We start from the raw sequence: 54,890 nt of genomic DNA, 5'->3' as shown, positions 1-54,890 counted from the left end.
CCGGTGGCGATCAGCCGGCGGACGGCGCCGGGGCCCTCGGTGACCAGCAGCCGGACGGCCTCGGTGTCGCAGAGCCCGGCGCCCGCGACGAGGGTGTCGTCGAGGTGCTGCTCGGGGGTGTCGCCCTCGCCGAGCGCGGCGGCGATGCCGCCCTGCGCCCAGCGGGTGGAGCCGTCGTCCAGGCGCGCCTTGGTGACGACGACCGTACGCAGTCCGGCGGCGGTGCAGCGCAGGGCCGCGGTCAGCCCCGCGACACCGGAGCCGACCACGACGACGTCGGCGTCGATGGACCAGCCCGGCGCGGGCGCGTGCAGCCGTATTCCGGTCACTTGGTGGCTCCGAAGGTCAGCGGGATGTTGTCGATGAGGCGCGTGCTGCCCACGCGCGCGGCGACGGCGAGGATCGCGTCCCCGTCGTGGTCGTCGCCGACCTCGGTGAAGTCGGCCGGGTCGACCAGGGCGAGGTAGTCGAGGACGAGCGGCGGCTCGGTCTTCGCCGCCTCGTCGAGGACCGTACGGGCCGCGGCCCGTACGGCGTCGGCGCCGCCGCACTCGGACGCCTGGGCGACCGCGTGTGCGTCGGCCGCGGCACGGGCCTCCCCGAGCCGGGAGAGCGCCTCGGCACGGTTCTCCGCCCGGCCCTGGGAGGCCGGCAGGGAGGCGGCACGCGCGCGCAGCGCGTGCTGGGCGGCCAGCCGGTCGCTCGCGGCGAACAGGGCGCGGGAGAGGGCGAGGGCGGTACGGCGCTCGCCGTCGGAGAGGTAACGGTTGCGGCTGGACAGGGCGAGACCGTCGGCCTCGCGGACCGTCGGCACGCCGACGATCTCCGCGGGGAAGTTCAGATCGCGGGCCATCCGCCGGATCAGGGCCAGCTGCTGGGCGTCCTTCTGGCCGAAGAAGGCCAGGTCGGGACGGGTGAGGTGGAGCAGCTTGGCGACGACCGTGAGCATGCCGTCGAAGTGGCCGGGCCGTGAGGAGCCTTCGAGGCGCCCGCCCATGGGCCCGGCGGTGATCCGGACCTGGGGCTCCCCGCCGGGGTAGACCTCGTCGACGGAGGGCGCGAACACGGCGTCGGCCCCCGCCTCCTCGGCCGTCCGGAGGTCGGCCTCCAGCGTGCGGGGGTAGCGGTCGAGGTCCTCGCCCGCGCCGAACTGGAGCGGGTTGACGAAGACGGTGACGACGACGAAGCCGTCGCGCCCGACGTGGGCGCGGGCGGTACGGACGAGAGTGGCGTGCCCCGCGTGGAGCGCGCCCATGGTCATCACGACGGCCGTACGGCGGTTTCCGGCCACGCCCGGGGTGGGGGCGAGGGCGTGCAGCTCGGCGGCCGTGCGGACCAGGGCGAAGGTCGTCGATGTCATCGGTCGGTCTCCCCGTCGGCGAGCACGCCCAGCAGGTCCTCGGCCAGCTCGGGCTTGAGCAGGCCGTGCGCGAGCGCCCGGTCGGCGGTCGTGCGGGCCATCGCCAGATAGCCGGCGACGGTGCCCGGTGCGTGCTTGCGCAGCTCGGCGACGTGCGCGGCGACCGTGCCCGCGTCACCGCGCGCCACGGGGCCGGTGAGGGCCCCGTCGCCGGACCGCAGGGCGTTGTCCAGGGCGGCGCCCAGGAGCGGGCCGAGCATCCGGTCGGGGGCGGAGACGCCCGCCGCACGGAGCAGGTCCATGGACTGGGCGACCAGGGTGACCAGGTGGTTCGCGCCGAGGGCGAGGGCCGCGTGGTAGAGCGGCCGGGCCTCCTCGGCGATCCACTCGGGCTCGCCGCCCATCTCGATGACCAGGGCCTCGGCGGCCAGCCGCAGCTCCTCGGGCGCGGTCACCCCGAAGGAGCAGCCGGCCAGGCGCTGGACGTCCACGGAGGTGCCGGTGAAGGTCATGGCGGGGTGCAGGGCGAGCGGCAGCGCGCCGGCCCGGCGGGCGGGGTCCAGGACGTTCACGCCGTACCGCCCGGAGGTGTGCACGAGCAGCTGCCCGGGCCGTACGGCCCCGGTCTCGGCGAGGCCCTCGACCAGGCCGGGCAGGGCGTCGTCGGGGACGGTCAGCAGCACCAGCTCGGCGCGGGCGAGCACCTCGCCGGGCGGCACGATCGGCACGTCCGGGAGCAGGGTCCCGGCGCGCCGCACGGACGCGTCGGAGACCGCGGAGACGGCGACGGGGCGGTGTCCCGCGAGCTGGAGGGCGGCGGCGAGGGTGGGTCCCACCCGGCCGGCTCCGACGACTCCGACGGTGAGTCGCGCGGGACGGTCTTCCGCTCGGGGTTCTGCTGGTCGATTCACGCGGCAACGGCCTTCCGTTCCAGTCCGCGGGGGGTACCGGACGATTTCTGGTCATGCTACGCCAGCGTTTCGCGCTCCTCCGTGACTGTCCACAGGGTGTGGGTGGTGGTGTGATGATCGGCCCATGGACGAAACGGAAGCGCGGCTGCATCGGGCGAAGGTGTGGGGCGGTGCGCGGCGCACGCTGCGGCACTCGCCGGTCGAGGGCACGGTCGGGGAGCGCCTGCGGGAGCTGGCCGACTGGGCGGGGGCGGCGGAGGACGACGGCGGACCCGTCGACATGTACGGGGACGGGCCGGTCGAGCGGCTGGAACAGCGGGTGGCCGAGGAGCTCGGCTTCCCGGCCGCGGTGTTCTTCCCGACCGGGACGATGGCCCAGCAGGTGGCGCTGCGCTGCTGGGCGGGGCGGACCGGGAACCCCGTCGTCGCCCTGCACCCGCTCGCCCACCCCGAGGTCCACGAGGGCGGGGCGCTCACGGCGGTGAGCGGGCTGCGGACGGTCCACCCGGCGGACGGCCCGAGGCTTCCGACGGCCCAGGAGGTTCGGGAGCACCCGGAGCCCTTCGGGACGCTGATGCTGGAACTGCCGCTGCGGGACGCCGGGTTCGTGCTCCCGGCCTGGGACGAACTGGTCGAGGTCGTGGAGGCGGCCCGGGAGCGGGACGCAGTGGTGCACGTCGACGGCGCGCGGCTGTGGGAGTGCGCCCCGCACTTCGGGCGCGGGCTGCGGGAGATCGCGGGGCTCGCCGACAGCGTGTACGTGTCCTTCTACAAGTCCCTGGGCGGCCTTTCGGGAGCGGCGCTGGCCGGCCCCGAGGACGTGATGGAGGAGGCCCGGGTGTGGCGGCACCGGTACGGGGGCCAGGTCTTCCAGCAGTACCCGGCGGCGGTGTCGGCGCTGCGGGGCCTGGACCGGGAGCTGCCGAGGCTGCCGTCGTACGTGGCCCACGCGCGCGTGGTGGCGGCCGGGCTGCGGGCGGGGTTCGAGGAGGCGGGCGTGCCGTGGTTCCGGGTGCACCCCGAGGAGCCCCACACCCACCAGTTCCAGGTCTGGCTGCCGTACGCCCCCGACGTCCTCACGGCCGCCGGCCTGGCGCTCACCGAGGCCACGGGCACGGCTCTCTTCCGCCGCTGGGGCGGCCCGGGCGCGGGCGGCCCGCCGGGCGTGGCCGTGACCGAGGTGACGGTGGGGGAACCGGGGCTCACGTGGACGGAGACCGATGTCCGCGACGCGGTACGGGAGTTCCTCACGCACGTCGCACGGCCCGCCGATTGACGGACGCCGTCAAACGGTTCGACCGCCCCCGGGCCGCCCCGCACCATAGGGGGGTGAGCCTGACCATCGACATCACCGGACTGCCGCACGAGCGCATCTCCTTCGGCCCCTCGCCGCTGGCCGAGCTCGGCGCCGCGCTGCACGCGCTGTCCGAGCCCGGCCACCACCCGGGGCTGCACGGCTGGGCCACGACCACCGCCGCGGCGCTCAAGCCCGAGCTCGCCGACCGGCTGCACGAGGCCGACTTCATGTGGCGGTCCACCCGCTCCGACTTCCTGCTGCCCGCCCGGCCGCGCGAGACGCTCGCCGAGGAGCTCGACGACCTCGACCGGATGGACGACGAGACCTACGTCGGGGCCGCCCTCGAGATCTCCTGCAGCACCCAGTACGCGGACGGGCTGCCCTCCCCGCTCGTCGACCCGCACTCCCGCTGCCGCGCCCTCGACCTGGCCGCCGCCCGCGGCCCCCGGCAGTACGCGTTCGTGGAGCGGACGCTCGCCGATCCCACCGGCACGCGCGCGTGGATCCGCAGGCTCCTGGAGGACTGCGACGAGGCGTTCTTCGCCGACACCTGGCGCCGGGTCCGGGTCCAGCTCGCCGCCGACGCCCGGCACAAGACCGAACTCCTGCGCCGCAAGGGCCTCGCCGAGGCCGTGGCCGCCGTCTCCGGAGCGATGAGCCTGGAGGAGGACGCCGACGGCTCCCGGATCGTCATCGACAAGCTGGTCCACGGCCGTACGCACACCGAGGGCTCGGCGCTCACGTTCCTGCCGACCGCCTTCGGCCGGCCGCACCTGATCGCCCTGCACGCCCGCGGCTGGCAGCCGGTGATCCAGTACCCCGTCTCCACCGGCGAACTCGCCGGATCCGCCCCCGTGGAGACGGTCAAGCTCCGCCTGGAGGCCGTCGCACACCCGATGCGGATGCGGATGTGCCGCAACCTCGCCCGCGCCTCGTACACGACGAGCGAGCTGGCCGACGCGTACGGCATCAGCGCCCCGGAGGTCTCACGCCACCTCGCCGTCCTGAAGAAGGCCGGGCTGCTCACCACCCAGCGCCGCGGCCGCTACGTGCTGCACCAGCTCGACGTCACCGTCGTCGCCCGCCTGGGCAGCGACTTCCTCGAAGCCGTCCTGCGCTGACGCGCGGCGGCTCAGACCGCGCCGCCGCCCGCCCGCACCAGGCCCGTCTCGTACGCCAGGACCACCACCTGCACCCGGTCCCGCAGGTCCAGCTTGGTCAGGATCCGGCCGACGTGCGTCTTCACCGTCGCCTCCGACAGCACCAGCCGGGCGGCGATCTCACCGTTCGACAGGCCCTGGGCGACCAGGAGCATCACCTCGCGCTCGCGGTCGGTGAGCCGGTCCAGCTCCTTGTGCTGCGGCTCGCGGCCCGAGGACGGCAGCATCGGCGAGAAGCGGTCGAGGAGGCGGCGGGTCGTGGACGGGGCCACGACGGCGTCACCGCTGTGCACGGAGCGGATCGCGCCGAGCAGCTCGGCCGGCGGCACGTCCTTCAGCATGAAGCCGCTCGCGCCCGCCTTCAGCCCCGAGAAGGCGTACTCGTCGAGATCGAAGGTGGTCAGGATCAGCACCTTCGGGGCGTCCGGCTCCGAGCAGATCCGGCGGGTCGTCTCGACCCCGTCGAGCTTGGGCATCCGGACGTCCATCAGCACCACGTCCACGGCCGTGGAGCGCAGCACCTCCAGCGCCTCCACACCGTCCCCCGCCTCGGCCACGACCTCCATGTCCGGCTGGGCGGCGAGCACCATGCGGAAGCCGGTGCGCAGCAGCACCTGGTCGTCGACGAGCATCACGCGAATGGACATGTGGTTCCTTCGGATCGTCAGTGAGCGGGCTTCAGGGGGAGCAGGGCGCTGATGCGGAAGCCGCCCCCGGGGCGCGGTCCCGCGTCCAGGGTGCCGCCGACCATGCCGACCCGCTCCCGCATGCCGATCAGGCCGTGGCCGCGGCCGTCGGCGCCCCCGTCCTCGTACATCTCGTGGGTCGCGCCGCGCCCGTCGTCCTCGACGAGCAGCCCGAGACCGTCGTCGAAGTAGACCAGCCGGACGCTGGCCCCGGCGTCCGGGCCGCCGTGCTTGCGCGTGTTGGTGAGGGCCTCCTGCACGATCCGGTACGCCGTCAGCTCGACGCCGCTCGGCAGCGGGCGCGGCGTGCCCTCGATCCGGAAGTCGACGGTCAGGCCGGCGCCTCGCACCTGCTCGACCAGGTCCTCGATCTGCTCGACGTCCGGCTGGGGCACGTACTCCCCCGCCTCCTGGTGCTCGCCGGTGCGCAGGATGCCGAGCAGCCGGCGCATCTCGGCCAGCGCCTGACGGCCGGTCGAGGAGATCGTCTCCAGGGCCTGCTTGGCCGTCTCCGGGGAGGAGTCCAGGACGTAGGCGGCCCCGTCGGCCTGGACGACCATCACGGAGACGTTGTGGGCGACGACGTCGTGCAGCTCGCGGGCGATCCGGGCACGCTCGGCGGCGACGGCCACCTTGGCCTGCGCCTCGCGCTCCTTCTCCAGGCGGGAGGCGCGCTCCTCCAGTTGCGCGAAGTAGGCGCGGCGGGTGCGCAGCGAGTCGCCGAGGACCCAGGCGAGGGCGAACGGCACGGTCATGATCACCGTGAAGAAGACATGCGCGAGGGCCGAGCCCGGGCTGGTCTCGGAGGGCCATCTCAGGCTGGAGAGCGTGGCGGCGCCGAGACCGCCGGCGAGCGCGAGACGGGACGCCCAGCGCGGCCCGTCGTGCGCGGCGACGGTGTAGATGATCACCAGCATGGCGAAGTCGGCGAAGAACGGCTGCAGCCCGAGGGCGAGCTGGGCGAGGCCCAGCACGACGGTGAGGACGAGCATCTTCTCGGGCTCGCGGCGGCGCAGCGCGACGACGAGGCTGAACAGCGCGGCGACCAGTCCGTACGCGGCGGGGTGGCCGGTCCCCGGGGAGGCCGACACCACCCACAACAGGGAGAACCCGAAGAGGACGACGGCCCAGAAGGTGTCGACGCCCGTCGGGTGTCTGCGGAGGAAGTCGTAGAGGCGCTGCACGTAACCCAGCGTAGGGAAGGTGGATAGGTGCAGGGGTCAACCGTGGGGTCGATCCTTGACGCGAGGACCGTACTCCGCAAGGTGGAGACTGGCCTGTGTGACGGATGAGACGTGTCAGTGGCAGGGGTGGCGTGAGGCCACGGAGCGGGCGCTGTACGGCCCGGGCGGCTTCTTTCTGCGCCCCGAGGGTCCGGCCGGGCACTTCCGCACCTCGGTGCACGCCTCGCCGCTCTTCGCGGGGGCCGTCGCGCGGCTGCTGACCGAGGTGGCGCAGGAGCTGGGGACGGACGAGGTCGACTTCGTCGACATGGGCGCGGGCCGCGGTGAGCTGGTGGCGGGCGTCCTGGCCGCCGTACCGGCCGGCCTTTCGGTACGGGCGTACGGCGTCGAACGGGCGGACCGGCCGGCGGGGCTCGACCCGCGGGTGGAGTGGACGGACCGGGTGCCGGAAGAGGTCCGGGGTCTGCTGTTCGCGAACGAGTGGCTCGACAACGTGCCGGTGGACGTCGCCGGCGTCGACGAGGCGGGGGTCGTGCGGTACGTCGAGGTGCGGGCGTCGGACGGGGCGGAACGGCTGGGGCGACCCGTCGCGGGCCCGGACGCGGAGTGGCTGGAGCGATGGTGGCCTCTCGCGGAGCCCGGCGAGCGGGCGGAGATCGGGCGGCCGCGGGACGAGGCCTGGGCGGCGGCGGTCGGCTCGCTGGCGGCGGGCACGGCGGTGGCGGTGGACTACGGGCACGTACGGGAGTCCAGGCCGCCGTTCGGGACGCTGACCGGGTTCCGGGCGGGGCGGGAGGTGGCGGCGGTGCCGGACGGCTCGTGCGACGTCACGGCGCATGTGGCGATGGACGCGTGCGCCCGGGGTGGCGGAGAGGTGGTCACCCAGCGGGAGGCGCTGCGGCGGCTGGGGGTGAGCGGGGAGCGGCCACCGCTGGCGCTGGCGTCGAGCGACCCCCGTGCCTACGTACGGGCGCTCGGCGCGGCGGGCGAGGCTGCCGAGCTGACCGCGCGCGGGGGGCTCGGGGACTTCCTGTGGCTGACGCGGAGGGTGGCGGGGCCGAGCGGGCCGGGCCCCGGGGATGACCGGTCCTGACGGGGCGCCGCCACCGGGGGCCGCGCCCACCTGTTCCGCCCTGCGGAACAGGTGCCCACAACGGCTGTGACACGGGGGATACTGGCGTCCATGACGGAGACGACGGTCGGAATCGGCGGGGCGGCGGAGAGCACCGACATGGTGCTGAACATCGGGCCGCAGCACCCTTCGACCCATGGTGTGCTCCGGCTGCGGCTGGTCCTGGACGGTGAGGTCATCCAGCGGGCCGAGCCTGTCATCGGGTACATGCACCGCGGTGCCGAGAAGCTCTTCGAGGCGCGCGACTACCGCCAGATCGTCATGCTCGCCAACCGGCACGACTGGCTCTCCGCCTTCTCCAACGAGCTCGGTGTCGTCATGGCCGTCGAGCGCATGCTCGGCATGGAGGTCCCCGAGCGGGCCGTCTGGACGCGGACGCTGCTCGCCGAGCTGAACCGCGTCCTCAACCACCTGATGTTCCTCGGGTCGTACCCCCTCGAACTGGGCGGTATCACCCCGGTCTTCTACGCGTTCCGGGAGCGCGAGGAGCTCCAGGCCGTGATGGAGGAGGTCTCCGGCGGCCGGATGCACTACATGTTCAACCGGGTCGGCGGGCTCAAGGAGGACCTCCCCGCCGGGTGGCTCGGCCGGGCACGGGCGGCCGTCGCCGACGTGCGGTCGCGGATGGACGTGTACGACAAGCTGGTCGTCGGCAACGAGATCTTCCGGGGCCGTACGCGCGGCGTCGGCGTCCTGACCGCGGAGACGGCGCACGCGTACGGCGTCTCCGGGCCCATCGCCCGCGCCTCCGGCGTCGACTTCGACCTGCGCCGCGACGAGCCGTACCTGGCCTACGGGGAGCTCCAGGACACGCTCGAGGTCGTCACGCGCCAGGAGGGCGACTGCCTCGCGCGCTTCGAGTGCCTCCTCGACCAGACCCACAACTCCCTGGATCTCGCCGACGCCTGTCTCGACCGGCTCGGCGAGCTGCCCCCGGGGCCGATCAACCAGCGGCTGCCGAAGGTGCTCAAGGCCCCGGAGGGCCACACGTACGCCTGGACCGAGAACCCGCTCGGCATCAACGGCTACTACCTGGTCTCCAAGGGCGAGAAGACGCCGTACCGGCTCAAGCTGCGCTCGGCGTCGTTCAACAACATCCAGGCGCTGACCGAGCTGCTGCCGGGCACCCTCGTCGCCGACATGGTGGCGATCCTGGGCTCCCTCTTCTTCGTCGTCGGCGACATCGACAAGTAGCGTCGGCGTCAGTTCCGGCGCATGACCACGAAGTCCCGGGGGTCCTTCTCCGGGCGCCGGTGTTCCACCACGCGCCAGCCCCAGCGCTCGTAGCGGCCGCGCAGCTCGGGCACGTCGAGCGTCATCAGCAGCCGGGGCGCGGGGGCCTCTTCCGCGAGAAGGGTGTCGTGCAGCGCGCGGCCCAGGCCGTGGCCCTGGTGGGCGGGGGCGACGACGAGTTCGCCCAGTTCGAACGCCTCCGGCCCACCGGAGAGCACGGTGTCGCGCCAGCCCGCGGCGAACCCGGTCAGAGCGCCGTCCGGGTCGTACGAGGCGACGCAGCGGAAGCCGGGCTGTCCCGCGGAGACCCGGCCGAGCAGCCGGTCCACCGTCCGCAGGGCCCCGCGCGGGGGCTCGTGCCAGGGCGGGCCGCAGAACGCCTGCGCGCAAAGAGCGATCAACTCGTCCCGGGCCGCCGTGACCTCCGCGGCGGCGAGCGCCCTGATCGTCACGTGCCGACGGCGCCGCGCAGCTCCGCCACGTCGATCTGCTCGGTCTCGTCGTGCGCGGTCAGGTCGATGACCTTGCCGATCGCCCGCTGCTCGGGGGTGCGGCGCGCGACGGTCGCGAGGACCTCCTCGCCCACCACGTCCGCGAGGTCGGCGTCCTGGACGGCCTCGATGGCGGCCGCCTCCTTCTGCGTACCGAAGAAGTCGAAGCCTCCCTCGGGGCGCGCGGTGCGCCGGCCCGCGTAGGGGACGATGGCGCTCGCGACCGGGACGGCTCGGACCGCGGGCACGGCGGAGGGCACGGGAACGACGGCGGTCGACGGTCGAGCGTGCGGCTCGCTCCCGGCGGCCGCCGCGTGCTTCCCCTGCGGCTCCTCCGTCTCCCGGGAGCGCTCGGCCAGATCACGGCTGCGGGCGGCCTCCGCCGTCCGGCGGGCCTCCTGCGCGGCGGCGTTGCGGGCCAGGTCGCGCAGGGCGTCGGCGGCCTTGCGGTACAGGGCCGGGGTCGGCGTGGATCCGGCGGCCGTCAGCTCCTTGGCCGGGACGGTCGCCTCCAGGGCGAGCTGCCTGCGGCCTTCGAGGGCGCTGGCCCGCTCGGTCTCGGCGTTGGCGTACCGGCGCAGCAGCGCCGCGTGCTCGCCGCGCAGTCCGGCGAGCTCGACCCGCTTGGCGCGCAGCTTGGCGTCGAGCTTGGCCCGCAGCTCGCGGGACTCGTCGAGGTCGGCCTCGAGCTCGGCTATGCGCTCCTCGGTCTTCCACTGGTCCGCGGTGCGGGCCCGGGTCAGCTCGGCGACCTGGCGTCCGGCGCTCCGGTCCCAACTGCGCATGATGACGCCACCGGTGACGGCGGCCGCCGCCGCGGCGGCCACGAGCAGCCGAAGTGCCACGGGATCGGCGAGCAGCCAGGCGCCCGCGGCACAGACGGCCGACGCTCCGGCCACCGCGGAGGGCGGCAGGAGCTTGTGCAGGGGAGGTGAATGGCGGTGGCGTCCACGTGGCATGGCCTGAAATTTACCGTGCGTAGGCACTGTATGGGGTGTCGGCCCGGCAATCTCTTGGCCACTTCTCGTCGTCCTGACCGAGCCCCGGTCCCGGCCGGGCCGACTCCCCTTACCGGACCCTTACTTGCTGACCAGGCCCTTCGACTCCAGATAGGCCTTCGCCACGTCCTCGGGCTTCGCCCGCTCCGCATCCACCTTGCGGTTCAGTTCGGCGAGATCGGCCGTGGTGAGGACCTTTGTGATCTTGTCGAGAGCGGCCGCGATCTCGGGCGATCCGGCGTCCTTGGCATTGACCACCGGCAGCACATTGTCGGCGTTCTGCAGCTTCTTGTCGTCGTCGAGGAAGACCAGTCCGAAGCTCTCGATCGTGGCGTCCGTCGTGGTGGTCAGCACCAGCTGGTCCACGCCGTCCTTGACCGCCTGCTTGGACTGCGGGGTGCCGACGCCCTTGGGGTCGATCCCCGTCACGTCGATCCCGTAGGTCTTCTTCAGGCCCGGAGCGCAGAACGGCCGTATCTCGCATTCGTCGCCGGCCGCGATCTTCACCTTCAGCTTGGCGGCGCCGAGGTCCGAAAGCGTCTTCAGCTTGTTCTTCTCGGCGAATTCCTTCGACACCGCGAACGCGTTCTGGTCGACGGCCTCGCCGACCGCGAGGACCTTCAGTCCACGGGGCTCCGCGAGCTTCTTCAACGCCTCCACCGTCGCGGCCGCGTCACCGGAGGCGACCGGCTTCTCCTCGGGCGCCTTCGGGCCGTTCACCTTCGCGTTGAGGAATTCCGCGATCGTCGCCGCGTATTCCGGCACGACGTCGATCTCGCCCTTCTCCAGGGACGGTTCGTACAGCTCGCGGTTCTTCACCGTGGTGACCGTCGCGGAGTATCCGGCGTCGTTCAGCACCTGCGCGTAGAGCTCGGCGAGCACCTTGGACTCGGTGAACGCCGCCGCGCCCACGACGAGCGAGCCCTTCTTCGACCCGGACGCGCCGCCGCTGCCGCCCGCCTTGCCCTCCTCCAGGCTGTCGCCGCCGCACGCGACGAGCGAGACGGTCAGCGCCGCCGTACCCAGTACCGCACCCGCGATGCGCGAGGTCCTGCTCACGAGATCACTCCCAGTAGGTCTAGTCGTCGTTCCGTCGTCACAAGCGGTTCCGTCGGTTCTCAGGCGCGCCGTCCGAGGAGTCGGTCCGCCCCCACGAGCACCAGCTCCACGACGAGGGCGAGCAGGGCCACGAGCAGGGCGCCCGCGACGACCTGCGGGGTGTCGTACGTGTTGAACCCGGCGGTGATGATCCGGCCCAGGCCCCCCTGGCCGACCATCGCCGCGATGGTCGCCGTGGCCACCACCTGCACGGCGGCCGAGCGCAACCCTGTCATGATCAGCGGCCGGGCGAGCGGGAGTTCGACCTTCCGGAAGACCTGTCCGCCCGACATCCCCATCCCCCGCGCCGCCTCGACCACCGCCCGGTCGACCTCGCGCATGCCCACGTACGCGTTGGTGAGCAGCGGCGGCACGGCGAAGAGCACCAGCGCGATCACCGTGGGGACGTAGCCGGCGTTGCGCAGCGGCGACACCATGAAGAGGGCCAGGACCGCGAAGACCGGTATCGCCCGGCCCACGTTCGAGACGTTGACGGCGAGCGCGCCGCCCCGGCCGACATGGCCGAGGCCGAGCCCCAGCGGCAGCGCGACGGCGCAGGCCAGCAGCAGCGCGAGACCGCTGACGTACGCATGCTCACCCAGGCGGTGCCACACCCCGCCGTCGCCTGCCCAGTTGGCGCCCGTGCCCAGCCAGCTCCAGGCGTCCGCCATGATCCCCATGCTCTACTCGCCCCCCGGCGCCGTGCGTATGCGGGTCCACGGCGTGAGCAGCCGCTGCACGCCGAGGAGCAGCAGATCCGCGGCCACCGCCAGCAGGACGCACAGCACCGAGGCGGCGAGCACCTGCGCCTTGAAGAACGTCGGCAGCGCGTCCTCGATGAGGTTGCCCAGACCGCCCCGCCCCACGATCGAACCGACCGTCGTGAGCGCGATCGTGGAGACCGTCGCCATCCGTATTCCGGCCATCAACGCGGGCAGGGCGAGCGGCAGCTCGACCTCCCACAGCATCCGCGCCGAGCCGTACCCCATCCCGCGCGCGGCCTCCCGCGCCTCGGCGGGGACCGCGTCCAGACCGGCGACCGTGTTCCGTACGAGAATCGTCAGCGAATACAGCACGAGACCCGTCACGACCAGCGCCGCGGAGAGCCCGAAGAACGGCAGGAGCAGCGAGAACATCGCCAGCGACGGGATCGTGTAGAGCAGCGTCGTCAGTCCGAGCACCGGCCCGGCGAACCGGGGCCGCGCCCGCACGAGCAGCGCCAGCGGGAAGGCGACCGCGATGCCGATGAGCACCGACACGACCGTGATCCCCACGTGCTGGAGCAGCGCGTCGGTCAACTCCTGGCTGCGGGTGCGCAGATACTCGCCGCAGATCCAGTCGTTCGTCACCAGACAGTTCGCCGCGCTCATGTACCCTCCCCCGGTCACCAGCCGTGCCGAACACGTGTCTGGTCGACCCTAACCCCCGGCACGGACAATCGCCGAGGACCGCCACATGGCGGCAACACGCCCTTCACACGGACCCGTCGATCAGGCGTCAGAATGAGGAACATGATCCGGTTCGAGCATGTGACCAAGCGGTACGCGGACGGCACCACCGCCGTCGACGACCTCTCCTTCGAGGTCGCCGAGGGTGAACTGGTGACGCTCGTCGGCCCGTCCGGCTGCGGCAAGACCACCACGATGAAGATGGTGAACCGGCTCATCGAGCCGACCGAGGGCCGGATCCTCCTCGACGGCCAGGACATATCCGAGGTCGACCCGGTCCAGCTGCGCCGCCGGATCGGCTACGTCATCCAGCAGGTCGGCCTCTTCCCGCACCGCACGGTCCTCGACAACACCGCGACCGTCCCGCACCTCCTCGGCACCTCGCGCGCCCGGGCCCGCGCACGCGCCGCCGAACTCCTCGACCTGGTGGGCCTCGACCCGAAGGTCTACGGCGGCCGCTACCCCGAGCAGCTCTCCGGCGGCCAGCGCCAGCGCGTCGGCGTCGCCCGCGCGCTCGCCGCGGACCCGCCGGTGCTGCTCATGGACGAGCCGTTCGGCGCCGTGGACCCGGTGGTGCGCGAGCACCTCCAGAACGAGTTCCTCCGCCTCCAGTCCCAGGTCCGCAAGACGGTCCTGCTCGTCACCCACGACCTGGAGGAGGCCGTCCGGCTCGGGGACCGTATCGCCGTCTACGGACAGGGCACGATCGAGCAGTTCGACACCCCGGCGACCGTCCTCGGCGCCCCCGCGACCCCCTACGTGGCCGACTTCGTCGGCTCGGACCGCGGCCTGAAGCGGCTCTCGGTCACCGCGGTGGACGCCACCGCCCTGGAAGAGGTCCCGGTGGTCCGCGCGGGCGAGCAGCCGTCCCCCGGCGCCCCCTGGTCCGTCGTCCTCGACACCGACGGCCGCGTCACGGGCTGGGTGTCCGCGGACGACCCCGGCCGCACCCGGCCCGCCCCCGAGCCGGTCCCGCTCGGCGCCACCCTCCGGGAGGCGCTCGCCGCGCTCCTGCAGAACGACACCGGCTGGCTGCCCGTCACCGACCCCGCCGAAGGCGACCGGTACGCGGGCGTCCTCACCCCGGGCACCGTCCACCGGGCCCTGCGCGCAGCCTCCCCGGGCCCGGAGGGGTCCCCGGACTCCCCCAAGCAGCTCAGTTCGCGCTGAGCCGGCCGCTCATCCACACCAGGCCCGGCGGGATCTCCCGGTTCCAGGTGTTGAAGTTGTGGCCACCGCTCTCCAGCGTGATCGAGGAGACCCGCGCCGGGGCCTTCACCTTCCTGATGAAGTCGCGCGTCCCGCGCAGGTTCCCCTCCCCCTGCTTCGACGTCGTCACCAGGAACGACGACGACGCGCCCTGCGGCAGGTGGTCCAGGCTCCACAGCAGGTCCGCGCGCCTGCGCGCCTTGTCGTCACCGTGGAAGAGGTCGCCCGTCGTCACGTCCTCGGCCGCCTTGTAGTACGCCGAGAAACCCGCGCCCGCCGCGAACCGGTCCGGGTGGTGCAGCGCGATCTTCAACGCGCAGTAGCCGCCCGTCGAGTTCCCCATGAACCCCCAGTTCCGCGCCTTCGTCCCCACCCGGTACGTCTCCGAGACCGCCTTCGGCAGGTCCTCGGCGAAGAAGGTCTCGGTCTGCGGACCGCCCGGCACGTTCACGCACTCCGTGTCCCGCGGCGGTGCGACGGTCGGCCGCAGCATCACCAGGATCATCGGCCGCATCTTCTTCTCCTTGGCCTGCGTGAAGGCCGTCTTCGGGTACTTCAGCCCCTTGAGCAGGTTCTCCGCGGTACCCGGGTAGCCGGTCAGCACCACCGCGGCCGGGAACGTGCTCGACGCGTACTCCTTCTGGAAGTACTCCGGCGGCAGATACACGTACGCCGGCGAGTCGATGCCGGACTTCCGGCCGGTGACGACGACCTTCTGGATCTGGCCCCCGACCGAGGGCCGGGACCCGCCGGGCACGTCCGGCGCCTGCTTCCCGACGACCCTGATGTCCTTCGAGCCGGCCGAGTGGTCCACGACCACCCCCATGTCCTGCTCCTGCCCCAGCAGGTCCGCCCACGACCCGTAGAAGAGGAAGGAGTTGTTCGCGGCGAGCCCCACCGAGGCGAACAGCGCCAGCTGCGTGGCGAGCAGCAGCCCGATCCTGCCGAGCACGGCCCGCACCCCGCCCCGCGCGAGGCGCGGCCACAGCCAGACCGTGGCCGCGAACAGCACCACCGCGAGCACGACGGCCAGCGCCAGAACCTTGTTGCTGGTGAGACCCATGAGACGCCCGAGCCCTCTTCCTGAGAATTTCCTGTGGCCGAATGAACCCGCTCCCCCGCCCGGCCGTCCTAGAAAGCGCAAAACCTCCGGCAACGGCCCGCCCCTGACCACCGCGCGGCCGACGGAGAACGAATCTTTCGCGGAGCCACGGGAAGCACGGGAAGCGATGTCTGTCACGGTAGATGGGGACAAATCAGGATTGGTTCCGGTTCAGGTACGCCGGATTCTGCGCGGACCACGCCCCGAAAAGGTCCCCTCACTCGTCGGAACGGCCTGCACCCTCATCGGCCTGATCGACATCGCCGCGGGCGTCTTCCCGCGCTTCCGGGCCAGCCGGATGCACGCCCTCGCCGAAGTCCTGCCCGGCACCCTCGGGCCGCTCTCCGCGGCCCTCTCCCTCAGCGCCGGCGTGCTCCTCCTGCTCCTCGCCCACGGCCTCAAGCGCCACAAGCGCCGCGCCTGGCGCGCCGCCGTCGTCCTCCTGCCGCTCGGCGCCGTCGCCCAGTTCGTCTGGCGCCACTCCGTCATCGGCGTCCTGCTCTCCCTCGCGCTGCTCGCCCTGCTGCTGCGCCACCGGAACCAGTTCGCCGCCCTCCCCGACCCCCGCAGCCGCTGGAAGGCGCTCGCCAACTTCGTCCTCATGGGCGCCGGGTCGATCCTCCTCGGCCTCGTCATCGTCAGCGCCCACCCGCGCCGCGTCATCGGCAGCCCCAGCCTCACCGACCGCCTCGAACACGTCCTGTACGGACTCTTCGGCTTCGAAGGCCCCGTCGGCTACACCGGCGGCGCCGACTGGACCGTCGGCTACTCCCTCGGCGCCCTCGGCATGCTCACCGCCCTCACCACCATCTACTTCGCCTTCCGCCCCGAGCACCCCGCCGCCCGCCTCACCGAGGACGACGAGACCCGGCTCCGCGCCCTGCTCGACAAGCACGGCGGCCGCGACTCCCTCGGCCACTTCGCCCTCCGCCGCGACAAGGGCGTCGTCTTCTCCCCCAGCGGCAAGGCGGCCGTCTGCTACCGCGTCGTCTCCGGCGTCATGCTCGCCAGCGGCGACCCCATCGGCGACGTCGAAGCCTGGCCCGGCGCCATCGACCGCTTCATGGACGAGGCCCAGGCCCACTCCTGGACCCCCGCCGTCATGGGCTGCTCCGAGACCGGCGGCGAGGTCTGGACCCGCGAGACCGGCCTCGACGCCCTCGAACTCGGCGACGAGGCGGTGGTGGACGTCGCGGATTTCTCCCTCTCCGGGCGCGCCATGCGCAACGTGCGCCAGATGGTGAAGCGCATCGAACGCAACGGCTACACCACCAAGGTCCGCCGCGTCCGTGACCTCAGCGACGGCGAACTCGCCCGCGTCCGCCGCGCCGCCGCCGACTGGCGCGGCACCGACACCGAGCGCGGCTTCTCCATGGCGCTGGGCCGCATCGGCGACCCGGGCGACGGAGACGCCGTCATAGCGACCGCGCACAAGGCAGACGAGGACGGCGCGGCCTCCCCGTACGGCGACCTCAAGGCGATCATCCACTTCGTGCCCTGGGGTCCCGACGGCATGTCCCTCGAACTCATGCGCCGCGACCGCTCCGCCGACCCCGGCATGAACGAGCTGCTCATCGTCGCGGCCCTCCAGGACTCCCCCCGCCTCGGCATCGAGCACGTCTCCCTCAACTTCGCCATGTTCCGCGCCGCCCTCGCCCGCGGCGAGAAGATCGGCGCCGGACCCGTCCTCCGGCTCTGGCGCGGACTGCTCGTCTTCCTCTCCCGCTGGTTCCAGATCGAGTCCCTGTACAAGTTCAACGCCAAGTTCCGGCCCCGCTGGGAACCCCGCTTCGTCGTCTACCGCAAGAGCCGCGACCTGCCGCGCATCGGCTTCGCCGCCATGCAGGCCGAAGGCTTCGTCGACCTCCGGCTGCCCCGCCCCTTCGCCCGCCGCAGGGCCGCCGCGGAGCCCCGCCCCTGCACCCACATCGTCGCCCCCCAGACCGACCGGGAGGTCCGCGCCGCGTGACCCGGCGCGGCCCCTCCCCGGGGCCCCGCCCGGCCCGTCCCCGGGGCCCCCGCCGACGCCGCCCCGGGAGTCCCCGGCCGGCTCTCCCCAGGGGGCCCTGCCCGGCCATCCCGAGTGGTCCGCGGGGCCCGACCCGCGCCCCGGGCCCTACGCTGGGCATATGAGTACGTCGATCGGCCGGGGCACGGCCTTGGGCCTGCCGGAGTGGGACCGCTGCGCGGTCATGGGCGTCGTCAACGTGACACCTGACTCCTTCTCCGACGGCGGCCGCTGGTTCGACACCACGGCCGCCGTCAAGCACGGACTCCACCTCGTCGCCGAAGGCGCCGACCTCGTCGACGTCGGCGGCGAGTCCACCCGCCCCGGCGCCAGCCGCGTCGACGAGGAGGAAGAGCTCCGGCGGGTCGTCCCCGTCGTCCGCGGCCTCGCCTCCGAAGGCGTCACCGTCTCCGTCGACACCATGCGCGCCTCCGTCGCCCGGGCCGCCGTCGAAGCGGGCGCCGCACTCGTCAACGACGTCAGCGGCGGCCTCGCCGACCCCGGCATGGTCCCCGCCGTCGCCGCCGCCGAGGTCCCCTTCGTCGTCATGCACTGGCGCGGCTTCAGCCAGGACATGAACAGCCTCGCCGTCTACGACGACGTCGTCGGCGAAGTCCTCACCGAGCTCCGCCGGCGCATGGAGGCCGTCGTCGAAGGCGGCATCCCGCCCGAGCGGATCGTCATCGACCCCGGCCTCGGCTTCGCCAAGCTCGCCCCCCACGACCTCGCCCTCGTCGCCCACCTCCCCGAACTGCGCGCACTCGGCCGCCCCCTGCTCGTCGCCGCCTCGCGCAAGCGATTCCTCGGCCACGTCCTCACCCGCGAGGGCGCGGGCCCGCCGCCCGCCCGCGAACGCGACGCCGCCACCGCCGCCGTCTCCGCCCTCGCCGCCCACGAAGGCGCCTGGGCCGTCCGCGTCCACGAGGTCAGAGCCACCGCCGACGCCGTCCGAGTCGCCAGAGCCGTCGAAGGAGCCCGGTGACCCACCAGACCGACACCGCAGCGGTCGAGGCCGCCAACACCGCCTTCTACGAGGCCATGGAGCGCGGCGACTTCGAAGAGATCTCCACCCTCTGGCTCGACGACGGCGCCACCCCCATCAGCTGCGTCCACCCCGGCTGGCCCGTCCTCTCCGGACGCGGCGAGGTCCTCCGCTCGTACGCGCTGATCATGGCGAACACCGAGTACATCCAGTTCTTCCTCACCGACGTCAAGGTCTCCCTCGGCGGCGACGTGGCCGTCGTCACCTGCACCGAGAACATCCTCAGCGGCGGACCCGCCGAGGACGGCGCCGAACTCGGCCCCCTCGTCGGCCAGCTCGTCGTCGCCACCAATGTGTTCCGTCGCACATTCGAGGGGTGGAAGATCTGGTCCCACCACGGCTCTCCCGTCCTCACCGAAACCGACGACGAAGAGGACGAGGAACCCAGCGCCTGACGGGATCCGGGGACCGATCGGGTGACGCCGGGGATTGGAAACCGGCCCTCTGGGTAGGGGCCGCTCCCAGCCCCTATGGCCGCCGCCCCGAACCCCCGTGGGCACGTGCTGTCGGTGCTCGCAGGTAGATTCGATTACGGACACCCGGCCGTCCGCACCCGGCTGCGTGGCCACAAGAACTACGACAGCAGGAGTGATTCGCGTGGATCGTGTCGCGCTGCGCGGCCTCAAGGCCCGAGGACACCACGGCGTCTTCCCCAAGGAACGCGAGGAAGGCCAGACCTTCATCGTCGACCTCGTCCTCGGCCTGGACACCCGCCCCGCGGCCGCCGACGACGACCTGACGAAGACCGTCCACTACGGCGTCGTCGCGGAAGAGGTCGTCGACGTCGTCCAGGGCGAGCCCGTGGACCTGATCGAGACCCTCGCCGAGCGGATCGCCGAGCAGTGCCTCAAGCACGCGGGCGTACAGGAGGTCGAGGTCGTCGTCCACAAGCCGGACGCGCCGATCACGGTCCCCTTCGACGACGTGACCATCACCATCACCCGGAGCCGAGTATGAAAGCCACGCACAGCGATCCCACCGTGCAGCCCGTACCGGCCTCCGTCGTCGAGGCGGTCGACGCCGCCGACGTGACCCTCTCCAACCCCAAGTGGGCCGTCATCGCCCTCGGCGCCAACCTCGGCAACCGCCTGGAGACCCTCCAGGGCGCCGTCGACGCCCTCGAAGACACCCCCGGCCTCCGGGTCAAGGCCGTCTCCCCCGTCTACGAGACGGAGCCCTGGGGCGTCGAGCCCGGCACCCAGCCCTCGTACCTCAACGCGGTCGCCCTCGTGAAGACCACCCTGCCGCCCAGCTCCCTCCTGGAGCGGGCGCACGCCGTCGAAGAGGCCTTCCACCGGGTCCGCGAGGAGCGCTGGGGCGCCCGCACCATCGACGTCGACATCGTCGCGTACGCCGACGTGGTCTCCGACGACCCCGTCCTCACGCTCCCCCACCCCCGCGCCCACCAGCGCGCCTTCGTCCTCGCCCCCTGGCACGACGTCGACCCCGACGCCCAGCTGCCCGGACGCGGCACGGTCGCCGAGCTGCTCGCCCTGGTCGGCCGGACCGGCATCGTGCCGCGCGCCGACCTGGAACTCCGTCTGCCCGAGTAGTCGTTAGGCTCGTGGAAGACCGACCGCGAGACGACACGAAGGACACCCGGTGAAACAACTGCGGCTCAAGGTTCTCGCCGGACTGTTCATCGTCGCCGGAATCCTGTCCTGGGGCGCCGCGCGCCTCTGGGACGCGGTCGGCACCCTGCCGAGCGTGCCGCTCGCGGCGCCCATCGTCCTCGCGTCGATCGCGGTCGTCCTCACGGCGACGGCCCTCTCGATCCGGTCCCGCCTCAAGGCCCAGCGCGAGCGCCGCCCCGGCGCCAAGGGCGTCGAACCGCTCATGGCCGCCCGCGCCGTGGTCTTCGGCCAGGCGAGCGCCCTGGTCGCCGCCCTGGTCGCCGGCATGTACGGCGGCACGGGCGTCTTCCTCCTCGGCTCCCTGGACATCCCGGCCCGCCGCGACCAGGCGATCTACGCCGGCTTCTCGGTCCTCGCCGGCATCGGCGTGATCGCGGCGGCCCTCTTCCTGGAACGGGTCTGCAAACTCCCGGAAGACGACGACCACAACGGCAAGGGCACGGCCCCGGTGGCGTAGACGGCCTGTTCGCCTCGCCGGAGGTCGGAACCCACATCGGCGGCCCTCGGCCGCGCGCCGAACTCGAAAGCGCCATGCCCGAGGTACCCGGCGGGCGCCCCCACCTCTTCGTGATCGAGGTCGCCGGGGGACGATGGCCGGCATGATCACCCTCGAGGAGTACGGCACCGAGCAGTGGATCGGCGTGTGGTCGCCGGTCCCGCGACCGGGCCGGTGAGCCGGACCGCTACCGGCAGAGCGCGTCGATGTCGTCCGAGAAGGTCACAAACTCGGCCTGCGCCTCCGTGATGATCTCCCGGGCGGGTCGGCGGCGAGTCGTGGCATGGCGCTCGGCCGTCGCGGTCAGGGCCGCGTTCGGGCACGCCTCGCGGTGGTCGTGAAGCGCGGCCTCCATGGGCCCGAAGCCGTCGGCCAGCACCCAGAGGAAGTCCGAGAGGTTCCCCGCGACCACACCCCGCTCGCCCTCGGAGCCCATGAACACCACGGGTTGCTCGGCGAGTGGCCGCCCCGCCCGCACCCACCAGATCGCGGCGAGCCCTCCGGTGCCGTCCTGCCCGAAGACCCGGTAGGCACCGCCGTCCAGCTCGTGGTTGCCGGTCCAATGCCGCAGCCAGTCGGTGGTCTCCTCGGCGGAGTCGAAGGCGTCGTACGGCTCGAAGTCGACGCCCTCGCCCTCGTCGTAGTCGAACTCCACACGGGCCACCTCGGCCAGAGCACTCGGAAGACGCCGGTCGTCACCACTGATCTCGCTCATGCCCGCAGGCTATTCGGCCCCACTGACAATGCGGCCTACCAGGGTTCCCGCACGAGATGGCCGTTCACCAGGAACGTGGGGTGGGGTTCGAGCCGGTAGCTGTAGAGCGTGAAGGGTTTGACGGGCATCGGCCTTCGACGGACATCCAGGACTTCGGCCCAATGGGACTCCCTGGGCTCCAGCGGATGCCGCTCGGGCCGAAACGTGCCCCGGGTAGCCCAGCTGTCGGCAACCACCAAGTGGGACGCTAGCCCGTTGTTCCGGGCCGTGAATCGAGCGCCGATCACGCGTGCCAACTCGGCGAGGAACGGAGTATTCGCGCTGACGATCACACGCGACCGGCCATCCTTGAGCCGACATCCGTCGCCGTCGATGTATCCGTCGAGGAACCCGTCGAAGACCTCTCGATCTCGGAGCACCACGCGGGGAAACCGCTGGCGCATGTGATGGGCATCGCCCCCCACGTACTGACGCAGGGCATCGGCGAGATACGAGGAGACAACCCTGACGCGGAAACCTGGCGCATCCCTCTTCAGGTAGCCGGATGGGCGCGTGATGGGCTCCAGCCGCGCCGGTAACCCTGTAGCAGCCGTCAGACAGGCTGCGTAGCGGGCGGCGAAGCCCTCATCATTCACGACGAGCGAAACATAGTTCCTGCCGACGGAGCCGTCCGAACAGGTTGCGCCGACGAAGTAGCCGAACTCGTAACCTGGCCGAACGGTCAACCGACCACGACACAGCTTCCGGGCGGGCGTCCACGCCACGACGGTCCCGACAGCATCCGCCGCATGCGTCCACCCGTCCGGTGTGCCCAGTAATTGCGCGGGTGCCGCCAGGAACACCGCATGCTCCGTCACGACCTCGACGACCTCACGGTCCTTGACCGCCGTGACGCCGGTGACCATCGTCTGCGCCGTCCGCCCACCATCGACCGTCCACAGGCAGTCGCCCACGCGGACGTTCACGGCCCGTTCACGGCCGCCCACAACGTTCACCGTCTGACGGCTGGGAAACCCCTGCCCCATCGCGATCCCCCTTGATCAGCGATCATCTCCACTGATTGGGGACAGTATCGGGCAGTACCGACAATGGACCTATCGCGCCATGATCAGGCTCATGGCTTCGTTGCGCGTTGCGGGGTCCCGCAGCTGGCCGCGTACGGCCGAGGTGATGGTCTTGGCGCCCGGCTTGCGGATGCCGCGCATCGACATGCACATGTGCTCGCACTCGATCACCACGATCACCCCACGGGGCTCCAGGATCTCCATCAGCGAGTCGGCCACCTGCGTGGTCAGCCGCTCCTGGACCTGCGGGCGGCGGGCGTAGACGTCTACCAGCCGGGCCAGCTTGGACAGGCCGGTGATCTTGCCGGTGGTCGAGGGGATGTAGCCGACGTGGGCCACGCCCCTGAACGGGACCAGGTGATGTTCACAGCAGCTCGTCACTTCGATGTCCTTCACCAGGACCATCTCGTCGTGGCCCAGGTCGAACGTCGTCGTAAGGACATCCTCAGGGCGTTGCCACAAGCCCCCGAATATCTCCTTGTACGCCCGCGCCACGCGCGCCGGCGTCTCGCGCAGGCCCTCGCGGTCCGGGTCCTCGCCGACCGCGATGAGGAGCTCTCGTACGGCGTTCTCGGCGCGCTTCTCGTCGAACTCGCCGATCGTGCCCTCGCCGTCCAGTGTCACCGGGTCGGTCATCTGTGCCTCGTTCCGTCTGACTGTCGTGCGCGGAAATGAGCCGCGCCCCCACAGGCTAAAACCTGTGGGGGCGCGGCTTCCATTCCGGGGGGCCGGGGTCAGGACTCCGGGGTGTCCTCCGGGGCGACCTCGATCGCCTTGGTGGTCTCCACCGTCGCCGTCGTCGCCGACGAGCCGTTCGCGCCGTTCGTCAGTGCCAGCTCCTTGGGGGAGAGCACCGGCGGACGGGTCGAGGGCGTGCGGCGGGACGAGCCGGTCCAGGCCGGGCGGGCCGGGCGCTTGACGATCGGGGCGAAGATCTCGGCGATCTCCTCCTTGCCCAGCGTCTCCTTCTCCAGGAGCTGCAGGACCAGGTTGTCGAGAACGTCGCGGTTCTCGACGAGGATCTCCCACGCCTCGTTGTGCGCGGTCTCGATGAGCTTCTTGACCTCTTCGTCGACCAGCGCGGCGACCTCTTCCGAGTAGTCGCGCTGGTGCGCCATCTCACGGCCCAGGAACGGTTCGGTGTTGTCGCCACCGAACTTGATCGCGCCGAGCCGCTCGGTCATGCCGTACTGCGTGACCATCGCGCGAGCGGTGGCCGTGGCCTTCTCGATGTCGTTCGCCGCGCCCGTGGTCGGGTCGTGGAAGACGAGCTCCTCGGCCGCGCGCCCGCCCAGCATGTAGGCCAGCTGGTCGAGCATCTCGTTGCGGGTGGTCGAGTACTTGTCCTCGTCCGGGAGCACCATCGTGTAGCCGAGGGCCCGGCCGCGGGACAGGATCGTGATCTTGTGCACCGGGTCGGAGTTCGGCGAGGCCGCCGCGACCAGGGCGTGGCCGCCCTCGTGGTACGCGGTGATCTTCTTCTCCTTGTCCGACATGATCCGGGTCCGCTTCTGCGGGCCCGCGACCACGCGGTCGATCGCCTCGTCCAGGGAGTGGTTGTCGATCAGCTTCTTGTCCGAGCGGGCGGTGAGGAGCGCCGCCTCGTTGAGGACGTTGGAGAGATCGGCACCCGTGAAGCCCGGCGTGCGACGGGCGACCGCGCCCAGATCGACGTCCGGGGCGACCGGCTTGCCCTTCTGGTGGACCTTGAGGATCTCCAGACGGCCCTGCATGTCCGGGCGGTCGACCGCGATCTGGCGGTCGAAGCGGCCGGGGCGGAGCAGAGCCGGGTCGAGGATGTCCGGGCGGTTCGTGGCGGCGATCAGGATGACGCCGCCCTTCACGTCGAAGCCGTCCATCTCGACGAGGAGCTGGTTGAGGGTCTGCTCGCGCTCGTCGTGGCCGCCGCCGAGGCCGGCACCGCGGTGGCGTCCGACGGCGTCGATCTCGTCGACGAAGACGATCGCCGGGGCGTTCGCCTTGGCCTGCTCGAAGAGGTCACGGACCCGGGAGGCACCGACACCGACGAACATCTCGACGAAGTCGGAACCGGAGATCGAGTAGAACGGCACGCCGGCCTCGCCCGCGACGGCGCGCGCGAGGAGGGTCTTGCCGGTTCCGGGCGGGCCGTAGAGCAGCACACCCTTGGGGATCTTGGCGCCGACGGCCTGGAACTTCGCCGGCTCCTGGAGGAACTCCTTGATCTCGTGGAGTTCCTCGACGGCCTCGTCCGAGCCCGCCACGTCGGCGAACGTCGTCTTCGGGGTGTCCTTGGTGATGAGCTTGGCCTTGGACTTCCCGAAGTTCATGACTCGGGAGCCGCCGCCCTGCATCTGATTCATCAGGAACAGGAAGACGACCACGATGAGGACGAAGGGGAGCAGCGAGAGCAGCACCGACAGGAACGGGCTCTGGCGCTCGGGAGAGACGGTGTAGCCCTTGTCGAGGTCGCCGGAGGCGGACTGCTCCTGGAGCGTGGTGGTCAGGTTGGCGCCCTGGTCACCGATGTAGCTGGCCTGGATCTTGGTGCTGCCGCCGTACTTGTCCTTGTCGGCGCCCTTCTTGAGCTCGACCTTGATGACCTGCTCGTCGCCGGTCGTCAGCTTGACCTGGTCGGCCTGCTTGTCATTGATCGCCTGGACGACCCTGCTGGTGTCCACCGTCTTGTAGCCCTCGGACGAGCCGACGACCTGCATCAGCACGACCACGGCGAGGACGGCCAGCACGATCCACATGACCGGCCCACGGAAGTATCGCTTCACGTCCATCCATACGGAGCGAGAACGCCCCGTCCCTCCTGCCCGTAGGTAAATGCTGCTGTGAGAGCTGCTATGAGAAAAAGCTGTTCTTCGGACGGTACCTCAGGCTGGTGGCCCGTGGCCGCCTTCCCTTGCTCCAACGGCGGGAGGGCGGTACGGGTTCCCGTGCCTCAGCCGCCGTAGACGTGCGGTGCGAGAGTGCCGACGAAGGGGAGGTTGCGGTACTTCTCGGCGTAGTCGAGGCCGTAGCCGACGACGAACTCGTTGGGGATGTCGAAGCCGATCCACTTCACGTCGATCGCGACCTTGGCGGCGTCCGGCTTGCGCAGCAGCGTGCAGACCTCGAGGGAGGCGGGCTCGCGCGAGCCGAGGTTGGACAGCAGCCAGGACAGCGTCAGGCCGGAGTCGATGATGTCCTCGACGATCAGGACGTGCTTGCCCTTGATGTCGGTGTCGAGGTCCTTGAGGATGCGGACGACGCCCGAGGACTGGGTGCCGGCGCCGTAGGAGGAGACGGCCATCCAGTCCATGGTGACGGGGGTGGACAGCGCGCGCGCCAGGTCCGCCATCACCATCACGGCGCCCTTGAGGACTCCGACGATGAGCAGGTCCTTGCCCGCGTACTCCGCGTCGATCTTCGCGGCCAGCTCGGCCAGCTTCGCGTCGATCTCTTCCTTGGTGATGAGCACCGACTTGAGGTCGGTGCCCATGTCCTTCTCGTTCACCCGGGTCACTTTCGTTGCAGCTTGCGTCAGCCTTGCCGAATGACCAGTCTGCCACCCTGGCGCCGTGCCTCGACGCGGCCGGGCAGATTGATGGCGCCCTGGCCGCGCCAGCCGGTGATCAGCCGGTCGACTTCTTCGATGTGGCGGGCGAAGAGGGAGCCGGCGGGAGCGCCCTCGGCGATCATGGCGCGGCGCAGGATGCGGCGGCGTACGGCGGGCGGGAGGCCGAAGAGTTTGGCGCATTCGAGTCGGCCGGCTTCGTCGCGTACGGCGGATTCGGCGTCGGCGGCCCAGGAGTCGAGGGCGTCGGCGTCGTCGCGGGAGAGCTGGGCCGTTCGGGCGAGGGCTTCGACGACGCCCTTGCCGAGGGCCTTCTCGAGGGCGGGGAGGCCCTCGTGGCGGAGGCGCGAGCGGGTGTAGGCGGGGTCCGCGTTGTGGGGGTCGTCCCAGACGGCGAGCTCCTGGGCGACGCAGGCCTTGCGGACGGTCTGCCGGTCGAGCTCGAGGAAGGGGCGGCGGTAGCGGCCGGCGGCGCCGGAGACGGCGGCCATGCCGGACAGGGAGCGGATGCCGGAGCCGCGGGCGAGTCCGAGCAGGACGGTTTCGGCCTGGTCGTCCCGGGTGTGGCCGAGGAGGACGGCGGTGGCGCCGTGGCGTTCGGCGGCGGCGTCGAGTGCGGCGTACCGGGCGTCGCGGGCGGCGGCTTCGGGGCCGCCTTCGCGGCCGACGGTGACGGTGACGGCTTCGACCGGGCCGAGGCCGAGTGCGGACATGCGTCCGGCGACCTCGGCGGCTCGTTGGGTGGAGCCGTCCTGGAGGCCGTGGTCGACCGTGATGCCGCCGGCCCGGACGGCGAGCTTGCGGGCCTCGAAGGCGAGTGCGGAGGCGAGCGCCATGGAGTCGGCGCCGCCGGAGCAGGCCACGAGGACGAGGGGCTGTCGGTCGGGTGCGGGGACGGTGCTGTGTTCCGTGCTCGGTTCGGTGCCGTGCTCGGTGCTGTGTTCGGCGCTGTGTTCAGTGCCGTGCTCGGTGCTGTGTTCGGCGCTGTGTTCAGTGATGACGTCGTGGAGTACGCGGCGGACCGCCAGGCGTATCGCCGCGACCGCAGGATGGGGACCCATGTCCGGTGCCCTTCGTGGAGGAGTGGGGTGCCTCGGTCGGAGTCTTAACGGTCGGAAGAGGGGGTTCGGTCACTCAGAGTGCGTCGATGGTGACAGAACCTGGCCGTTACCCGAGCATTGCACGCCCCACCCCTGGTCTACGGTCCCTCGGATGGGTGATTGGCGGTGTGTTCTTCCGTCGTACGTCGCTCCCGTCTCACGAGTCTGCCTTACGGTGCACCCTCGCGATCCAGTCGGCGGGTGCGGCGATCTCGGCCTTGGTGGGGAGCGTGTTGGGGGAGGTCCAGACGCGGTTGAAGCCGTCCATGCCGACCTCGTCGACCACGGCCCGTACGAAGCGTTCCCCGTCGCGGTACTGGCGCAGTTTCGCGTCCAGGCCGAGGAGCTTGCGCAGGGCGAGGTCGAGGCGGGAGGCGCCGCGGGCGCGGCGCTGCTGGAACTTCTCGCGGATGTCGGCGACCGAGGGGACGACCTCGGGGCCGACGCCGTCCATGACGTAGTCGGCGTGTCCTTCGAGGAGGGACATGACGGCGGTGAGGCGGCCGAGGATCTCGCGCTGTTCGGGGGTCTGGACGAGTTCGACGAGGGAGGGGCTCGGTTCGCCCTCCTCCCCCTCGGGGCGGCTGCCGGCGAGGGCCTGGGCGGCTTCGCGCAGTCGTTCGACGACGGTGGAGGGGTCGACCTCGGTGGCGCCGAGGAACGACTGGATCTCGCCCTGCAGATGGTCACGGAGCCAGGGAACGGCGGTGAACTGGGTGCGGTGGGTCTCTTCGTGGAGGCAGACCCAGAGGCGGAAGTCGTGGGGGTCGACGGCGAGTTCGCGTTCGACGTGGACGATGTTGGGGGCGACGAGCAGGAGGCGGCCGCCGCCGTTCTCGCCCGCGGGCAGTGCGCGGGTGGCGGGGGCGAAGGTCTCGTACTGGCCGAGGATGCGGGAGGCGAGGAACGACAGCAGCATGCCGAGTTCGACGCCGGTGACCTTGCCGCCGACGGCGCCGAGCACGGTGCCACCGGGGGTGTTGGTGCGCCGCTCCTGCATCTTGTCGAGGAGCGGGGAGAGCAGTTCGCGGAAGCCGGCGACGTTGGCCTTGATCCAGCCGGCGCGGTCCACGACGAGGACGGGGGTGTCCTGTGGTTCGTGGCCGTCGGGGATCATCCGGGTGAAGGCCCTGACGTGTTCTTCGGCCGCCTTGGCGTGCCTGCGGAGTTCCGCGACGACGTCGCGGGCCTCTTCCCGGCTCACCTCGGGTCCCGGTTTCACCAGTCGGGTCGCGGTCGCGACCGCGAGGTTCCAGTCGACCATCTCGACACCACCGATGCTCGTCATGCGTCAACCGTACGTTCTCGACGCCCGTTCGGTGAGTGTTCGTTCGCCATCAGCCCTGGGGGGCGAGGGCGGCGGAGAGCCGGTCGAGGGCGGGTTGGGCGGTGTACGGGGAGGGGGTGCGGCCGGCGAGGAAGGCGAAGGCGAGGAGCCGGCCGTCGGCGGTGACGACGGTTCCGGCGAGGGTGTTGACGCCCGTGAGGGTGCCGGTCTTGGCGCGTACGAGTCCGGCGCCGGTGGTGGCGGGTCCGGTGTCGAAGCGGCCCTGGAGGGTGCCGCTGAAGCCGCCGACGGGCAGGCCGGTCAGGACGGGGCGCAGGGCGGGGCGGTCGGGGTCGGCCGCTCGGGTGAGGAGGCCGGTGAGCAGGGCGGCGGAGAGCCGGTTGTCGCGCGAGAGGCCGCTGCCGTCGGCGAAGCGGGTGCCGGCGGTGGGCAGGCCGAGGGTGGTGAGTTCGGCGCGGACGGCCTTGCCGGCGCCGGTGAAGCTCGCCGGCTGCTTGCGGGCGAGGGCGGTCTGGCGGGCGAGGGCCTCGGCGAGGTCGTTGTCGCTGTGGGTGAGGGTGCGCTCGACGAGGTCGGAGAGCGGTGCGGACTCGGTACGGGCGAGCGCGGCGGCCTTGGCGCCCCGGGCGGGCTCGGTGCCCTGGCCCGGGCCCGGCTCGGCGCCCTGGCCCGGCTCGGCGCCCTGGGCGGGCTTGGGGGCGGTGCCGGGGGCGGGGGTGCCCCGGACCTTCGCGCCGGCCTCGGTGAGGAGCTTGGCGAAGGCGGTGGCGGTGTCGCGGGCCGGGTCGGCGGCGCGGGGCGCGGGGCCGCTGCGCGAGCCGTCGAGGCGCCCCTCGTCGAGCATGAGGGCGCTGACGGGGGCGATGTTCTCGTTGGGGCCGATGGGGTGGCGGGCGGGTCCGCGGTAGAGGCTCGCGTCGTAGGTGATCCGTACGCCGGTGGTGCCCCGGTCCTTGAGGGCACGGGCGGTGGCGGTGGCGAGGGCCTTGAGACGGGCGCGGTCGAGCGTGGGGTCGCCGCCGCCGACGAGGGTGACGGTGCGGCCGTCGGCGGAGGCGACGACAGTGGTGGGGATGCGGTGGTCGGGGCCGAGGGCGGAGAGGGCGGCGACCGAGGTGGCGATCTTGATGGTGGAGGCGGGGGTCATCGGGGTCGTGGCGCCCTCCCCGTACAGCTGTCTGCCGGTGGTGGCGTCGACGACCGACGCGGTGCGCAGGGGGCCGAGGCCGGGGTCGGCGAGGAGCGGTACGAGGACGGCGGCGAGGTCGTCCCGCAGGCCGGCCGGGGGCGCGTCGAGCGCGCGGAGTACTCCCGCTGCGCTGGGGGCCGGGGCGGGCTTGCGCGGCGGGCCGGCCGGGGGCCGCTTCTCCGCGTGATGTGCGCCACCTGTCGGGGTCGCGGCGGCCGCCCGGGCGCGCTCGGCCTTACGCTGACCGTTGTCCCACGGTCCGGCGGCGGTCACCGCTCCGGCGGCCAGGGCCAGACCGAGTACGGCAGAGCACGCCGTGAGCTGCCAGGTCCTCGGCTCCGGCATTGCTGACCAGCCCCTTTCGCGATCACACACAGGCGTGAGGGACACTTAATCACTGCGCGTTGCCGCAGGCATTCACATGTGTTGATTCAGGAGGAGCCACCCGTGGAGTTCGACGTCACCATCGAGATCCCGAAGGGGTCGCGGAACAAGTACGAGGTCGACCACGAGACGGGTCGCATCCGCCTGGACCGTCGCCTCTTCACCTCGACCAGCTACCCGGCCGACTACGGCTTCGTCGAGAACACCCTCGGCGAGGACGGCGACCCGCTGGACGCGCTCGTCATCCTGGACGAGCCGACGTTCCCCGGCTGCCTGATCAAGTGCCGCGCCATCGGCATGTTCCGCATGACGGACGAGGCCGGCGGCGACGACAAGCTGCTCTGCGTCCCCGCGTCGGACCCGCGCGTCGAGCACCTGCGCGACATCCACCACGTGTCGGAGTTCGACCGCCTGGAGATCCAGCACTTCTTCGAGGTCTACAAGGACCTGGAGCCGGGCAAGTCGGTCGAGGGCGCCGACTGGGTCGGCCGCGCCGAGGCCGAGGCCGAGATCGAGGCCTCCTACAAGCGCCTGGAGGCGCAGGGCGGCGCCCACTGAGTGGGTCCCTGCTGAAGCTGTGACGGGCGGTGCACCTCGTGCGGGTGCGCCGCCCGTCTCGCGTGCTGCCGTATGCCCGTGCCCATACTGGGCAGAGAAGCGCGCATGGGAGTGAGGGCGAAAAGAGTGGTCGCGGAGGCGGACGGCCCGGAGGACCGGAAGCCGCAGTCGGACGAGGCGCGCAGCGCCTTCATCCCGCCGGCGGGGGTCGATCAGCCGGTGGTGCCGGAGGAGGAGCATCCGACCTCGGAGTTCGCCATTCCCGCGGGGCTGGCTCCCGAGCCGCCCGCCGAGCCCGAGGGCTCGGCGTTCGCGACGCCGTCGACGTACTCCGCGAAGAACGCGCCGCCGGCCTTCACGCCCGCCCACGGCATGCCGCTCGTGCGGCTGCCGGCGGACGCGCCGTGGCAGGACCGGATGCGGACGATGCTGCGGCTGCCGGTCGGGGAGCGGCCGGTGCCGGAGACGCGCAAGGAGGACGAGGCGGGGCCCGCGGTGGGCCGTGTGCTCGACCTGACCCTGCGTATCGGCGAGCTGCTGCTGGCGGGCGGGGAGGGCGCTGAGGACGTCGAGGCGGCGATGTTCGCGATCTGCCGTTCGTACGGTCTGGACCGGTGCGAGCCGACGGTGACGTTCACGCTGCTGTCGATCACGCACCAGCCGTCGCTGGTGGACGACCCGGTCACGGCGAACCGGACGGTACGGCGGCGGGGCACGGACTACACCCGGCTGGAGGCGGTCTACCAGCTGCTCGCCGACATCAACGCGGACGAGGTCTCGCCGGAGGACGCGTACCGGCGGCTGGCGGAGATCCGGCGCAACCGGCACCCGTACCCCGGATGGGTGCTGTCGGCGGCGGCGGGTGTGCTGGCGGGCGCGGCCTCGGTGCTGCTCGGCGGCGGGTTCACGGTCTTCATGGTGGCGGCGCTGGGCGCGGTGCTCGGCGACCGGCTGGCGTGGCTGTGCGCGGGGCGTGGGCTGCCGGAGTTCTACCAGTTCCTGGTGGCCGCGATGCCGCCGGCGGCGATGGGGGTGCTGCTGACGCTGCTGCACGCCGATCTGCGGCCCTCGGCGGTCATCACGGGTGGCCTGTTCGCCCTGATCCCCGGACGTGCCCTCGTGGCGGCCGTGCAGGACGGTCTGACCGGCTTCTACATCACGGCCTCGGCCCGGCTCCTGGAGGTCGGGTACTTCTTCGTGGCGATCGTGGTGGGTGTGCTGTCGGTGCTGTACCTGGCGGTGCAGTTCGACGCGCAGCTGAACCCGGACGGGGTACTCAATCCGGTCGAGCGGCCGGTGGTGCAGATCCTGGCGTCGATGGTGCTGTGCGCGACGTTCGCGATCCTGCTGCAGCAGTCGCGGCAGACGGTGCTCTTCGCGACGCTGAACGGCGGGGTGGCGTGGGTGATCTACGCGTCGATCGCGGTGACGGCCGGTGGGTCGGCGGTGATGGCGACGGCGGTGGCGGCGGGTCTGGTGGGTCTGTTCGGGCAGCTGGCGGCCCGGTACAACCACACGTCGTCGCTCCCGTACGTGACGGCGGCGATCGGGCCGCTGCTGCCGGGTTCCGCGACGTACTTCGGGGTGCTGGGAATCGCCCAGAACAACCTGGACCAGGGCTTCGCCTCCCTTGCGAAGGCGGCGGCCCTGGCCCTGGCGATCGCGATCGGGGTGAACCTGGGAGGCGAGCTGGCCCGCCTCTTCATGCAGGCTCCGCGCGCGGCGGCGGCGCGCCGCGCGGCGAAGCGTACGAGGGGCTTCTGACCCCGGCCGTCACCGGCGCGGGGTCCTGGGGCCGACCTTTATCCGGGGTCCTGGGGCCGGCCGTTATCGGCGGGCGTGGCGTCCGCGGCCGCCCTGGTTCGGGCTGCCGGGGCCGTCGCCGCCCTCGTCCTCCTGGGCCTTGGCCTTCTTGGACTGGGAGCGGGCGCGGAGGTACTCGATCACGATCGGGACCACGGAGATCGCGACGATCAGGATGAGGATCATCTCGATGTGCTCGTGCACGAAGTCGATCTTGCCGAGGGAGGCGCCGAGGAGGGTGACACCCGCGCCCCAGAGCACACCGCCGATGATGTTGAAGGTGATGAACGAGCGGTAGTTCATCCGGCTCACACCGGCGATGATCGGCGTGAACGTGCGCACGATGGGCACGAAGCGGGCCAGGATCAGCGACTTGGGGCCGTGCTTCTCGAAGAACTCGTGCGCCTTCTCGACGTTCTCCTGCTTGAAGAGCTTGGAGTCGGGGCGCCTGAAGAGGGCCGGGCCGACCTTGCGGCCGAAGAGGTAGCCGACCTGGTCGCCGATGATGGCGGCGGCCACGATGAGCGTGCAGACGAGCCACAGCGGGGTGTCGAGCTTGCCGGTGGTGACCAGCAGGCCGGTGGTGAAGAGCAGCGAGTCGCCGGGCAGGAAGAACCCGATGAGCAGTCCGGACTCGGCGAAGACGATGACGAGGACGCCGATCAGACCGAAGGTCTGAATGAGATAGTCCGGGTCCAGCCAGCTCGGTCCGAGGGCAAGCGTATTCACGGGTTCCGGGCTCCTGCGGTCGGTGGGGGCGGGGGACGGCTGCCCCAAAGTATCAACGCATTCTTACGGCCCAGGGTTCCAAGGGCATCCCACCGGACCCCTTCGGGGTGCGACCGCGCGCGGCCGGGCCGACGCTGGTGGCCAGGAGGTGGATATCCATGGGCATCGACGAGTACGGAGGCGGCCAGGGGCCGCAACCGGACGTGCTGGTCGTCACCACGAACGACGTTCCGGGCTACGAGGTCCGGCAGGTCATCGGCGAGGTCTTCGGGCTGACCGTGCGCTCCCGGCATCTGGGCAGCCAGATCGGTGCCGGCCTGAAGTCGATGGTCGGCGGGGAGCTGAAGGGCCTGACGAAGACTCTGGTGGAGACCCGCAACCAGGCGATGGAGCGGCTGGTGGAGCAGGCGAAGGCGCGCGGCGCCAACGCCGTGCTGATGTTCCGCTTCGACGTGACCGAGGCGGCGGACGTGGGCACGGAGGTCTGCGCCTACGGCACGGCGGCGGTGATCGCACCTCGCGCCTGACTGGGCGGCGACACCCCCAACTCTCGGGGTGTTATGCGGCTTTTGTGGCCCTATGGTGGGGCGGTGGCCATCGATAACCCGTCGTCCGAGCCCCCGCCCCCGGCCCCCCGGTCGCCTGCGCGCGTCCTGTTGCCGCAGATCCTGCCCGCGCTCCTGATCGGAGTCGGCGCAGCCCTGATCCTGCTCGCGATCGAGTGGCTCTCCGAAGAGCTCCAGCACGTGCTCTGGGAGGACCTGCCGGGCGCGCTGGGCATCGGTGACTACTCGGCCCTCTGGATCATCGTCATGCTCACCGCGACCGGTGTCGCGGTCGGCCTGATCATCTGGAAGGTGCCGGGGCACACGGGCCCCGACCCGGCCGAAACCGGACTCGGCGGCACCCCGCTGGCGCCCGGGGTCGTCCCCGGCCTGCTGCTCGCGGGCACACTCACACTGGCCGGCGGCGTCAGCCTCGGTCCGGAGAACCCGATCATCGCGGCCAACATCGCGCTCACCTACTGGGCGGGCCGCAAGCTGCTGCCGGTCGTACCCGGCGCGCTCTGGGTCGCGCTCGCCTCCTCCGCAACCATCGGCGCCCTCTTCGGTACACCGGTCGCCGCGGCGCTGGTCATCTCCGAGGCCCTGACCCGTCAGCCGGGCGGGAAGGGCTCCCTGTGGGACCGGCTCTTCGCCCCGCTGATCGCCGCGGGCGCAGGTGCGATGACCGCGACGCTCCTGGAACACCCGAGCTTCGACCTGAACCTTCCCGAGGTGCGCGACCCGGGGTGGGGTGATCTGCTGGCCGCCATGGTCGTCGCCACCGCAGCGGCCCTCTTCGGCCTTCTCTGCTGCTACGGCCTCCCGTACGCGCACCGCGTCTTCCACCGGCTGCGGCACCCGATGCTGATGCTGCCGGTCGGCGGTCTGGTCCTCGGCCTGCTGGGCGTGCTGGGCGGGCGCCTCACCCTGTTCAAGGGTCTGGATCAGATGAAGGAGCTGACCGAGAACCTCGGGGGCTGGTCCTCCGGCGAGCTGGCCAAGATGGCCGTGGTCAAGCTCGCCGCTCTGCTGGTCGCCGCCGCGAGCGGCTTCGTGGGCGGCCGGATCTTCCCCGCCGTGTTCATCGGGGCCGCCTTCGGCCTGCTGGCCCAGGCCCTCGTCCCCGAGATCCACCCCGCCATCGCCGTCTCCTCGGGCGTGCTCGGTGTCCTGCTCGCGACCACCCGGCAGGGCTGGGTGAGCCTCTTCGTCGCGGCCGCCGTCGCCTCCTCGTCCTCGATCCTCGCCCTGCTCTGCCTGGCCACCCTGCCCGCGTGGCTCGTCGTCACCGGACGCCCCCAGCTCGAACTGGACAAGTCGGGCAACCCCTTGCACTGAACACCCCTAAGGAGTCCCCATGCCGCTGCACAAGGGTCCCGCCGAGGCCGAGACCGACCGGCACCTCGCCCTCAACCCCTTCTACGGCGAAGCCAACCCGGTCGGTGGCATGACCGAGGCGCCACCGATCCACCGGCTCCCCGACGGTCCGGTACCGCCCATGAGCGCCTATCAGCTGGTCCACGACGAGCTGATGCTCGACGGCAACTCCCGCCTCAACCTCGCCACCTTCGTCACGACCTGGATGGAACCCCAGGCGGGCGTCCTCATGGCCGAGTGCCGCGACAAGAACATGATCGACAAGGACGAGTACCCGCGCACCGCCGAACTGGAGCGGCGCTGCGTGGCCATGCTCGCCGACCTGTGGAACGCCCCGGACCCCTCGGCCGCCGTCGGCTGCTCCACCACCGGTTCCAGCGAGGCGGGCATGCTCGCCGGCATGGCCCTCAAGCGCCGCTGGGCCAAGCGGAACGCCGACCGCTATCCGGGCACCGCCCGGCCCAATCTCGTCATGGGCGTCAACGTCCAGGTCTGCTGGGAGAAGTTCTGCAACTTCTGGGAGGTCGAAGCGCGGCTCGTGCCCATGGAGGGCGACCGCTTCCACATGGACGCCGAGTCGGCCGCCGCGCTCTGCGACGAGAACACCATCGGTGTGGTCGCCGTGCTCGGTTCGACCTTCGACGGCTCGTACGAGCCGGTCGCCGAGATCTGCGCGGCGCTCGACGCCCTCCAGGAACGGACCGGCCTCGACATCCCCGTCCACGTCGACGGCGCGTCCGGCGCCATGGTCGCCCCCTTCGTGGACGAGGAGCTGGTCTGGGACTTCCGGCTGCCGCGGGTCTCCTCGATCAACACCTCCGGTCACAAGTACGGCCTGGTCTACCCGGGCGTCGGCTGGGCCCTGTGGCGTTCGCCGGCCGAGCTTCCCGAGGAGCTCGTCTTCCGGGTCAACTACCTCGGCGGCGACATGCCCACCTTCGCGCTCAACTTCTCCCGGCCGGGCGCCCAGGTCGTCGCGCAGTACTACACGTTCCTGCGGCTCGGCCGCGAGGGATACCGGGCGGTCCAGCAGGCCACCCGGGACGTCGCCCGCGGGCTCGCCGAACGGATCGAGGCGACGGGCGACTTCCGCCTCCTCACCTACGGCGATCAACTGCCGGTCTTCGCGTTCACCACCGCCCCCGACGTCAGCCGCTTCGACGTCTTCGACGTCTCGCGCCGGCTGCGCGAGCGCGGCTGGCTCGTCCCGGCCTACACCTTCCCGGCCAACCGGGAGGACCTGTCCGTGCTGCGCGTGGTCTGCCGCAACGGCTTCTCGGCCGATCTCGCGGATCTGTTCATCGGGGACATGAACGGCGTGCTGCCCGAACTGCGGCGGCAGTCCGCCCCGTCGGTCGACAACAAGGCGGCCGCCACCTCCTTCCACCACTGAGCGGGAGAGAACCTCAGAACGACTCGCCCTCGCACCCCAGAGCGAACTCCGCCCAGCGCCGGCCGTCGACCGATATGTCATAGAGGCAGCTGGTGCTGTGGCGGAGCAGCCCGGCGGGCGTACGACGGGTGTAGGCCGTGCCCTCGCCGGAGGGGCGGAAGCTGCGGCCCCCGTCGACGCTCACGTACTCCCGGTCCTCGGCTCCGATCAGCACCCGGCCGCCGGGACCCGGCACGGGGATCCCCAGCAGCGTGCGCGGCTCCGCCACCGGCCCCGTCGTCCACATCCGCTCCCAGGTGCGGCCGCCGTCCCGGGAGCGGTGCAGCGCCCGCATGGGGTTCTTGACCGGGTCACCCCCCTTCAACTCCCCCATCTCCGCCGCGTAGACGACACCCGGACCGACCGCGACCGCCGTGAACCGGCCGGGCTCGGAGGCCGGACTCGGCAGCCTGCTCATCGACCAGCTGCGCCCCTGGTCCCGGGAGACGGCGACCGCCGCCCGCCCTGAGAGGGGGTCGGTGCCGGACACCCACCAGGAGCCGTCGGGCTCCGCCACCTCGGCCGGCCTCGGACGCGCCCCCAGCAACGGCCCCCGGGCCAGGGGCCGCCGCCGCCCGTCGTCGGGGGAGATCACGACCAGCCGCTCCCGGGCGCAGTCGTCTACGGAGCCGCCGGCGGGCTGCGCGCAGTCCGTGGTGAGGACGGCACCGGCCGGTATCACCGGGGCCGTACCGCTCGGGCGCGCGTCGACCTCGCGCCAGGTCCGCCCGCCGTCCCGGGTGAACCAGTTCCGCCGCGCCTCCGGGCCCGCGCCGCCCTCCTCGACCAGGGCCCGGCCCGGCCCCAGGACCCGCAGCTGCGACGAGACACCGTCCGTGCCCCGCGTCTCGGGCAGCGGGGAACGCCGTAGCGCCCAGTTCTTCGCGCCCCGGTCGAGGACGGCCACGTGCTGCCTGCAGAAGCCGTTCTCCGGCACCCGCTCGTCGCCCACGCAGTCGGCCAGCAGGGCGAACCCGCTGCTGTCGGAGGCGAATCCCAGGGAGTGCGACCACCCCGGCAGCTCCCGCCCGGACGGAATCCGCGGCGGCGGAACGCCCTGCGCACCCGCCCCGCCCGACGAGCCCGAAGCACCCGCCCCGCCCGAAGACCCCGAAGCCCCCGAAGACCCCGGAGCCGCGGCACCGGACGAGCCCGCCGCGCCCGCGGACCGCCCCGGATCCCCCGCCCGCCCCTCCCCCGTGCAAGCCGTCAGCACCAGCGCCACGACGGCGCCAGCCACCCCGCACGTCCTGAGCCTGCCCATCCCCCGTCCCCCTGTCCCTCGCCCGGTCCGCGGTGAACCGTCTGCCTTAGGTACACCGCTCGACCGGTTCGGGTTCCCTCTACGCGCTGAGCCTCCTGAACCTCCGTACCGCCAGCGGGAGGAAGACGGCGAGGAGCAGCAGCGGCCACACCACCGCCGCCGTCACATGCCCCGGCTCGCCGCCCGGGTTGCCGAACAGATCCCGTACCGCCGTCGCCGTCGCCGACATCGGGTTCCACTCCACGACCGTGCCCAGCCACCCCGGCATGGAGTCGGGCGAGGCGAAGGCGTTGGAGAGGAAACCGACCGGCCAGACCAGGATCTGCACGGCCATCACCAGCTCGGGCCGCCCCGCCACCATCGCCAGGTAGATCCCGATCCACAGCATCGCGAAGCGCAGCAGGAGCAGCAGGCCCATCGCCCCGAGGAAGGCGCCGGCGCCGCCGTGCGCGCGCCACCCCATCGCGTATCCGACGGCGGCCATCACCAGCAGCCCGGCCGCGGACTGCAGCATGTCGGCGGCCGAACGCCCCACCAGCACCGCCCCGTCGGCCATCGGCATCGAGCGGAAGCGGTCGATCACCCCCTTGTTGAGGTCCTGGGTGACGGCCGTCATCGTCGCTTCGAGACCGAAGACCATCGTCAGCGTGAGCATGCCGGGCACGAGGTAGTCGACGTACGCGCCCTCGATCGCCCGGCCGCCGCCGACGAGATAGCCGAACATCAGCATCATCATGACCGGGAAGGCGAGGCCGACCACCACGACGACGGGCTGCCGCGCCCAGTGGGCCAGTTCCCTCCGGGTCATGGTCCAGCAGTCGTCCATCACGTACGCCGCGCTCATGCCGCCACCTCCGCTTCCCGGCCCTTCGCCGCGTCGCCGGTCAGCTGGTCGCCGGTCAGCTGGAGGAAGACCTCGTCGAGGGTCGGCCGCCGCAGCGCGATGTCCTCCGCCTCGATCCCGGCCGCCTCCAGGGCCCGTACGGTCTCGGCCAGGGCCGCCATCCGGTCGGTGACGGGCACGCTGATCCGCCGCCGGTCGGGGTCCACCGTCGCCTCGGACCGGCCGGCGGGCATCAGCCGCACCGCCTCGTCGAGCCGCCGGGCGTCCCGCAGGACGACGTCGACGCGGTCCCCGCCGACCTTCGCCTTCAGCTCGTCGGCCGTGCCGTCGGCGACGACCCGGCCGTGGTCGACGACCGAGATCCGGTCGGCGAGCTGGTCGGCCTCCTCCAGGTACTGCGTGGTGAGCAGGACGGTCGTCCCGCCGCCCACCAGCGAGCGCACCGACTCCCACACCTCGCCGCGGCCCCGCGGGTCGAGCCCCGTCGTGGGCTCGTCCAGGAAGAGCACCTCCGGCTCGGTGATCAGCGAGGCCGCGAGGTCCAGGCGCCGGCGCATGCCGCCGCTGTACTGCTTGACCGGCTTGCGTCCGGTGTCCGCGAGCCCGAACCGCTCCAGGAGTTCGTCCGCCCGCGCGCCCGCCCGCCGGGCTCCCAGGTGGTACAGCCGCCCGAACATCTCCAGGTTCTGCCGGCCGCCGAGTTCCTCGTCGACGGCCGCGTGCTGCCCGAGGAGCCCGATCCTGCGCCGCACCTCGGACGCCTGGGCCCGGACGTCGAAGCCCGCCACCCTCACCTGGCCCTCGTCGTGCCGCAGCAGCGTCGCCAGGATCCGTACCGTCGTGGTCTTGCCCGCGCCGTTGGGGCCGAGCAGCCCGTGCACCGTGCCGCGCCCCACACGCAGGTCCAGGCCGTCGAGCGCCCGCTTGTCGCCGTACCGTTTCCGCGCGCCTTCGACGACGATCGCGTCAGTCATTCCAGCCCTCCAGCCAGTAGTCAAACTTGACCACTCGATCGAAGGTATGCCACGCGAGTCGATTGGTCAAACTTGATTACTCGAATTCCGGGTCGGGTCCGCCCGTCGAGTACGGGTTCTCCTCACCCTCGGCGAGCACTCCCCGGAAGGGCTCCCCGCCCTCCCCCTCGAAGGAGTACGCACCCGCCTCGATCCGCTCGATCAGCCCGAGCGTCCACTCCTTGCCCGCGTCGGCCGAGTGGACCCAGAAGTGCATGATCTCGCCGATGTGACCGAGCTGCTCCGGGCCGCCCTCCGGCGTGTAGTACTCGGTGACGGCGCTGCGCCACGCGTCGAGCGCCCGCACCCGCTGCCGCAGCAGCTCCACGACCTCCGCCCGGGGGAGGTCGACGATGAACCCGATCCCTGCCGACAGGACGTCCATCTTCTGGTCGTACGTGGTCAGCGCCTCGCGCAGCAGCGCGAAGTACTCCGCCTCACCCTTCTCCGTCACCTCGTACTCGGTGCGCGGCGGGCCGCCCGCCGTGCTCGGCGCGATCTCGTACGCGTGCAGCAGATCCTGCTTGGCCATCTGCTTGAGCGCGTGATAGATCGAGCCGGGCTTGGCGTTGGACCACTCGTGCGCGCCCCAGAACTCCAGGTCGTTGCGGACCTGGTAGCCGTGGGCGCGCCCGTGCCGGCGCACCGCGCCGAGGACAAGAAGCCGGATCGCTGACACCCTCGTACCTCCTAGTCAATTTTGACTAGGGTACGCGCCCTCTTCAGCGCCCCTGTTCCTCCGCGATCAGGGAGAAGGAGTCCCGGCCGTCCAGCGACTCCCTGATGATGTCCGCGTGCCCGGCGTGCCGCCCCGTCTCCTGGACCAGGTGGAGCAGCATCCAGCGGATCGAGACCCGGCCGTCCTCGGGGAACCAGGGCGCGCGCGGCAGCGGGAAGGTGTCGTCCAGGCTCGGCACCGACCGGACGAACTCCTCGGTCTCCTTGGCGACGCCCTCCCAGAAGGCCAGCGTCTCCGGGACGCTCTCACCCTCCACGAGCCGGAATCCGTCACCCCAGGTCTCCTGGGTGCGGCGCCGCTCGTTGGGGACCTGCTGGGCCAGTCGCAGCCAGTTGAGCTCGACCTCCGCGACGTGCTTGATCAGCCCGGAGAGGCTGAGCGCGCTGGCGCTGGGGCGGCTCGCCGCCTGCTCCTCGGTGAGGCCGAGGGCGGCGCGGCGGAGCGCGGCCCGCTGCGCCTCGATGAAGTTGAGGAACGCTCCGCGCTCGTCACCCTGGGCCTCCGCGGGAACAAGAGCAACCATGATGTCCGCCTTCCAGACGACTCGGTGGGTGCCGGGGGGAGCTCTTCCTCTCCCCGACACCCACCACGCTACGAACCCTTGAGGACAGCTACGGTCCTAGAAGGGGAACCGGCTCCGCCCGTGCTGGATCGAGATCCACTTCTGGGTGGTGAAGGCCTCGATCATCGCGTCGCCGTTGAGCCGGCCGACGCCCGAGTGCTTCTCGCCGCCGAACGGCACGATCGGCTCGTCGGCCACGGTGCCGTCGTTGATGTGGATCATGCCGGTGTGGATGCGCCTGGCGACCCGTACGCCCCGCTCGATGTCACCCGTGTGGACGGCACCGCTCAGCCCGTACGGCGTGTCGTTGGCGATGCGTACCGCCTCGTCCTCGCCGTCGAAGGGGATGACGAGGGCCACCGGGCCGAAGATCTCCTGGCTCAGGACGGGCGCGTCCGCCGGAAGGCCGGACAGGATCGACGGGGAGACCACGTTGCCGTCCGCCGAGCCGTGCAGCAGGGCTGTCGCGCCGGCCTCCACGGCCTGCTCGACGACGGCCGAGACCGACTCCGCCTGCTGGGAGTTGATGAGCGGGCCGATGTGCGTGGCGGGGTCCGCCGGGTCGCCGACGCGCAGGGTCTTCACCTTCGCGACGAACTTCTCGGTGAACTCCTCCTCCAGCGTGCGGTCCACCAGGATCCGGTTGGCGGCCATGCAGACCTGGCCCTGGTGCACGAAGCGGCTGAAGACGGCCGCGTCCACGGCGTAGTCGACGTCGGCGTCCTCGAGGACGATCAGGGCGCTGTTGCCGCCGAGTTCGAGGACGGCGTGCTTGAAGTTCTCCGCGCAGACGGTGGCGACGTGACGGCCGACCTTGTCGGAGCCGGTGAAGGAGATGACCTTCGGGACCGGGTGGGTCAGCAGCGCGTCGCCGATCTCGGCGATGTCGGTGACGACGACGTTCAGCAGACCGGTCGGCAGACCGGCGTCCTCCAGGACCTTGGCGACGAGCGTGCCACCGCAGATCGGCGTGTTCTGGTGCGGCTTCAGCACGACCGCGTTGCCGAGCGCGAGCGCGGGCGCGACCGACTTGAGGGAGAGGAGGAAGGGGAAGTTGAAGGGGGAGATGACACCGACGACGCCGACGGGGAGCCGGTAGACGCGGTTCTCCTTGCCGTCGACCGGCGAGGGCAGGATCCGCCCCTCGGGCCGCAGCGCCAGCTGGATCGCCTCGCGCAGGAACTCCTTGGCGAGGTGCAGCTCGAAGGCCGCCTTCAGGCGCGTACCGCCCAGCTCGGCGACGATCGTGTCGCCGATCTCCTGCTCGCGCTCCTCGACGATCCGCAGCGCGCGCTCGAAGACGAGGCGGCGGGTGTACGGGTTGGTCTCGGCCCACTCACGCTGGGCGCGCTCGGCGGCGCGGTAGGCGCGGTCGACCTCGTCGGCGGTGGCGACGGTGATCGCGGCGAGCTTCTCCCCGGTGTACGGGTTGAAGTCGATGATGTCCCACGAGCCGCTGCCGGGCTTCCACTCGCCGTCGATGTACTGGTGAGCCAGGTCGGTGAAGTAGGACATGTGGCGAGACCCCTTAACCCGCGGTGGCGGACGTGGCGACTGTGACAGCAGAACCCTGATGTCACGTCATCGTACTTACGTCCTACGTGAGTTGAAGGAGTCCTCGGAGAAGATCCCGGCTTTCGGCCGGATCGGGGCTGTCCTCGGCCAGCCGCTCCATCACGCGCGCGTACTGGGCGACCTCCTCGCGCTTGTCGAGGTACAGCGCGCTGGTCAGCTGCTCCAGATAGACGACGTCGGAGAGGTCGGACTCGGGGAAGCTCAGCATCGTGAACGAGCCGCTCTCGCCGGCGTGCCCGCCGTAGCTGAACGGCATGACCTGGAGCGTCACGTGAGGGTGCTCGGAGATCTCGATGAGATGCCTCAACTGCCCCTGCATCACGGCCCGGTCGCCGTACGGGCGGCGCAGCGACGCCTCGTCGAGGACGGCGTGGAAGTGCGGGGCCCGCTCGGAGACGAGGACCTTCTGGCGCTCCAGCCGCAGGGCGACGCGGCGCTCGATCTCGGCGCGCGGGGCGCCGGGCATGCCCCGGGTGACGACGGCGTGCGCGTACGCCTCGGTCTGCAACAGGCCGTGGACGAACTGGACTTCGTAGACGCGGATGAGGGAGGCGGCACCCTCCAGGCCGATGTACGTCTGGAACCAGCCCGGCAGGACGTCGCCGAAACTGTGCCACCAGCCGGCCACGTTGGCCTCGCGCGCGAGCCCGAGGAGCGAGCCGCGTTCCGCCTCGTCGCTGACGCCGTAGAGCGTGAGCAGGTCCTCGACGTCCCTGGCCTTGAAACTCACCCTGCCCAACTCCATACGGCTGATCTTGGATTCGGACGCGCGGATCGAGTAGCCGGCCGCCTCGCGGGTGATGCCGCGCGACTCGCGCAGCCTCCTCAGCTGCGAACCCAGCAGGATGCGCCGCACGACACTCCCGCTCGCTCCGCTCGATTCGACTGCGGTCACGGCTCCAGCCTCTCCTTCGCGGTCTCGGGCCCCCGGATTGTGCCACTAAACGCTTCAGCCCGTACACATTCGATTACGGAAAGACGGCAACTTCAGGGCGACTTCATGATCAAGGAGAAAGTGGCCACCAGAAGATATGCACAGAATCGGCACGCGGACGGACAGGTCCGGCGCGTGCACGTGCATCTGCCCTTGCATCCAGTGGTCCCATTCGGAACCATGGAGCCCGCGCAACCGCACCACTATCCGCGATTCGCCGCGATTCCCGGGAGTGCCTCGCATGGGGACGAATGGATCGACCATGCTCGAGCCGTTACGGCAGGGGCTTCCGCCGATCGATCCCGCCGCCGTCTCCAGCTCGGCCTCCTGCGCACTGCCACCCGCGTACGAAGCGGTGCGCGGCGCACGGAAGTTCACCCGGGCCACGCTCGCGCAATGGGATCTCACCGAGCGCTTCGACGACGTGGCCCTGGTCGTCTCCGAACTCGTCACCAACGCCCTGAGGCACGCGCTGCCGTCCGAGGCGGCGCACGACACGCGGGACTCGCGGGATCTTCACGAAGACGGCCGGAACGGGCCCCCCGTGCGCCTGCATCTGATGCGATGGACGAGCCGTCTCGTCTGCGCGGTGCGCGACCCCAGCCACCGGAGCCCGGAGACGCGCGAGGGGGGCGAGGACTTCGCGGCCGAGTCGGGGCGCGGGCTGTTCCTGGTCGACTCGTTCAGCGACACCTGGGGCTGGCACCCGCTCGCCGGGACGCTCCAGGGCAAGGTCGTCTGGGCGCTGTTCCGGCTCGGACCCGAGTGACGCGCGTAGGCGCGCGCGATGGTGCGGAAAGGGCCCCGGCGGGACGCCGGGGCCCTTCTTCTCGGGCTCGGAGCGGCCTCGGAACGGGCTCAGACCAGGTGGTCGAACTCCCCGTCCTTGACGCCCAGCAGGAGCGCCTCTATCTCGGCGGGCGTGTAGACGAGCGCGGGGCCGTCCGGGTGGCGCGAGTTGCGTACGGCAACGTTCCCGCCGGGCAGCTTGGCGAACTCCACACAGGAACCCTGGGAGTTGCTGTGCCGGCTCTTCTGCCACACGACACCCCGGAGCTCCGTGGCCGCCATGCCGTTGTACGCGTGATGCGCATGATGCACTGGTAGCTCCCCGAGAGACTTGATGCAGGTGTCAACTTCCTCGGATCATAGCTGTGTTCATATGCCAATGCATGAGCAGATGCACGTGCACGCGGGGTGGCGTAGCGACTACGCGACTCAGCGTCTACCGGCGGGTAAGCCACGCCGCTCACCTCACCCTACGGTGTGCCCTCGGCGGGCGGGACGAACAGGTCATCCCCGTCTGCCACTCCGCCTGCCCCACGGCCCGGTCGCTTCCGCGGATGTCACGCTTCGCGGCGCATGCTCGTCCCATGAGCATGACTGACACCGGGAACGTACTGCTGGCAGGGGCGAGCGGGGTCTTCGGACGCCACGTCGCCGAGGAACTCACCGCGGCCGGACACACCGTGCTCGGCCTCGGGCGCGGGGCGGAGAACGACGTCGTCGCCGACCTCATGGACCGCGACGGGCTGCTCCGGGCGGTGGAGGGGCTGGAGATCGACACCGTCGTGCACGCGGCGACCGCCCTGCGCGAGCCGCCCATGAGGCACCGGGACATGGACGCGACCGACGCGCTGCGGACCGCCGGGACCTCCCATCTGGTCGAGGCGGCGCGCGCGGTGGGGGCGCGGCGGATGATCGCCGAGACCATGGTGTTCGGGTACGGGTACGGCGACTTCGGGAACCGTGTGGTCACGGAGGACGACACCTACGGCCCGACCGGCCTCGACGCGGCGTCCCAGCGCCATGTCGACGCCATGCGGACCAAGGAGGAGCTGATGCTCGGGGCCGAGGGGATCGAGGGCGTCGCGCTGCGGTTCGGCCTCTTCTACGGCCCCGGCGGCACCGAGGGCATCGTGGACCTGCTGCGGAAGCGGAAGCTGCCGGCGGTCGCCGACCGGGGCAGGGTGCTGCCCTGGATCCACCTCCAGGACGCGGCCCGCGCGGTCGTGCTGGCGGTCGGGGGCGGGCGGGCCGGCGAGGCGTACAACATCGTGGACGACGGCCCGATGGGCTTCGGCGCCCATGTGCGGGCGGTCGCCAAGGTGTTCGGCACCCCGAAGCCGCCGACGGTACCGGCCTGGCTGACGCGACCGATGTCGTACGCCCACCAGGTGTGCACCACCAACCTGACCGTCTCCAACGCCAAGGCCGCGACGGAACTCGGCTGGACGCCCCGCTACCACGACTGCGCGTCGGGCCTCGCGGCACTGACGGAGTGGTGAAGGCCCATGGCAGCGGGCGTGGGCGCCCGGCGCCGTCAGGGGCGGCGGTCCTGGATCTCCCGGTGACCGCGCCCCAGGCCCGCCGCGTCCGCGGCCGTCGTGCCGTGGGTCCAGCCCGCCTCGTCCCACATCGCGCGCACGCGGGTCGTCCGGGTCTCCGGGAACATCTCGTCCGCGCGGTTCGTCACCGCGACCTCCCGGGAGGCGAGCGCCGGGAGCAGGGTCGGGGCCTCGGAGGCGACGCGGCGTGACGTGCTCGCGAGCCGGGAGCCCAGCCGGTTCGCGTACGCGAGCAGGAACGACTGCCGGAAGGACTTCGTACGCTTCCGGCCGCCCGCCCGCTGCTCCGCCTCCGCCCGCGTCATCGCCGCCGTGCCCTGCACCAGGAGCGAGGTGTACAGCAGCTCCACCGGATCGAGGTCCGCCTCGAAGCCGACCACCGTCGAGAAGCCGTACGGCTCGTTCCACACCGCCCGGCAGTGGTTCGCCGTCGCCACCGCGTCCAGCAGGATCGCCTTGGCCTGCTCGTACGGCGGCTCCACACCGATCCGGATCGCCCCCGGCACGTCCCCCGACGGCGTACGGGACGCCAGCGCGGCCTCGTCCAGGCTGTGGCGGGCCATCAGCTCCTGGGCCTTGGCGGTCAGCGCCTCCGCCTCCTCCGGGTAGCCGGTCGCCTCCGCCTTGGCGAGCAGGGCCCGTACGCGCGTCAGCATCCGCGGCTCCCCCGCCACGGCGGCCGGGAGCGCGTCACCCGGCACCGGACCCACCGGTTCCAGGGAGGGCAGCCGGACGAGCAGGCGGTACAGCTCCAGGCTCGTCGTCGCCGAGGAGAAACGGTCCGCGCGGGCGGGTGCGGTCTCCAGGTCGGCCAGCTGCGCGGCCCACCGGTGCGGCAGCCGCTCGTAACGCCCGGTCTCCGCCGCGATCAGGGCACCCGCGAGCCGCACGTGCTCCTCCGCGAGGTCCCGCCGCACCAGCCGTACGAGATCCGCCGGCTGCCAGCCCCGCTCCCACGCCCGCCGGACGAACTCCTCGCCACGGCGCGTCAGTTCCGCGTCCGCCGCCCGGTCCGCCGCGAGCAGGGACGCCGCCGAGTCCAGGGCGGTGTCGTCGTCCGTGTACAGGGCCTCGAAGGCCCTCTCGACGGTGCTCCTCGTCGTACTCACGCCTGCTTCGCGTCCCATTCCTCGCGCGCCCGCCCGATCACCGCACGGTGGTCGAGCGACCAGTCGATCAGCTGCTTGATCAGGTGCGTCATGCTGTGGCCCGTCTCCGTCAGCGCGTACTCCACCTGCGGCGGCGTCGTCGGATGCACCGTCCGCGTCACCAGGCCGTCCCGCTCCAGACGGCGGAGCGTGAGTGTCAGCATCCGCTGCGAGATGCCGTCGACCAGGCGCTGGAGCTCCCTGAACCGGCGTGGTCCCGGGGCCAGTTCGACCACGACGTGCACGGTCCACTTGTCGCCGAGCCGGTCCTGGACATCCCGGACCCCGCACTCCTCCGCGCAACTCACCACGGGGTCGGTGGTTACCCCGGTGTGCCCCGCTGACATCAATGTGCCTCCTTACGCGATCCCGCCGCCCTCACCAGAATGATCCTCACCGAACACGAACACGAATTCAGGGGGAGTCATGCTGCTCGTCACCGGTGTCTCCGGGGGCCTCGGCTCGCTCGTCGCGGAGCGTCTGGCCGGCCGGGACGACGTCGTCCTCGGCACGCGCGCCGGACTGTCCGGCACCCGGCCGGTCGACTTCGACGAGCCCGCCGGCCTGCCGGGCGCCTTCGCCGGGGTCGACACCCTGCTGCTGATCTCGGCGGGGTACGGCGAGGACGACACCGTGATCGCCCGGCACGAGGCCACGATCTCCGCCGCCGAGGCGGCCGGGGTCGGCCACATCGTCTACACGAGCCTCTCCGGCGACGGCGACCACCTCACGTACGCCCTCCCGCACCGCTGGACCGAGCGCCGGCTCCGGCGGTCGAGCGTGGCGTGGACGGTGCTGCGCAACGGGCTGTACGCCGAGCTCCTCACCTGGATCGCGGCCCCGGACGCCGACAACCGCATCACGGGCCCGCTCGGCGAGGGCCGGCTCGCCGCCGTGGCCCGCGAGGACCTCGCCGAGATCGCGGTCACCGTCGCCACCGCCCCCGCCGCGCACGCCGGGCGCACCTACGAGCTGGTCGGCGAGCGCCCGCTGGGCGGAGCCGACCTGGCGCGGGCGCTGGGCGCCGAGTACGCCCCCGGCACGCTCGCCGGGGCGCGGACCGCGATCGCCGCCTCGGGAGCCGAGCCGTTCCAGGTCCCGATGCTGACGGGGACGTACTCGGCGATCGCGCACGGTTTCATGGACGGGACGGGTGTCGGGCACAGCAGCCTGCGGGAGCTGCTCGGGCGGGAGCCGCTGGACGCGCTCGACGTGTTCGTGAAGGCCGTGCGCAAGGGGTAGGGCGTACGGCGGGATGGCCGTCGGGCGGGGGCGGGGCGTACGGCGGGGGTGGGGCCAGGCATACCCCCGAGACGCCCTCCAGCGGTCGTGACCGGCGGCCGCGCCGACGGTTGGCTTGAGCCATGACCTCGACGACCAGCTCCGACACCGCCGTCCGGCTCACCGCCCTGCGCCGCCTCCACCGCGACGTCCGCGCCCTGGACGGCGTCGACCTCGACTTCCGTACCGCCACCTTCACCGCCGTCATGGGCCCCTCCGGCTCCGGCAAGTCCACGCTGCTCCGGTGCGCGGCCGGTCTCGACCGGCCCACGGGAGGGACGGTCGAGCTGGGCGGGATCGCCTTGGAGGGGCTGAGCGAACGGCGGCTGACGCTGCTGCGGCGGGACCGGATCGGGTTCGTCTTCCAGTCCTTCAACCTGCTGCCGTCGCTGACGGCCGCGCAGAACGTGGCGCTGCCGCTGCGGCTGGCGGGCCGACGGGTCTCCCGGGGCGAGGTGCGCGCGGCGCTGGAGCGCGTCGGGCTCGGCGGACGGGAGAGACACCGGCCCGGGGAGCTGTCGGGCGGGCAGCAGCAACGGGTCGCGATCGCCCGGGCGTTGATCACCCGGCCCGCGGTGCTCTTCGCGGACGAGCCGACCGGCGCGCTGGACTCCGGCACCAGCCGTGAGGTGCTGCGGCTGCTGCGGGAGCTGGTGGACCGGGACGGCCGGACGATCGTCATGGTCACGCACGATCCAGTGGCGGCGGCGCGGGCGGACCGGGTGGTGTTCCTGGTCGACGGGCGGGTGGAGGGCGAGCTCCACGCCCCGACGGCCGAGCGGGTCGCGGCCCGCATGGCCGGCCTGGAGACGACGCCCCGGACGGAGGCCGTCGCATGCTGACCGTCGTCCTCTCCGGCCTCCGTGCCCGCTGGGCCGCCTTCCTCGGCAGCTTCGTCGCCCTCGGCCTCGGCGTCGGGCTCCTCGCCACCATGGGCCTCGGCCTCGCCTCGACCTTCGACGCACCGGAGCGCGAACCGCGCCGGTTCGCGTCCGCGCCGGTGGTCGTGCAGGGCCGGGACGCGGTCACCGTCGAGGTCCGGCGCGGACCGGACACGGCCTCCGTCTCACAGAAACTCGACCGTCCACAGCCTGTGGATATCGAACTCGTTGCCGAGCTGAAGGCGCGCTGGACGGTCACCACCGCGGGTGGTCCCGACGCCGTCGGCGTCCACGGCCCCGCCGCCGAGGTCCGTACCCTCGTCGGCGACCGCGCCCACGTGCTCACCGGGAACGACCGGCTGCGCGCCGACCCCGAGCCCGAGCGGGACGCCGAGGCGCTCGTCGCCCTCAACTCCCTCCTCGGCACGGCCGGCGGCGTCACCACCTTCGTCTCGGTCTTCGTCGTCGCCTCCACCTTCGCCTTCGCCGTCGCGCTGAGGCGCCGCGAGTTCGGGCTGCTGCGGACGGCGGGCGCGACCCCCGGCCAGGTGCGGCGGATGCTCCTCGCCGAGGCCGCGGGCGTCGGCGTCCTCGCCGCGGCCGCCGGGTGCGCACTGGGCGCGTGGGGCGCGCCGTGGCTTGCGCGGGTGCTCGTGGACGGCGGTCCGGCCCCGGCCTGGTTCGGGATCGGGGACGCGACCTGGCCGTTCCACCTGGCCTTCTGGACGGGCGTGACCGTCGCCCTCGCGGGGGCCCTCGCCGCCTCGCGGCGGGCCGGGAAGATCGGCCCGACGGCGGCGCTGCGCGAGGCGGACGTCGACACCGACGTCCTGCCGCCCGGCCGCGCGCTGCTCGGGACGGGGCTGCTCCTGGCGGGCGCCGGGCTGCTCGTGTGGACCGCGGTCACGGAGCCGTCCGAACTGCTCAAGCGCAAGACGTACACGACCGTGCCGATGCTCCTGATCACCGGCGTCGCGCTGCTGGCCCCGGTGCTGGTCCGGCCGGTGGCACGGGCGCTGCGGCTGCCGGGCGCCACGGGGATGCTCGTACGGGAGAACAGCGCGGCGGCCGTCCGCCGTACCGCCGCCGTCGCCGCGCCGGTCCTGGTGACGGTCGCGCTGGCCGGCTCGCTCCTCGGTTCGGCGGCCACGGTCACGAGCACGAAGGCCGCGGAGGCGCGGGAGCAGACCCGCGCGGAGCGGGTGGTGACGGGCGAGGACCTGCGGCCGGTGCCGGGTGCGTCGGCGACCGCGACGACCTCCGTCTTCGTACGGGACGGGGCCGAGGCGCTGGTGAAGTACGGGGCGCGGGCGGTCGACGACCCGGCGGCCTTCGCGGAGCTCGCGCGGCTGCCGGTGGTGGCGGGGGACGTGGCCGATCTCGACGACGGGTCGATCGTCGTCAACGAGGAGTGGGAGCGGCGGACGGTCGGCGACCGGGTCGAGGTGTGGCGCGCGGACGGCAGCGGGCCGGTGACGCTGCGGGTGGTGGCGGTCCTCGCCCTCGGCACGGGCGACAACGGCCCGTACGTGACGCGGGCGAACGCGCCGGGCGCCACGGTGGACCGGATCGAGGCGGCGGCCGGCGTGGCGCCGGAGGCCCTCGCGGCGGCGGGCGGGACGGTACGCACGGTGGAGGAGTGGGCCGCCGCCACGCACCCGTCGACCAGTCCGCAGACCCGGCTCGGGCTGCTCCTGGTCCTCGGCATCGCCCTCGTCTACACGGTGATCGCGCTCGCCAACACACTCCTGATGGCGACCTCCGTACGGGGCGGAGAGCTGGCCTCGCTCCGGCTGGCGGGCGCCACACGGGCCCAGGTCCTGCGGGTCGTGACGGGCGAGGCGGCGCTCGCGGTGGCTGTCGGGACGACCCTCGGCCTCGCCGTGACGGCGGTCGGCCTGGGCACGCTGGGAGCGGCCCTTGCGGCCCTGTCCGCGCCGGTGGCCCTGTCCGTGCCGTGGGGCGCCGTGGGCGCGGCGGCCGGGGTGTGCGGCGTGGTCGCGGTCGCCTGCGCGGCGCTCCCCGCGTGGCGCCTGACGCGCTGAGCGGCGAAGGTGGGTGGACGGGGCGGTGTCCAGGGTCGGAGCCGGGCCACCGCCCCGCCCTGTCAGCCCTGGGCGACGACCGCGTACGAGACGAAGGCGGTCCAGGCGGAGGGCGTGAGGTCCAGGTGGGGGATGTCGATGTCCTTGGAGTCCCGGACATGGACGGCGCCGGGGGTCGTGGCGACCTCGACACAGGACTCGCCATCGGTGCCACTGCTGTAGCTGCTCTTGAACCACTCCAGCTCGGGCTTGCGGATCATGTTTCTCCCAGCAATTGCTCGATGAAGGCCAGCGACTCCCGTGGAGTGAGAGCCTGAGCCCGGATGGTGCCATACCGCAGATCGAGGACTCGTAGCTGTTTTGGATCGGAGGTCGGGCGGCCGCTGAAGGCGCCGTCGGAGCGTCCGACTGCCGTGCCATCCTCGAATTTCAGCATCTCGATCCGCCCGTCGAGTCCGGGGTGTGCATCGGTGGACGTCGGCATCACCTGAAGCGAGACGTTGCGCAACCGACCGACCTCCAGCAGACGTTCGAGCTGCTGTCGCCACACCATTGTGCCTCCAACCGGACGGCGCAGCGGCGCCTCTTCCAGGACGAAACTGAGGGCGGGCGCGGGCGACCGGTCGAAGACCGATTGCCGGGCCATGCGGGCGGCAAGCATGCGCTCGATGTCGTCCAGCGAGTACACCGGCTGTCCCGCCTCGAACAGGGCCCGCGCATGGGCCGGCGTCTGCAACAGCCCGTTGATGCTGTTGCACTCGTACACCCCCATCTCGACCGCTCGCGCTTCCATCCTCGCCAGATCGCGGATCTTCTTCGGGTACCGGACCTCCGCCACGTCCTCCTTCATGGCCGAGATGAGCCCACCGGCCCCCAGCGCCTCGTCCACCTTGTTCAGGAACTCCGGCCGGGGAATGCGAGCGCCACGCTCCACCTTCCGGATCAGGTCCTCGCCGTAGCCGACCAACTCCCCGAGTTCCGCGGCCCGCAGCCCCTTCGCCTCCCGCCACTTCCTGATCTGCCGCCCCACCGCCGCGACCACCGCCGCCCCCGATTCGTCGTCCGGGTCGACTTCCCAGCCCGGCTCGTCCGTCTCGACCACGCTCACGCCCGCCCACCTCCGTGATGCCGTACCTGTGCTCAGCGCCGCCGTACCCGACGGCCGCGCGGGACAGCCGGGACAGCGCCGGACAGTCTCGGGACAATCACCGTACGTAAGGGCGTCTTCGCTGGGCAGCGTACGCACGGCCCACCACGCTGGGTGACATGAACCACGAAACCGCCCAAGTGTTGGCGCCTGTACGCCAGTTCGGAATCCAGCTCTCCGCCACCCGCCGGGGCGCGCGCCTCGCGCGGCTGCTCGCGGTGGAGCAACTGCGCACCTGGGGGCTGGAAGCGATCTCCGGGACCGCGGCCCACGTCGTCGCCGAACTCGCCGCCAACGCGGTGACTCACGGTCGCGTCCCCGGGCGGGACTTCCACCTGGCGCTCACCGCGACGGCGGACACGCTCCGTATCGAGGTGACCGACACGCGGGCCGGCCGCCTGCCGGTCCCAAGGCGCCCGGACGGGGCGGAGTCGGGGCGCGGGCTCCTGATCGTCGAGGCCCTCGCGGAGCGGTGGGGCGTGACGCCGGGGCCCGTTCCGCGCAAAACGGTCTGGGCCGAGATCGGGCTGCCGTGGGGCCGGGCCGCCGCGCAGCGGGGCTCCGCGACGCGGTGCGCCACGACGGAAAAGCTTTAAAGAACCGGAGGGAAAGTACCCACCCCACCCCTCCAGCCTCCCCGCAGGGCACCGGTCACTCACACGGGTGATCTGTGCCAACTGGGCTGGATTTGGGACTGGTTGCCTGGCATATGCTCTCGCCGACCACTCCAGACAGACGTCGGCCCCCGACGGGACTAGCGATCCCGGCGAGGGCCTGACCACCGCGGAAGTAGACGCTTCCTGATGGCTTACTCGCAGCCTAGCGCTCCCTCGCAGTCCTCCGGGCTCGTTCACGTCAACGTCCCCCAGACGACGCACTACACGGTCGTCGGCAACCACCTCGCCCAGCACCGCGAGCTCTCGCTGCTGGCGATCGGGCTCGCCGTCCACATCCAGTCGCTGCCCACCGGGGCCTCCGTCGGCATCAAGGCCGTCGCCGACCGTTTCCCGGAGGGAGAGCTGCGTGTCGCCGCCGCCCTGCGCGAGCTGGAGGCCCACGGCTACCTGAAGCGCTTCAACGAGCGCCTGCCCAACGGGCGGCTGGTCCCGCGCACGGTCTCGTACAACCGACCAGGGGATGAACCCGAGCCCCCGCCGGAGACGCCGCCCGAGCCCCCGCGGCCGACGCCGCCCAAGGCGCCGGTCCCGGAACCGCCCCCGACGGAGACACCCGCGCCTGATGCCGTGCCGGAGGCACCCCCGTCGCCTCCGGCACCGGCCACGGCTCAGGCCCCCGTGACGGCTCCGGCCCCCGTGACCGCCCCGGCTCCGGCTCCGAAGCCGCCTTCCCCGCCTCCGCCACCACCGCCACCGCCGCTCGCCCAGGTGCACCGGCCCGCCGTCGAGCTCCTCGCCGGGCTGCACCTCCACGAGCCACGGCTCCTCCTCGCCGAGCGGGACGTCCGGCGCCTCGCCCCCGGCGTGACCGCCTGGTTCGAGCGCGGTGCCCATCCCGACGCCGTCCGCCGCACGCTCTCCGCGTGCCTTCCCGACCAGCTCAGACACCCGGCCGGGCTCCTCGCCCACCGGCTCACGGCCCTGATCCCACCGCCGCTTCCCGCCAGACCTCCGGCCCCCGACCCCCTCCAGACCTGCGAGGACTGCGACCGGGCCTTCCGGTCCCCCGGACCCGGCCGCTGCCGCGACTGCAGCCCCGAACGAAGAGAGGCCGCCTAGCATGAAGCTGATGACTCGGGCCCCAGGGCACGGACGAGGAGCCAGCGCCATGACGACCGCTTCCCCCTACTACCGGACCATGCGCGCTGCGGTGGAGAACCTGGACGACACCGTCTCCGGCAGGTTCGAGATCACCAAAGAAGGAATCGTTCACGACATGATGGTCCCGAAGCGTCCCCACGAGCTGACCGTGTTCCGCGTGCGCAAGCGCCTGGAGAAGGTCATGCCGGACGAACTGGCAGCCCACACGGGCGAACCCGATGTCGAGGACGAGCCTGAAGGCATCATGCGCCACCCCGACGTGATGGTGATCGCCGAGGCGGACATGGAAGGCGACGGCGCGTTCGACCCCCGTACCCTCATCGCCGCCATCGAGATCACCTCCCGCTCCAACCCCGACAACGACTGGATCGGCAAACTGCGGGACTACCCGCTCATCGGCATTCCGGTGTACGCGATCTTCGATCCCCGTACCGGGACGGGCGCCGTGTTCTCCGACATCCACACCACACCCGACGGCCCGCGTTACGCCACACGCAAGGACTTCGTCTACGGCGAGGACGTCACCATCGCCCATTGGACGATCTCGACCGAGGACCTGCCCCGCTACTCCTAGTCGCCCCCTACGGCAGCAGCACCAACTTGCCCCGCACGTGCCCCGACTCGCTCAGCTCCTGGGCCTTCGCCGCCTCCTTCAGCGGGAAGGTCTCGGCGATGTCGAGGCGCAGCCGGCCCTCCGCCGCCAGGCGGGCGTGGGCGGTCAGCCAGGTGCGGGCGAGGGGCGGGTCGACCGTGACACCGCTGAAGACGATGCCGTGCTCCTCCGCGTCGACCGCCGCGATCGTCACGATCCGCTCCTTCGCGCCGCCCGTCAGTTCGATCGAGACCGGCAGCGTGTCGTGGCCCGCCGCGTCGAAGACAGCGTCGACGCCCTGGGGCGCGGCCGCCCGCACGCGGTCCGCCAGGCCCTCCCCGTACGTCACCGGGATCGCGCCGAGGCCGCGCAGGAAGTCGTGGTTGCGCGCCGAGGCGGTGCCGACGACCGTCACGCCCGCGGCCACCGCGAACTGGACGGCCAGCGCACCGACAGCGCCCGCGGCGCCGTGCAGGAGGAGCGTCTCGCCCTCCTTCAGGGCGAGCAGGTCCAGGACCCGCC

General features: G+C 72.0%; 57 protein-coding genes (2 of these 57 cut by a window edge). 24 read left to right on the top strand and 33 right to left on the bottom strand.

What is annotated here, in order from left to right; translation table 11 throughout:
• The 3 genes in view from ACFVGW_RS31470 to ACFVGW_RS31460 are tightly spaced (each overlapping or abutting the next) and all read right to left on the bottom strand, a layout consistent with a single transcriptional unit that may run on beyond the window.
• Positions 1-329: the 5' end (the start) of an L-aspartate oxidase gene (locus ACFVGW_RS31470; RefSeq protein ID WP_385854330.1), read on the bottom strand. It extends 1,366 nt beyond the left edge of the window; 329 of the gene's 1,695 nt are visible here — the first part of the coding sequence; it begins with the start codon at positions 327-329; the stop codon falls past the left edge of the window.
• Positions 326-1,360 carry a pantoate--beta-alanine ligase gene (gene panC / locus ACFVGW_RS31465; protein WP_385854329.1) on the bottom strand — a complete coding sequence of 345 codons (1,035 nt, stop codon included), beginning with the start codon at positions 1,358-1,360 and terminating at the stop codon, positions 326-328. The genes ACFVGW_RS31470 and panC overlap by 4 nt, the downstream gene beginning before the upstream one ends.
• Positions 1,357-2,271, bottom strand: a complete 915-nt coding sequence (locus ACFVGW_RS31460) for a Rossmann-like and DUF2520 domain-containing protein (RefSeq protein ID WP_383222237.1) — start codon at positions 2,269-2,271, stop codon at positions 1,357-1,359. Before ACFVGW_RS31460 ends, panC begins: the two co-directional genes overlap by 4 nt.
• 124 nt (positions 2,272-2,395) lie before the next feature.
• Here ACFVGW_RS31460 and ACFVGW_RS31455 point away from each other — a divergent pair, with 124 nt between their 5' ends.
• On the top strand, positions 2,396-3,547 hold the full coding sequence (locus tag ACFVGW_RS31455; protein WP_385854328.1) for a threonine aldolase family protein: 1,152 nt from the start codon (positions 2,396-2,398) through the stop codon (positions 3,545-3,547).
• A 53-nt stretch (positions 3,548-3,600) separates the two neighbouring features.
• Entirely contained in the window at positions 3,601-4,689 is a 1,089-nt protein-coding gene (locus tag ACFVGW_RS31450) for a DUF5937 family protein (RefSeq protein ID WP_383222241.1), read from the top strand.
• A gap of 11 nt (positions 4,690-4,700) precedes the next feature.
• On the opposite strand, the gene ACFVGW_RS31445 is transcribed toward ACFVGW_RS31450, so the two are convergent.
• Together ACFVGW_RS31445 and ACFVGW_RS31440 are read right to left on the bottom strand one after the other, a co-directional pair.
• Entirely contained in the window at positions 4,701-5,375 is a 675-nt protein-coding gene (locus tag ACFVGW_RS31445) for a response regulator transcription factor (RefSeq protein ID WP_352187776.1), read from the bottom strand.
• 17 nt (positions 5,376-5,392) lie between these two features.
• Positions 5,393-6,598, bottom strand: a complete 1,206-nt coding sequence (locus tag ACFVGW_RS31440; RefSeq protein WP_385854327.1) for a sensor histidine kinase — start codon at positions 6,596-6,598, stop codon at positions 5,393-5,395.
• 97 nt (positions 6,599-6,695) lie between these two features.
• Here ACFVGW_RS31440 and ACFVGW_RS31435 point away from each other — a divergent pair, with 97 nt between their 5' ends.
• Complete coding sequence (locus tag ACFVGW_RS31435) at positions 6,696-7,691, top strand: SAM-dependent methyltransferase (protein ID WP_385854326.1); 996 nt, start codon at positions 6,696-6,698, stop codon at positions 7,689-7,691.
• 90 nt (positions 7,692-7,781) lie between these two features.
• On the top strand, positions 7,782-8,924 hold the full coding sequence (locus tag ACFVGW_RS31430; protein ID WP_385854325.1) for an NADH-quinone oxidoreductase subunit D: 1,143 nt from the start codon (positions 7,782-7,784) through the stop codon (positions 8,922-8,924).
• A gap of 8 nt (positions 8,925-8,932) precedes the next feature.
• On the opposite strand, the gene ACFVGW_RS31425 is transcribed toward ACFVGW_RS31430, so the two are convergent.
• From ACFVGW_RS31425 to ACFVGW_RS31405, 5 genes are all read right to left on the bottom strand, one after another.
• Positions 8,933-9,415 carry a GNAT family N-acetyltransferase gene (locus tag ACFVGW_RS31425; RefSeq protein ID WP_385854324.1) on the bottom strand — a complete coding sequence of 161 codons (483 nt, stop codon included), beginning with the start codon at positions 9,413-9,415 and terminating at the stop codon, positions 8,933-8,935.
• The gene (locus tag ACFVGW_RS31420; protein WP_385854323.1) at positions 9,412-10,413 is read right to left on the bottom strand and encodes a hypothetical protein; all 1,002 of its coding nucleotides are present in this window, start codon (positions 10,411-10,413) and stop codon (positions 9,412-9,414) included. Before ACFVGW_RS31420 ends, ACFVGW_RS31425 begins: the two co-directional genes overlap by 4 nt.
• Before the next feature lie 120 nt (positions 10,414-10,533).
• Positions 10,534-11,511: an ABC transporter substrate-binding protein gene (locus tag ACFVGW_RS31415; RefSeq protein WP_385854322.1), complete on the bottom strand. Its 978-nt coding sequence runs from the start codon at positions 11,509-11,511 to the stop codon at positions 10,534-10,536.
• Between the two features lie 59 nt (positions 11,512-11,570).
• A complete protein-coding gene (locus ACFVGW_RS31410; RefSeq protein ID WP_385854321.1) occupies positions 11,571-12,230 on the bottom strand; it encodes an ABC transporter permease in 660 nt (219 codons plus the stop codon).
• Positions 12,231-12,233: 3 nt separating this feature from the next.
• Complete coding sequence (locus ACFVGW_RS31405; protein ID WP_383222253.1) at positions 12,234-12,920, bottom strand: ABC transporter permease; 687 nt, start codon at positions 12,918-12,920, stop codon at positions 12,234-12,236.
• Between the two features lie 141 nt (positions 12,921-13,061).
• Here ACFVGW_RS31405 and ACFVGW_RS31400 point away from each other — a divergent pair, with 141 nt between their 5' ends.
• Positions 13,062-14,168, top strand: coding sequence for an ABC transporter ATP-binding protein (locus ACFVGW_RS31400; protein WP_385854320.1), 1,107 nt, complete (start codon positions 13,062-13,064; stop codon positions 14,166-14,168).
• On the opposite strand, the gene ACFVGW_RS31395 is transcribed toward ACFVGW_RS31400, so the two are convergent.
• Positions 14,155-15,270, bottom strand: a complete 1,116-nt coding sequence (locus tag ACFVGW_RS31395) for an alpha/beta hydrolase (protein ID WP_385854319.1) — start codon at positions 15,268-15,270, stop codon at positions 14,155-14,157. The genes ACFVGW_RS31400 and ACFVGW_RS31395 overlap by 14 nt on opposite strands.
• Positions 15,271-15,436: 166 nt before the next feature.
• Between ACFVGW_RS31395 and ACFVGW_RS31390 the strand changes: the two genes are divergently transcribed.
• The 6 genes from ACFVGW_RS31390 (at position 15,437) to ACFVGW_RS31365 (ending at position 20,450) form a co-directional block, all read left to right on the top strand.
• Positions 15,437-17,278, top strand: a complete 1,842-nt coding sequence (locus tag ACFVGW_RS31390) for a phosphatidylglycerol lysyltransferase domain-containing protein (protein WP_385854318.1) — start codon at positions 15,437-15,439, stop codon at positions 17,276-17,278.
• Positions 17,279-17,438: 160 nt separating this feature from the next.
• Positions 17,439-18,299 (top strand): dihydropteroate synthase, encoded by an 861-nt coding sequence (folP, locus tag ACFVGW_RS31385; protein WP_383289138.1) that lies wholly within the window; start codon positions 17,439-17,441, stop codon positions 18,297-18,299.
• Positions 18,296-18,754 carry a nuclear transport factor 2 family protein gene (locus tag ACFVGW_RS31380; RefSeq protein ID WP_385854317.1) on the top strand — a complete coding sequence of 153 codons (459 nt, stop codon included), beginning with the start codon at positions 18,296-18,298 and terminating at the stop codon, positions 18,752-18,754. The genes folP and ACFVGW_RS31380 overlap by 4 nt, the downstream gene beginning before the upstream one ends.
• Before the next feature lie 202 nt (positions 18,755-18,956).
• Positions 18,957-19,316, top strand: coding sequence for a dihydroneopterin aldolase (gene folB / locus ACFVGW_RS31375; RefSeq protein ID WP_137988623.1), 360 nt, complete (start codon positions 18,957-18,959; stop codon positions 19,314-19,316).
• Positions 19,313-19,912, top strand: a complete 600-nt coding sequence (gene folK / locus ACFVGW_RS31370) for a 2-amino-4-hydroxy-6-hydroxymethyldihydropteridine diphosphokinase (protein ID WP_385854316.1) — start codon at positions 19,313-19,315, stop codon at positions 19,910-19,912. The genes folB and folK overlap by 4 nt, the downstream gene beginning before the upstream one ends.
• A 49-nt stretch (positions 19,913-19,961) precedes the next feature.
• On the top strand, positions 19,962-20,450 hold the full coding sequence (locus ACFVGW_RS31365; protein ID WP_352187761.1) for a DUF3180 domain-containing protein: 489 nt from the start codon (positions 19,962-19,964) through the stop codon (positions 20,448-20,450).
• 226 nt (positions 20,451-20,676) lie between these two features.
• Here the strand turns inward: ACFVGW_RS31365 and ACFVGW_RS31360 are convergent, their stop codons facing one another.
• The 8 genes from ACFVGW_RS31360 to dacB form a co-directional block, all read right to left on the bottom strand.
• Entirely contained in the window at positions 20,677-21,204 is a 528-nt protein-coding gene (locus ACFVGW_RS31360; RefSeq protein ID WP_383289144.1) for an SMI1/KNR4 family protein, read from the bottom strand.
• 35 nt (positions 21,205-21,239) lie between these two features.
• Positions 21,240-22,229, bottom strand: a complete 990-nt coding sequence (locus ACFVGW_RS31355) for a hypothetical protein (protein WP_383222264.1) — start codon at positions 22,227-22,229, stop codon at positions 21,240-21,242.
• 69 nt (positions 22,230-22,298) lie between these two features.
• Entirely contained in the window at positions 22,299-22,904 is a 606-nt protein-coding gene (gene folE / locus ACFVGW_RS31350; protein WP_385854315.1) for a GTP cyclohydrolase I FolE, read from the bottom strand.
• A 98-nt stretch (positions 22,905-23,002) separates the two neighbouring features.
• Positions 23,003-25,036: an ATP-dependent zinc metalloprotease FtsH gene (gene ftsH / locus ACFVGW_RS31345; RefSeq protein ID WP_352187759.1), complete on the bottom strand. Its 2,034-nt coding sequence runs from the start codon at positions 25,034-25,036 to the stop codon at positions 23,003-23,005.
• Positions 25,037-25,197: 161 nt separating this feature from the next.
• Positions 25,198-25,737, bottom strand: coding sequence for a hypoxanthine phosphoribosyltransferase (gene hpt / locus ACFVGW_RS31340; RefSeq protein ID WP_132917781.1), 540 nt, complete (start codon positions 25,735-25,737; stop codon positions 25,198-25,200).
• Positions 25,738-25,778: 41 nt separating this feature from the next.
• Complete coding sequence (tilS, locus tag ACFVGW_RS31335; protein WP_385854314.1) at positions 25,779-26,873, bottom strand: tRNA lysidine(34) synthetase TilS; 1,095 nt, start codon at positions 26,871-26,873, stop codon at positions 25,779-25,781.
• A 196-nt stretch (positions 26,874-27,069) separates the two neighbouring features.
• Positions 27,070-28,200, bottom strand: coding sequence for a zinc-dependent metalloprotease (locus tag ACFVGW_RS31330; RefSeq protein WP_385854313.1), 1,131 nt, complete (start codon positions 28,198-28,200; stop codon positions 27,070-27,072).
• Positions 28,201-28,249: 49 nt separating this feature from the next.
• The gene (gene dacB, locus ACFVGW_RS31325; RefSeq protein WP_385854312.1) at positions 28,250-29,734 is read right to left on the bottom strand and encodes a D-alanyl-D-alanine carboxypeptidase/D-alanyl-D-alanine-endopeptidase; all 1,485 of its coding nucleotides are present in this window, start codon (positions 29,732-29,734) and stop codon (positions 28,250-28,252) included.
• Positions 29,735-29,836: 102 nt separating this feature from the next.
• Between dacB and ACFVGW_RS31320 the strand changes: the two genes are divergently transcribed.
• Positions 29,837-30,331, top strand: a complete 495-nt coding sequence (locus ACFVGW_RS31320) for an inorganic diphosphatase (RefSeq protein ID WP_003968257.1) — start codon at positions 29,837-29,839, stop codon at positions 30,329-30,331.
• Between the two features lie 126 nt (positions 30,332-30,457).
• A complete protein-coding gene (locus ACFVGW_RS31315; RefSeq protein WP_352187823.1) occupies positions 30,458-32,095 on the top strand; it encodes a threonine/serine exporter family protein in 1,638 nt (545 codons plus the stop codon).
• A gap of 63 nt (positions 32,096-32,158) precedes the next feature.
• Here ACFVGW_RS31315 and ACFVGW_RS31310 read toward each other — a convergent pair whose 3' ends face one another.
• Positions 32,159-32,863, bottom strand: a complete 705-nt coding sequence (locus ACFVGW_RS31310; RefSeq protein ID WP_383222272.1) for a DedA family protein — start codon at positions 32,861-32,863, stop codon at positions 32,159-32,161.
• A gap of 158 nt (positions 32,864-33,021) precedes the next feature.
• On the opposite strand from ACFVGW_RS31310, the gene ACFVGW_RS31305 reads away from it, so the two are divergent.
• From ACFVGW_RS31305 to ACFVGW_RS31295, 3 genes are all read left to right on the top strand, one after another.
• The gene (locus tag ACFVGW_RS31305) at positions 33,022-33,390 is read left to right on the top strand and encodes a YbjQ family protein (protein ID WP_383222274.1); all 369 of its coding nucleotides are present in this window, start codon (positions 33,022-33,024) and stop codon (positions 33,388-33,390) included.
• A 63-nt stretch (positions 33,391-33,453) separates the two neighbouring features.
• On the top strand, positions 33,454-34,746 hold the full coding sequence (locus ACFVGW_RS31300; RefSeq protein ID WP_385854311.1) for an ion channel protein: 1,293 nt from the start codon (positions 33,454-33,456) through the stop codon (positions 34,744-34,746).
• A gap of 19 nt (positions 34,747-34,765) precedes the next feature.
• On the top strand, positions 34,766-36,178 hold the full coding sequence (locus tag ACFVGW_RS31295) for a glutamate decarboxylase (protein ID WP_385854310.1): 1,413 nt from the start codon (positions 34,766-34,768) through the stop codon (positions 36,176-36,178).
• Between the two features lie 13 nt (positions 36,179-36,191).
• Here ACFVGW_RS31295 and ACFVGW_RS31290 read toward each other — a convergent pair whose 3' ends face one another.
• The 7 genes from ACFVGW_RS31290 to ACFVGW_RS31260 all read right to left on the bottom strand — a co-directional run bounded on the left by ACFVGW_RS31290 (position 36,192) and on the right by ACFVGW_RS31260 (position 43,109).
• A complete protein-coding gene (locus ACFVGW_RS31290) occupies positions 36,192-37,457 on the bottom strand; it encodes a WD40/YVTN/BNR-like repeat-containing protein (protein WP_385854309.1) in 1,266 nt (421 codons plus the stop codon).
• Positions 37,458-37,560: 103 nt separating this feature from the next.
• Positions 37,561-38,325, bottom strand: a complete 765-nt coding sequence (locus ACFVGW_RS31285; protein WP_385854308.1) for an ABC transporter permease — start codon at positions 38,323-38,325, stop codon at positions 37,561-37,563.
• Positions 38,322-39,299 (bottom strand): ATP-binding cassette domain-containing protein, encoded by a 978-nt coding sequence (locus tag ACFVGW_RS31280; RefSeq protein ID WP_385854307.1) that lies wholly within the window; start codon positions 39,297-39,299, stop codon positions 38,322-38,324. The genes ACFVGW_RS31285 and ACFVGW_RS31280 overlap by 4 nt, the downstream gene beginning before the upstream one ends.
• A 76-nt stretch (positions 39,300-39,375) precedes the next feature.
• Positions 39,376-40,017: a PadR family transcriptional regulator gene (locus ACFVGW_RS31275; RefSeq protein ID WP_385854306.1), complete on the bottom strand. Its 642-nt coding sequence runs from the start codon at positions 40,015-40,017 to the stop codon at positions 39,376-39,378.
• A 43-nt stretch (positions 40,018-40,060) separates the two neighbouring features.
• A complete protein-coding gene (locus ACFVGW_RS31270; protein WP_385854305.1) occupies positions 40,061-40,600 on the bottom strand; it encodes a DinB family protein in 540 nt (179 codons plus the stop codon).
• A gap of 96 nt (positions 40,601-40,696) precedes the next feature.
• Entirely contained in the window at positions 40,697-42,154 is a 1,458-nt protein-coding gene (locus ACFVGW_RS31265) for an aldehyde dehydrogenase family protein (protein WP_385854304.1), read from the bottom strand.
• 82 nt (positions 42,155-42,236) lie between these two features.
• Positions 42,237-43,109, bottom strand: coding sequence for a helix-turn-helix transcriptional regulator (locus ACFVGW_RS31260; RefSeq protein ID WP_352187746.1), 873 nt, complete (start codon positions 43,107-43,109; stop codon positions 42,237-42,239).
• A gap of 280 nt (positions 43,110-43,389) precedes the next feature.
• On the opposite strand from ACFVGW_RS31260, the gene ACFVGW_RS31255 reads away from it, so the two are divergent.
• Complete coding sequence (locus ACFVGW_RS31255) at positions 43,390-43,917, top strand: ATP-binding protein (RefSeq protein WP_385854303.1); 528 nt, start codon at positions 43,390-43,392, stop codon at positions 43,915-43,917.
• An 89-nt stretch (positions 43,918-44,006) separates the two neighbouring features.
• Here ACFVGW_RS31255 and ACFVGW_RS31250 read toward each other — a convergent pair whose 3' ends face one another.
• Positions 44,007-44,219, bottom strand: a complete 213-nt coding sequence (locus ACFVGW_RS31250; RefSeq protein WP_030219358.1) for a DUF397 domain-containing protein — start codon at positions 44,217-44,219, stop codon at positions 44,007-44,009.
• A gap of 302 nt (positions 44,220-44,521) precedes the next feature.
• Between ACFVGW_RS31250 and ACFVGW_RS31245 the strand changes: the two genes are divergently transcribed.
• Positions 44,522-45,436: an NAD-dependent epimerase/dehydratase family protein gene (locus tag ACFVGW_RS31245; protein ID WP_385854302.1), complete on the top strand. Its 915-nt coding sequence runs from the start codon at positions 44,522-44,524 to the stop codon at positions 45,434-45,436.
• A gap of 35 nt (positions 45,437-45,471) precedes the next feature.
• On the opposite strand, the gene ACFVGW_RS31240 is transcribed toward ACFVGW_RS31245, so the two are convergent.
• Both ACFVGW_RS31240 and ACFVGW_RS31235 read right to left on the bottom strand, forming a co-directional pair.
• On the bottom strand, positions 45,472-46,623 hold the full coding sequence (locus ACFVGW_RS31240) for a DUF2786 domain-containing protein (protein ID WP_385854301.1): 1,152 nt from the start codon (positions 46,621-46,623) through the stop codon (positions 45,472-45,474).
• Positions 46,602-46,991, bottom strand: coding sequence for a winged helix-turn-helix transcriptional regulator (locus ACFVGW_RS31235; RefSeq protein WP_383222288.1), 390 nt, complete (start codon positions 46,989-46,991; stop codon positions 46,602-46,604). Before ACFVGW_RS31235 ends, ACFVGW_RS31240 begins: the two co-directional genes overlap by 22 nt.
• Before the next feature lie 79 nt (positions 46,992-47,070).
• Between ACFVGW_RS31235 and ACFVGW_RS31230 the strand changes: the two genes are divergently transcribed.
• The 3 genes from ACFVGW_RS31230 to ACFVGW_RS31220 all read left to right on the top strand — a co-directional run bounded on the left by ACFVGW_RS31230 (position 47,071) and on the right by ACFVGW_RS31220 (position 50,851).
• On the top strand, positions 47,071-47,886 hold the full coding sequence (locus ACFVGW_RS31230) for an NAD(P)H-binding protein (protein ID WP_385854300.1): 816 nt from the start codon (positions 47,071-47,073) through the stop codon (positions 47,884-47,886).
• A 122-nt stretch (positions 47,887-48,008) separates the two neighbouring features.
• Positions 48,009-48,767 carry an ABC transporter ATP-binding protein gene (locus ACFVGW_RS31225; RefSeq protein ID WP_385854299.1) on the top strand — a complete coding sequence of 253 codons (759 nt, stop codon included), beginning with the start codon at positions 48,009-48,011 and terminating at the stop codon, positions 48,765-48,767.
• On the top strand, positions 48,761-50,851 hold the full coding sequence (locus ACFVGW_RS31220) for an FtsX-like permease family protein (protein ID WP_385854298.1): 2,091 nt from the start codon (positions 48,761-48,763) through the stop codon (positions 50,849-50,851). Before ACFVGW_RS31225 ends, ACFVGW_RS31220 begins: the two co-directional genes overlap by 7 nt.
• Before the next feature lie 62 nt (positions 50,852-50,913).
• On the opposite strand, the gene ACFVGW_RS31215 is transcribed toward ACFVGW_RS31220, so the two are convergent.
• Together ACFVGW_RS31215 and ACFVGW_RS31210 are read right to left on the bottom strand one after the other, a co-directional pair.
• Positions 50,914-51,111 (bottom strand): DUF397 domain-containing protein, encoded by a 198-nt coding sequence (locus tag ACFVGW_RS31215; RefSeq protein ID WP_385854297.1) that lies wholly within the window; start codon positions 51,109-51,111, stop codon positions 50,914-50,916.
• On the bottom strand, positions 51,108-51,959 hold the full coding sequence (locus tag ACFVGW_RS31210; RefSeq protein ID WP_385854296.1) for a Scr1 family TA system antitoxin-like transcriptional regulator: 852 nt from the start codon (positions 51,957-51,959) through the stop codon (positions 51,108-51,110). The genes ACFVGW_RS31215 and ACFVGW_RS31210 overlap by 4 nt, the downstream gene beginning before the upstream one ends.
• A gap of 158 nt (positions 51,960-52,117) precedes the next feature.
• On the opposite strand from ACFVGW_RS31210, the gene ACFVGW_RS31205 reads away from it, so the two are divergent.
• The 3 genes from ACFVGW_RS31205 to ACFVGW_RS31195 all read left to right on the top strand — a co-directional run bounded on the left by ACFVGW_RS31205 (position 52,118) and on the right by ACFVGW_RS31195 (position 54,350).
• Complete coding sequence (locus ACFVGW_RS31205; protein WP_385854295.1) at positions 52,118-52,594, top strand: ATP-binding protein; 477 nt, start codon at positions 52,118-52,120, stop codon at positions 52,592-52,594.
• A 207-nt stretch (positions 52,595-52,801) separates the two neighbouring features.
• A complete protein-coding gene (locus tag ACFVGW_RS31200; RefSeq protein WP_385854294.1) occupies positions 52,802-53,734 on the top strand; it encodes a helix-turn-helix domain-containing protein in 933 nt (310 codons plus the stop codon).
• Between the two features lie 10 nt (positions 53,735-53,744).
• A complete protein-coding gene (locus ACFVGW_RS31195; protein WP_385854293.1) occupies positions 53,745-54,350 on the top strand; it encodes a Uma2 family endonuclease in 606 nt (201 codons plus the stop codon).
• Between the two features lie 7 nt (positions 54,351-54,357).
• Here the strand turns inward: ACFVGW_RS31195 and ACFVGW_RS31190 are convergent, their stop codons facing one another.
• On the bottom strand, positions 54,358-54,890 hold the 3' portion of the coding sequence (locus tag ACFVGW_RS31190; protein ID WP_385854292.1) for an NADP-dependent oxidoreductase. Its footprint extends 385 nt past the window's final position; only the last 533 of its 918 coding nucleotides appear in the window; the start codon falls outside the window, past its right edge — the gene reads right to left on this strand; its stop codon occupies positions 54,358-54,360.

Origin of the sequence: Streptomyces sp. NPDC127129 (assembly GCF_042671585.1) — a bacterium.
Classification (GTDB): Bacteria; Actinomycetota; Actinomycetes; order Streptomycetales; family Streptomycetaceae; genus Streptomyces.
This window is presented reverse-complemented; position numbering and strand designations above follow the sequence as displayed.

Excerpts from the sequence above, each read along its gene's own strand:
- ACFVGW_RS31235 (WP_383222288.1), bottom strand. The coding sequence starts at position 46,991 with ATGTCAGCGGGGCACACCGGGGTAACCACCGACCCCGTGGTGAGTTGC.
- ACFVGW_RS31395 (WP_385854319.1), bottom strand. The coding sequence starts at position 15,270 with ATGGGTCTCACCAGCAACAAGGTTCTGGCGCTGGCCGTCGTGCTCGCG.
- ACFVGW_RS31240 (WP_385854301.1), bottom strand. The coding sequence starts at position 46,623 with ATGGGACGCGAAGCAGGCGTGAGTACGACGAGGAGCACCGTCGAGAGG.
- ACFVGW_RS31285 (WP_385854308.1), bottom strand. The coding sequence starts at position 38,325 with ATGAGCGCGGCGTACGTGATGGACGACTGCTGGACCATGACCCGGAGG.
- ACFVGW_RS31195 (WP_385854293.1), top strand. The coding sequence starts at position 53,745 with ATGACTCGGGCCCCAGGGCACGGACGAGGAGCCAGCGCCATGACGACC.
- ACFVGW_RS31230 (WP_385854300.1), top strand. The coding sequence starts at position 47,071 with ATGCTGCTCGTCACCGGTGTCTCCGGGGGCCTCGGCTCGCTCGTCGCG.
- ACFVGW_RS31280 (WP_385854307.1), bottom strand. The coding sequence starts at position 39,299 with ATGACTGACGCGATCGTCGTCGAAGGCGCGCGGAAACGGTACGGCGAC.
- ACFVGW_RS31205 (WP_385854295.1), top strand. The coding sequence starts at position 52,118 with ATGAACCACGAAACCGCCCAAGTGTTGGCGCCTGTACGCCAGTTCGGA.
- folK (WP_385854316.1), top strand. The coding sequence starts at position 19,313 with ATGAAAGCCACGCACAGCGATCCCACCGTGCAGCCCGTACCGGCCTCC.
- ACFVGW_RS31390 (WP_385854318.1), top strand. The coding sequence starts at position 15,437 with ATGTCTGTCACGGTAGATGGGGACAAATCAGGATTGGTTCCGGTTCAG.
- ACFVGW_RS31215 (WP_385854297.1), bottom strand. The coding sequence starts at position 51,111 with ATGATCCGCAAGCCCGAGCTGGAGTGGTTCAAGAGCAGCTACAGCAGT.
- ftsH (WP_352187759.1), bottom strand. The coding sequence starts at position 25,036 with ATGGACGTGAAGCGATACTTCCGTGGGCCGGTCATGTGGATCGTGCTG.
- hpt (WP_132917781.1), bottom strand. The coding sequence starts at position 25,737 with ATGGGCACCGACCTCAAGTCGGTGCTCATCACCAAGGAAGAGATCGAC.
- ACFVGW_RS31330 (WP_385854313.1), bottom strand. The coding sequence starts at position 28,200 with ATGACGAGCATCGGTGGTGTCGAGATGGTCGACTGGAACCTCGCGGTC.
- ACFVGW_RS31250 (WP_030219358.1), bottom strand. The coding sequence starts at position 44,219 with ATGGCGGCCACGGAGCTCCGGGGTGTCGTGTGGCAGAAGAGCCGGCAC.
- ACFVGW_RS31410 (WP_385854321.1), bottom strand. The coding sequence starts at position 12,230 with ATGGGGATCATGGCGGACGCCTGGAGCTGGCTGGGCACGGGCGCCAAC.
- ACFVGW_RS31405 (WP_383222253.1), bottom strand. The coding sequence starts at position 12,920 with ATGAGCGCGGCGAACTGTCTGGTGACGAACGACTGGATCTGCGGCGAG.
- dacB (WP_385854312.1), bottom strand. The coding sequence starts at position 29,734 with ATGCCGGAGCCGAGGACCTGGCAGCTCACGGCGTGCTCTGCCGTACTC.
- ACFVGW_RS31445 (WP_352187776.1), bottom strand. The coding sequence starts at position 5,375 with ATGTCCATTCGCGTGATGCTCGTCGACGACCAGGTGCTGCTGCGCACC.
- panC (WP_385854329.1), bottom strand. The coding sequence starts at position 1,360 with ATGACATCGACGACCTTCGCCCTGGTCCGCACGGCCGCCGAGCTGCAC.
- ACFVGW_RS31255 (WP_385854303.1), top strand. The coding sequence starts at position 43,390 with ATGGGGACGAATGGATCGACCATGCTCGAGCCGTTACGGCAGGGGCTT.
- ACFVGW_RS31355 (WP_383222264.1), bottom strand. The coding sequence starts at position 22,229 with ATGGGGCAGGGGTTTCCCAGCCGTCAGACGGTGAACGTTGTGGGCGGC.
- ACFVGW_RS31400 (WP_385854320.1), top strand. The coding sequence starts at position 13,062 with ATGATCCGGTTCGAGCATGTGACCAAGCGGTACGCGGACGGCACCACC.
- ACFVGW_RS31430 (WP_385854325.1), top strand. The coding sequence starts at position 7,782 with ATGACGGAGACGACGGTCGGAATCGGCGGGGCGGCGGAGAGCACCGAC.
- folP (WP_383289138.1), top strand. The coding sequence starts at position 17,439 with ATGAGTACGTCGATCGGCCGGGGCACGGCCTTGGGCCTGCCGGAGTGG.
- ACFVGW_RS31225 (WP_385854299.1), top strand. The coding sequence starts at position 48,009 with ATGACCTCGACGACCAGCTCCGACACCGCCGTCCGGCTCACCGCCCTG.
- ACFVGW_RS31360 (WP_383289144.1), bottom strand. The coding sequence starts at position 21,204 with ATGAGCGAGATCAGTGGTGACGACCGGCGTCTTCCGAGTGCTCTGGCC.
- ACFVGW_RS31270 (WP_385854305.1), bottom strand. The coding sequence starts at position 40,600 with ATGGTTGCTCTTGTTCCCGCGGAGGCCCAGGGTGACGAGCGCGGAGCG.
- tilS (WP_385854314.1), bottom strand. The coding sequence starts at position 26,873 with ATGGGTCCCCATCCTGCGGTCGCGGCGATACGCCTGGCGGTCCGCCGC.
- ACFVGW_RS31305 (WP_383222274.1), top strand. The coding sequence starts at position 33,022 with ATGGGCATCGACGAGTACGGAGGCGGCCAGGGGCCGCAACCGGACGTG.
- ACFVGW_RS31245 (WP_385854302.1), top strand. The coding sequence starts at position 44,522 with ATGAGCATGACTGACACCGGGAACGTACTGCTGGCAGGGGCGAGCGGG.
- ACFVGW_RS31420 (WP_385854323.1), bottom strand. The coding sequence starts at position 10,413 with ATGCCACGTGGACGCCACCGCCATTCACCTCCCCTGCACAAGCTCCTG.
- ACFVGW_RS31265 (WP_385854304.1), bottom strand. The coding sequence starts at position 42,154 with ATGTCCTACTTCACCGACCTGGCTCACCAGTACATCGACGGCGAGTGG.
- ACFVGW_RS31455 (WP_385854328.1), top strand. The coding sequence starts at position 2,396 with ATGGACGAAACGGAAGCGCGGCTGCATCGGGCGAAGGTGTGGGGCGGT.
- ACFVGW_RS31220 (WP_385854298.1), top strand. The coding sequence starts at position 48,761 with ATGCTGACCGTCGTCCTCTCCGGCCTCCGTGCCCGCTGGGCCGCCTTC.
- folE (WP_385854315.1), bottom strand. The coding sequence starts at position 22,904 with ATGACCGACCCGGTGACACTGGACGGCGAGGGCACGATCGGCGAGTTC.
- ACFVGW_RS31295 (WP_385854310.1), top strand. The coding sequence starts at position 34,766 with ATGCCGCTGCACAAGGGTCCCGCCGAGGCCGAGACCGACCGGCACCTC.
- ACFVGW_RS31200 (WP_385854294.1), top strand. The coding sequence starts at position 52,802 with ATGGCTTACTCGCAGCCTAGCGCTCCCTCGCAGTCCTCCGGGCTCGTT.